Source organism: Corallococcus sp. AS-1-12 (assembly GCF_020036995.1).
GTDB lineage: Bacteria > Myxococcota > Myxococcia > Myxococcales > Myxococcaceae > Corallococcus.
Genome location: NZ_JAIQDD010000023.1, coordinates 1 through 56,279 on the forward strand (window position 1 = coordinate 1; position 56,279 = coordinate 56,279).

The following is a 56,279-nucleotide window of genomic DNA, read 5'->3' on the forward strand; positions in this document are numbered from 1 at the left end:
AAAAAATTGACTGCGGTTTCCGCAATCCATTACTGCTTGGGCTTGCTATTTGGTTTTCAAAGACCGAGCCGCTTGTTTTGCTTCGCGACTTTTGCTACCGTCTACTTCGTTGCCGGTTTCGTTTCAACCGGCGGGGCTGCAGCTTCTATTTCAGTTCGCAGTCAGCGTCAACTTCGCTTTTGCGTCCTGCGGGCTGCTTCGAAGTTCGTCGGCGCCGTCCAGTGACTTCCGCCGCTTCTTTTCGAAGGGGAGCGGCTTCTACCTCAGCGCCGCGTTCCCTGTCAACCGCTTGCTGTCAGCTTTTCCCACCGCTTTGCGTCCGTTGTGTTGCCTTCCGGACCGCTACTTCTTCGGTGGGGCGCGGCTTCTATCTCTTCGCCGCGTTCGCTGTCAACTCGCTCGTTGACTGCCCTATTTTCTTGTCGGTGCTGCTCTCTCCACGAAGTTCCTTCCGCACCAGTGCGCGGGCTTCGTAGCGAGGGGCGCGGCTTGTACCACCACCGCATCCGCGATCAACCATTTTGGTGGCGACCGTTTGCTGCTGTCCGCTCTCTGCGTTCCGACCTGCTGCCTTCGGTCCGGTTCGAGCGGGGCGCGGCTTCTACCTCTTTGCCGCGTTCGGGATCAACAACCTTCGTCGATCCTTTTCTTCCCCCCGCGCTGACTTTCCGAGGCCCGGGGGCCAGCGGTTCGTTGCGCGGGGGTCCAGTCTCTAACGCTTCGATTCGGCCGCGTCAAACCCTGATTGATCCGGGCCTGATCATTCGTCCTCAGCCGCCGGGGATATGGGCACGCCGTCCCAAGGTGTGAACCCCCGGCTCCGGCTTTCCTCCTTCCCCGTCACTTCCCTCGGCGTGCCGCCTGCCCCTCATCCAATGGGGCGCGCCATCGTGTCCCGAAGAGCCCGTCCGCCAGGGGGAAGGTGATGTTGAAGTTGTGCCGGCCCATCCGGCTGGGATCGTGGTGCACCTGGTGGTGGCGCCGGAGGAAGGAGACGCCGGGCAGCCGGGCGCTCCAGTGGTTGCCCGGCAGGTGCGTGGCGAAGTGCACCCACTCGTACGCCAGGTAATAGCCGAGCGCCGTGGCGATGAAGAGCCAGCCCGCGTTGGGGGAAATCAGCAGGAAGCAGAGCGCTCCGAGCGGGGCGGCGATGGCTCCCAGGAAGAAGAGGAGCAGCACCGGCGGGAAGAGCACCATCTTGAAGTCCCGGGGGGACTCGTACGCCATCGCCTCGTGAGTGAAGAAGCGGTGGTGCTGGGCGGTGTGCCGCTCGAACATCAGGCCCAGGCCCCGGGTGCGGTGGTGCATGGGGCCCCGGTGGCCGAGGAACTCGACCGTGTTCGCGAACGCGATGAGCGCGGGGACTCCGAGCAGCTCCCAGAGACGGGGGGCCGCCACCTGGCTCAGCGCCAGGGCGATTCCCCCCAGACAGACGAGGCTGGTGAAGGCGAAGTGGACCTGCCCCCGGTAGCCGGGCCGGATGACCCGGGCCCGGTACTCCTCACGGAAGGCCTGGACCTTCTGGGGGACGGGGCGCGGTTCCATGCGTCAGGAGCGCTTCGTCCCCTTGCCTTCCGCGGGCTCTTCCTTCCGGCGCGCGAGCGACTTCTGCAGCTTCTTCATGCGGTCCAGGATGAGGGTGCGCTTCAGGCTGGAGAGGTGGTCCACGAAGACGTGGCCGTCCAGGTGGTCGATTTCGTGCTGGAGCACGTGCGCGAGCCGGCCGTCCGCCTCCAGCTCGTGCCACTGGGCCGTCTTGTCCTGGTAGCGGACCTTCACGCGCTCGACGCGGGGGCACTTCTCCCAGACGTCCGGCACGGAGAGGCAGCCCTCCTCCAGCTTCACGCTCCCCTCCTTCGAGAGCATCTGGGGGTTCACGATCTCGAACTGGGTGCCGTCCTCGCGGCCGACGATGGCCACTCGAAGGGGGATGCCCACCTGGTTGGCCGCGATGCCGATGCCCTTGGCTTCCGCCATGGCCTCCGACATCTCCTGGAGGAGCGTTTCGAGCGCCGGGCCGAAGTCGGTCACGGGCTGGGTGGCGGTGGTGAGTACCTTGTGGGGCCAGATGACGATGTCGCGAGCCATGTGGCGGACTCTGCCACGCGGCCCCTTCCATTGCTCGGCAGTTCCGCTAGACCGGCGGCATGCACCCGCACTCCCAGCTCATCACTGACTTCTATTCGGCCTTCCAGCGGCGCGACGCGGATGGCATGGCCGCCTGCTACCACCCGGACGTGGAGTTCAACGACGCCGTGTTCCAGGGCCTGCGCTACGCGGGGGTCACCTCCATGTGGCGCATGCTGCTGGAGCGCGGCAAGGACCTGGAGCTCGACTTCAGCCAGGTCCAGGCCGATGACCGCACCGGCAGCGCGCACTGGGACGCGCGCTACACCTTCAGCCAGACGGGCCGGAAGGTGCTCAACCGCATCGACGCGACCTTCGAGTTCAAGGACGGGAAGATTGTCCGCCACACGGACCGGTTCCCCTTCTGGACCTGGTCGCGGCAGGCGCTGGGCCCGGTGGGATGGGCGCTCGGGTGGACGCCGCTCCTGCGGAACAAGGTGCGTGCCCAGGGCGCGGCGGGCCTGCGCAAGTACATGAAGGAGCGCGGCATCACCGGAGCTTGAGGGAGCCTGAGGGAGCCTGCCTCACTCCCTGACGTCGAGCGTCTTCAGCGTCACGGGCTCCCTGGGGCCCCGGCGTGACAGCGTCGCCTCGCAGCGCACCTGGCCCATCCAGTCCGTGTAGCGCAGCGACGCCCTGCCGTCCGCGTGCAGCCACAGCGTCGCGTGACCGTGGTTGCCGCGGTCCTGGCGCACGCCCGTCCATTCCGGGAAGCGCGGCCGGGATTCGAAGAAGCGGACCGGCGCCACCGGGTACTCCGGTGCGTCCCGGCGCTCGGAGGGGAAGCCTCCGTGGCCCAGACTGGCGCCGAGGAAGGGCAGTCCCGGTGCGCGGTCGTAGAGTGCTCCGGCCTGGGCGCCTCCCCAGCACCAGAGGTCCACCCATTCGCGCTCCACGACCAGGGGGCGCAGGTCCTCCGTCACCAGCGGGCCGAGCCGCTCCGCGTCCGGGCCGTAGGGCGCGGCGTGGGTCAGCAGGATGTTCATCGCGCCCCGCCGGCGTCCCTCCGACAGGCGCTGCTCCAGCCATTGCAGCAGCGCGGGCTCGCGGTGGCGGCCCGCTTCGAACCACGCGGTGTCCAGGCCGATGAGCTGGAAGCGCTCCGCGGCGAGGCAGAAGTAGCTGCCCTCCTGCGGGTGACGGGGGCTCGCGCCCCGCCGCTCGTCCAGGTAGCGGAAGTAGGCGCCCGCGCCCGAGCGCATCTCCGGCGGCGCGTTCAGCGTCAGCAGCGCCGTCGTCCCGAGCAGCGGCTCCAGCGGCTCCGCCACGTGCGCGTCGAATTCGCCCTGGCGGCCCGCGTAGAAGACGCCGCCCAGATGCACCGCGCAGTCCAGGCGCTCCCCGCGCATCACCAACTGCCGGGCGATGTACCGGGAGGCGTATTCGCCCGTGCCGAAGTCCCCGAAGAGCGCCACCTCCACCGGGTGGCCGGGCTCCGGCTCTCTCAGCGGGTAGACGAAGCGGCTCTTCGCGCCGAAGTGCCAGCGGAAGGGGGCCTGCCGCGCCGCCGCGCCCTGCTCCAGCCACACGGGGCCGCTGAACAACAGCCAGCCGCGCAGGTCCGCTCGCGGCTCGAAGCGCGTGCGCGTGGGGTCGATGGGGATCTCCTCCGTCCTCAGCGGGAAGGTGAAGTCCGGGGGCAGACCTCCCGTCCCCTGACGGGCGTGGCGCTCCGTGGCGTCCAGTTGCTCCTGGAGCTGGCCGGGGTCCGTGAAGAGCAGCTCAAGCTCCCGCAGCGCCTCCACGAACGCGCCCACCGTGACCTTCGCGCCCAGGCCGCTCTCCGTCCAGCGCAGCACGTCCTCCGGCTCCCGCAGGAACGCGGACTTGAGCGCCTCCAGCTCCTCCGGGCCGAGGAGTGGCAGGTCCGAGTCCTCTGGCGGAGGGGCTTCCGGCGGCACGGCCCTTCCGCTCGCGGGCGGCCGGTAGCCGAGCGATTCGTAGAGCGGATTCCACCTGCGTTCCATGCGTCCCCCGGGTGATGGCGTCGGATGCCCAGGGACGCATTCTCCCAGGCGTCCCCGACATTCCTGCTCACCCCGGGGTGCCGGGAGCGGCGTCCGCAGTCAGGGCGGAGCGCTGCCCGCGCCTTCCTTGCGGAAGGTGTAGAGCGTGTAGTGCGAGCCCGTGGCGAAGCCGGGCAGCTTGAGCGGGTTGAACACGCTCAGGTTCGTCATCACGCCGCCCACGAAGCCCGGGGGTACCTCCACCAGCTTGAGCGCGCCTCCCGCGAGCACCACGCCCGACTCGGGCTGGTCATTGCTCACGAGCACGCACTCGCCCTGCGCGGTGAAGGCGCCCACCGGCAGGAGGAAGCGTGCATGGAACGGCACCCGCGTGCCCGGGGTGAAGGCCCGGTCCGTCAGCCGGAAGCAGGCCGTGGCCGAGCCCACCCTTTCGTAGCCGCCGTCACCCGCGGGCACGTACAGGCCCGCGCCCAGCTTCACGGTGGGCGTGAAGGGCGCCGCCGCGCACACCGCCTCATCCGGTGGCGTCGCGGCGTCCTCCTGCGAGCGAAAGGCATACACCCACTCCGTGCCGGATTGCAGCCGCACCGTGGCTCCTGCCTGTTCCCGGGCCATGTCCAAACCCATCCTCCGTCGGGCACCGCGAGGGTCTTGCTCCGGTCACTGCCAGGACAGCGCGTACTCCGTGTCCACCGGGCCCGTCTGCCGGCCCTTCACCTGGACGCCTCGGGCGCCCAGGGCTTCGATGACCGCCTGGAGCACGCCTTCGTGGTACGCGGGCGGCATGAAGTCCCGCTTCATCAGGAGCTTGCCCGCGCGATCGCCGGACCACTCCACGCTGCGGTCGCCGTAGCTCACCGCCGCGCGGTAGCCCGTGGGCAGGTTCGTCACCAGCCGCTTGGGGCTGTCACCCGCGAGCAGGAGCAGCGTCTTGCCCGCCGCCGACGACAGGAAGTCCGTGGTGGCCTGCGTGCCCATCTTGCGCAGCATCGCGTCGAAGCCGCCCAACTGCGGGCCCATCAACTGCGCTCCCGTGAAGGACAGCTTCAGGAAGCCCGACACCGGGTAGTTGAAGAAGTCCACGAACTTCTTCTCCTGCACCGCCGCCAGGCACTTCTCCACCGCGGCGTCGCCGCCCAGGATGCGCACCGCGTTCAGCGCGCCGTTGAAGAACATGCCCCGGGCCGTGTCGTCGGGGGTGGCCAGGGCCAGACGCTTCTCCAGGTCCTGGGAAATGGCCGGCTCGAGGACCACGACTGCCTTGCGCTGCTCACTCATAGAGGGGGGAATCTCCGGGGGGGAGGAGATGAACACCCGTGCGCGCTACAGCCGCACGAGCTGGGCCCCATAATGGACGTTGGCACCGACAGCCGCCACCACCACCAGGTCCCCACTGCCGAGTGCAACACGACCCTGCTCCAGGTCGTCCGCCAGGAGAATCAACATCCCGGCCGCGGACGTATTGCCAATCCGGTCCACGTTGCAGGCCACCGCGTCCTTCGGCAGGCCCGCGCGGGCCACGAACGAGTCCATCACCCGCTTGTTGGGCTGGTGGAAGTAGTAGCGCCGCACCTGCTCACGCACCGAGGGCGTGAGCACCGCGTCCAGGCACTTCTGCATGTACTCCGGGTAGCTGCGCGCGACCTTGAAGCCGTCCACCACGAAGGCCATCTCGGCCGGGCGCGTGCGACCCGGCTGGTAGGGCAGCTTCAACATGCCGCCGCCCCGGCGCGACACGAGCTCCGCGTATGCGTTGCCGGAGAACGAGGAGAGGATGCCCGGACCGTCCTCGGGGACCTCCTGATTGCGCAGCACCACCGCGCCCGCGCCGTCTCCGAAGACATACATGGACAGATAGGCGTTGAGCGCCTTGGGGCGGCCCGGCGTGGGCGGCAGCTCGTCCGTGTAGACCTCCCGGTTGAGCAGCGGCGAGGTGAACGCCGAGGCCACCACCGCCACCGTGCGGAAGCGGCCGCCCTCCATCATCTTGCGCACCAGGTCCAGCACGTAGGGCGTGCCGCCGCAGCCGTCGTCCACCACCAGCGCGAAGGCGTCCTCGCGCAGGCCCAGCCGCTCGTGCAGCACCATGGCGTCGTGGTTGAAGTGCGGCGCGTCCGGGGTGCACGTCACCACGAAGAGCGCGTCCAGCTCCTTCGGGTCCACGCCGCCTCGGGAGAGGGCCTGGCGCAGCGACACCTCGCACATGTCCGTGTTCGTCGCCGGATAGAAGCGCCCCAGCACGTCGTCCGGCGGCGGGATGGCGCGGCCCGTCTCATCGTCGAAGTCCCAGAGGAAGCGGCGCTCCTTGATGCCAATCTTCTCTTCGATGCGGGCGGCCGACCAGCCGGGGATCGCCTTCGCGATCCGCTCGTTGGAGATGGTCCGTGCTGGGACGAACGAACCCGCTCCCACCACACACACCCGTTCGGTCATTTCCATGGCCTCGCGATTTCACAGCCTCGCCGGACGGGATGGATTCCCTGTCACGTGTGCGTAGAGCACGTTCCAGGCCACCTCCTAAGCCCTTGGAAAGACGGAGTTCCTGTTCCTGGACGCGTCATTCGTGAAGTACAGGCCAGGACAGAACTGTCCCGGATGCCTGTAAAATCCGCAGGATGCGGAATGTTTCAGAAATGAAGCCATCGACGTGGAATGAATCACACGCGACGTGTCAATTCACGGACAGTGGACGCCGGAAAGACCCACGGTGTCTGCCATTGCACCCAAGATGTCAATGGTCCGTGCGTCGCGCAGCGGGTCCCGCGAGCTCCCCCTCTATTGCGCGGGACCGGACCGATTGGATCTTCCCGCGGCCGCTTTTCCGCGGGCCGCGGGAGCTCCGAAGCGCCCCTCAGAAGGGGATGTTGTCGTCGTCGTTGGGGGGCGGGATGTCGCCGTCGTCCGGCGGGTTGCCGTAGCCGTAGCCACCGCCCCGACCTCCACCGCCGCCGCGCGCGGGGGGCTCGCCACCGCCGCCGCCCTCACCGCGCTGCCGGGCGATCTCCGCCTCGATGGCGGCCAGGAGCTGGCGCTCCTTGTCGTGCCAGCGCGACTTGCTGGGGTCCGCCAGGGAGCGGCGCGCGCCGTTGGCGTAGAACTCCAGGTCCTGGAGGCTGGCGCCGTAGACGGGGGCGCCCTTGCTGCGGCCGTAGTTGGGCAGGAGCGTGCCGTCGCCGCCTCCGCCGCCACCACCCCCGCCGGACGGGGCGCCCGAGGACGCGGGGCGGCGATACGCCGGGGCCGACGCCGCGACGGGCGTGGCGCTCATGGACAGCTCGCCCAGTTGAAGCGTGAAGCCTTCGCCGTTCCTGTACGCCGTGCCCACCCGGACCTGCTCCACCGAACCGTCGGGACGGCGGACCGCGACGGTGACTGGATATTGCTCGCTCATGGGGCCGGGATTCACACCTCCACGGCCCGCATGTCAATGGAAGGAAGCAACCCGTGTCGGGCCTGAGGCACGCACGGCGGGCCGCTGGGGGCGACCCGCCACGCGGGGAGGCGCGCGGACGACGGACGGCGTCAGGTCAGCGACACCATGCCGCCGCTGGAGCCCTTCTTGCGCACCCACGCCTTGGGCTTGGGCGGCACCGCGGGCGCGGCCGGCTTCGCCGCTTCCTTCAGCGCCTGGCTGCCCGCGCGGCCTCGCGGCAGCGTGACGTCCTGGACCGACTGCGGCTTCGCGCCATCCACCCACGCGTCCGGGCGGCGGCCGGTGCGGATGAGCAGGCGCAGCTTCTGGTAGTGCGCCGAGCAGTAGCCCTTGGAGCGGCTCTGGCGCTTGCAGCCGACGACGGCGCAGGCCTGGGTGTCTTCCGCGGCGGCGGCCTTGGGCGGGCGGCCCGGAGACTTCGCGGCGGGCGCCTTCACGGGCGCGGCCTTCGCGGCGGGCGCCTTCACGGGCGCGGCCTTCGCGGCGGGCGCGGCCTTCGGCGGGCGACCCGGACGGCGACGGGCCACCGGCTCCGGCGCCAGCGTGGGCGTGCGCACGCCCGCCACGGCCCCCAGGCGGCTGGACAGCGGCGCCAGGCGGTCGGTCACCGCGCGCAACGCATCCAACGCATCCAGCCCCTTGGCCATCCGGGCCACGGCCTTCTGAACGGGAGCCAGTTGCAGTTGCAACTCGCGGCGGACCATGTCGCGAAGTTCGGTCTCAAGGGAAAGTGGAGCCATGTGGGGCAGGATATACACCCAACCGCCTGGGGAGGGATGGAAACATTCCCCGGGATGTTAAAGGAACCAACCATGACTCCGGTTCCCACTCCTGTTCGATTCCGCGGCACCGACTCCTACCTCACGAGCGAGGGCCTGCAGGCGGCCGTCAACTGCGCCCTCACGCTCCAGCGCCCCCTGCTGGTCAAGGGCGAGCCCGGCACGGGCAAGACGCTGCTGGCGGAAGCGATTGCCCAGGGGCTGGGATTGAAGCTGCTCACCTGGCACGTGAAGAGCACCACGCGCGCGCAGGATGGTTTGTATGTCTACGACACCGTGCAGCGGCTGTATGACTCGCGCTTCGGGGACGGGGACGTGCGAGACATCCGGCGATACATCCGCATGGGGCCGCTGGGCGAGGCGTTCGCCGCTCCGGAGCGCGTGGTGCTGCTCATCGACGAGGTGGACAAGGCGGACCTGGAGTTTCCCAACGACCTGCTCCACGAGCTGGACCGGATGCGCTTCCGCATCTCGGAGACGAACGACGAGGTGGTGGCGAAGCACCGCCCCGTGGTGCTCATCACCAGCAACAACGAGAAGGAATTGCCTGACGCGTTCCTGCGCCGGTGCGTGTTCCACTTCATCGACTTCCCGGAGCGCGAGCTCATGCAGCGCATCGTGGACGTGCACCACCCGGGGCTGGACGCCGCGCTGGCGGACCAGGCGCTCAAGGTCTTCTACGAGCTGCGCGCGATGACGCGCCTGCGCAAGCGGCCGTCCACCAGCGAGCTCATCGACTGGATTTCCGTGCTCAAGGCCAACGGCGTGGTGGAGCTGAAGCTGGAGGAGCAGTTGCCGTTCCTGGGCGCGCTGCTCAAGAAGGAGCAGGACCTGGTGGCGGTCGCGGAGGCCTTCGGACGCGGCCGGCGGACGCGCGCTTAAGGGACACGGGGACCACGCCATGTTCCTGCCGTTCTTCTACGAGCTGCGAAGGCGCGGGGTGAAGGTGGGCGCGCAGGAGGCGCTCGCCCTGGCCGGGGCGCTGAAGGCCGGGCTGCATGACAGCAGCCTGGATGGGTTCTACCACGTGGCTCGCGCGCTCCTGGTGCACTCGGAGACGCAGTTGGATGCCTTTGACCAGGCGTTCCTCGCGCACTTCCAGGGCGTCGCCTCCGACGCGCTGAAGCTCACCGAGGAGCTCTTGTCCTGGCTGGAGGAGGCGAAGGAGCGCACCGACCTGAGCCCGGAGGAGATTGCGCTGCTGGAGCAGTGGGACCCGGAGGAGCTGCGGCGGCAGTTGGAGCAGCGCCTGAAGGAGCAGACCGAGCGACACGACGGCGGAAGCCGCTGGGTGGGCACGGGCGGCGCGTCTGCCTTTGGCAACAACGGCCTGGCCCGGCAGGGCGTGCGCATTGGCGGCGCGGGCGGACGTCAGGGCCAGGCGCTGTGGCAGGCCGGGGCGCGCAAGTACGCGGGCTACCGCGACGACCTGGTGCTGGACACGCGGCAACTGGCGGTGGCGCTGCGCAAGCTGCGGGCCTTCGCGCGCGAGGGCGTGGCGGAGGAGCTGGACGTGGATGAGAGCATCGCCGCCACCGCGAAGAACGCGGGGGAGCTGGAGGTGGTGACGCGTCCGCCGCGCCGGCCCAACACGCGCGTGGTGCTGTGCATGGACGTGGGCGGCTCCATGGACCCGTACGCGCACCTGGTGAGCCGGCTGTTCAGCGTCGCCAGCCAGGCCACGCACTTCAAGGAGCTGCGCACCTACTACTTCCACAACTGCGTCTACGGGAAGCTGTACGCCACGCCGCAGCTCACCGGCGGCATCACCGTGCCGGAGCTCACCGCGCAGGTGGGGAGGCATCACAAGCTGGTGATGGTGGGGGATGCGTCCATGGCCCCGTATGAGCTGGGCATCCGCACGGATGCCAATGGCCAGTACCGGCAGGAGGGGCTGGAGGGGCTCACGTGGCTGATGCAACTGGCGCAGCACTTCGAGCGCAACGTGTGGCTCAACCCGGAGCCTCGCGGGTCGTGGCGCTCGGGGACCATCGCGGTCATCGCCAACGTGTTCCCCATGTTCGCCCTCACCGTGGAGGGGCTGGGTGAGGCGGTGAACCACCTGACCCGGGGGAAGACGCCCCGGGGGGCGATGGCGCGGCGGTAGTCATTGCTCCGGGCCGGAGAGGGGCTCGTCCTCCTTCCGGCCCAGGCGCCGCTCGATGGCCTTGCGGTGCACGCCCAGCAGCCGCGCGGCGGCGCTCTTGTTGCCCTCGGCGAGCGCCATGGCTTCGGTGATCATCGCCTGCTCCAGACGCTCCAGCTTGTCTCCCGCGTCGGGCATCCGCAGCACCGTTCGCACGAGGTCCTTCATGGGGTCCTCACGCGCGGCGCCCTGGCTGGGACGGCCCGGCAGCTCGGCGAGGACGTCGGGGGTGATTTCGTCCGTTTCGGCGAACACCGCCAACCGGTCCACGAGGTTGCGCAGTTGGCGGACGTTGCCGGGCCAGGCCATCCGCGTGAGCTGGTCCACGGCTTCGGAGGAGAAGCGCAGGGAGCGCCGCTGCTGCTGGACGAAGTGGGCGAGCAGCGCCGGGATGTCCTCGCGCCGCTCCTCCAAGGAGGGCACCCGGACCTCCAGCACGTTGAGCCGGAAGTAGAGGTCCTCGCGGAACTTCCGCTGCCGCACCAGTTCCTCCAGGTCCGCGTGCGTCGCGGCCGCCACCCGGCCCTGGAAGGCCTGCTCCGCCGTCGCACCGATGGGACGGAAGTGCCCGGCCTCCAGCACTCGCAGCAGCTTGGCCTGGAGGCTCAGTGGCAGCTCCGCGATCTCGTCCAGGAAGAGCGTCCCCTGCCCTACCGCCTTCAGCAGGCCGTCCTGCCGCCGGTCCGCTCCGGTGAAGGCCCCCCGCTCGTGGCCGAAGAGCTGTGATTCCATGAGCTGTTCGGGGATGGCGCCACAGTTGATCTCCAGGAGTGGCGCGTCCGGCCTGGGTCCCAGGGCGTGCAGCGCTCGGACGGCGCCTTCCTTTCCGGCGCCCGTGGGGCCCAGGACGAGGACGGGGCGGTCCGACAGCGCCACCCGGCGCACCAGGGACAACAGGCGCTGGTGCGCGGCGGAGCTTCCCACCATCCCTGGCATCCGCTGGGCGCCTTCGCGCGCGCGGAGGACCTGCACCTCCTGCTCCAACCTCCGCCGGTCCCGGAGCCCTTCGAGGATGGGGACGATGAGCTCCGCGCAGAGGTCGTCCTTGAGGACATAGTCGTAGGCGCCCAGGCGCATCGCGGTGCGGATCTCCGCCATCTCGCTGGAGGCGGTGACGACGATGGGGACCGCGCTCGTGCGCTTGCGGATCTCCTCGATGAGGACGAGCCCGTCGCGGTTGCGTGAGTCCGCGCTCAGGCGGATGTCCACCAGCGCCACGTCGATGGACTCCTCGGCAAGGCACCTTCGCGCCTCGTCGAGGCTGGCGGCCTCCCGGAGCTCCAGGCCCGCCATGGAGGACAGCACCGTCGTGAGGACCCGCCGTGCGCTGCGCTGGTCGTCGATGATGAGGATCTTCATGCACTCTCCAGCGAACGGGGGTCCGCGAGGCGGCGGGCGTGGATGCGGAAGCAGGTGCGCCCCTGCTCGCGATGGACGGCGATGTTCCAGCCGAAGCGCCTCACGATTCGCTGCGTGACGGACAGGCCCAATCCCAGTCCTTCCTTACGCGTCGTCACCCAGGGGTCGAACAGCGTGTCCTTCGCGGCCTCTGGAATACCCGGGCCCGAATCCCAGACCTCCAGGAGCTGCTCGGGGCCCTCCTCCCAGGCTCGCACGCCCATCTGTCCGCCGTCCCCCGCGGCCTGTACGGCGTTGCGCAGGAGGTTGGCGAAGAGCTGGACCATGGCGTCCGGCTCCGCGAGCAGTTGAAGCGACTCGGGGATGTCGACCGTGACGGAGATGCGCCTTGCCTGGACCTGATCCCGGATGAGGTCCAGGGCGCGGCGGGCTCGGGGCAGCACCGCCACCGGCTCCACGCGCGGCGGTGGCAGTGACAGCCGCCGCAGGGACCCGAGCATGCGCTCCAGCCGCTCAAGCTCCTCCCGGCCGATGTCGACGTCCTCGGCTTCCAGTGGCTGGGACTGACCGCCCTGGCGGAGCAGGTGGCGGAAGAAGTTCAGCGGATAGGCAATCTCGTGGGAGATCTCCGCGCTCAACACCGCGAGGGCGAGCCGCTTCTCCTCGTGCGCCGCGCCCACCTGCGCCTGGCGGAGCACGTCGAGTTCCTGGAGGACCTGGGCGTTGTGCAGCGCCACGCCACCCAGGCTGGCGATGGTCTGGAGCAGCTCCAGGTCCGCGTTCGTGTAGAGCGCGGCCTGATGCTTGGGGGCCAGCAGCAAGACGCCCCGCAACTCGCCTGACGAGCGCATGGGGACGAGAAGCCTCCGGTGCCAGGGGCCCTCCTGCGTCCACAGGTGCGTGCCCGCTTGAAGGGTGGCCTGCGCATTCTCTGGCAGGTGCTCCACCATCGACCATTCTCCCAGGTCGAGGACCTGGACCTGCCCCGTGGGCAACCAGCGCCGGACGACGCGCTCCAGCGTGTCCCGGAGGGCGCCGGGCGCACGCGGGGCGGACAGCTCGTCGCTGAGCTGTTCCACGGTGGGACGGAACTGGAGGGTGGCGGGGAAGAAGAGTCGGACCACGAGCGGTCCGCCGAGCAAGACCAGGGCCAGGAAGGTGGCGAAGGCGACCAGCAGCGGCAGCGCCTGCGACACCGTGGAGACATCCAGGAACCGCCGCGTCGCGAGCCAGGCGAAGGAGGCCGCGAGCAGTCCCGCCAGCACGAGGGGAATGGCCAGCAGGCGTCGCGTGAGCACCGCGGTCACCGCCAGCACGTTGTGCCGGATGAGGCCGTAGCCGATGGACAAGGGCAGCAGCGCGATGAAGCAGGGCACCACCAGGTAGAAGCCCCGGCCGGAGAACACAATCACCGCGAGCACGACCGGGAGCGCGGCGAGCCCCCAGGCCGCCGCGAGCAGCTCCGCCCGCGCGCGTCCCGTGCTGCCCCGGAGCCGGACGAGGATGGCCACCCCGCAGACCAGCAGCGAGCCCTGGGACGCGACGTCCACCCAGTGGCGGACCCGGGCCGTGTCCAGGCCCAGGCCTGGAGCGACGAGGAGCCACGCCGCCGCGAGCACGGCCGCCACCGCCAGCAGCCACAGCGCGCTCAGCCAGAAGCGACGCAAGCGCACGGGCCGCTCCGGGAAGGCGTATCCCAACCACACGCTGCCCACCGCCGTCCCCAGGCGCGACAGGATGAAGAGCGGCATGAAGGTGGCTTGCGTGTGGTAGTCGAACAGCGTGAGCAGGAAGACATGGCTGGAGATGCACAGCACGCCGTAGGCCAACGCCCCGTCCCTCCGGCCCGCGAGCAGCAACACCAGCAGGCCGGACCACAGCAGGAAGCCGCCCACCAGGGCGTAGACCCCGAACAGGAAGAGGCCTTCTTCCGCTCCGAAGTGGCGCAGGGGTTGGTTCAGGGTGAGGCGTTCGCCGCCTCGCCGGAGGAACGTCAGCGCCACGTGCGTGCGGCCCTGGCGCGCCGCCTCCTGGACACAGGCGCGCAGTTGCGTTCCGGGCAGCCCCGACCTCGCGACGTCTCCGTCCATGGGAGTTCCCTCGCAGGCCACGAGGAGGTCCGGGTGGCGCAAGGGCATCCGGCGGCCCTCGCTCCACGTGGGCAGGTAGACGGAGGAGAAGGCTCCGTAGGGGTCCACCAGCAGCGACGCGAAGGGGGTGCCCAGCGTGGCCGACACCCGCCATGCCACCGCCGCGCTCAGCCCCACGCCCAGGATGGCGAGGAGGAGGACGGTCCACCACCGGCCGCGCGTCACGCCAGACGTCATGTCCCCGGGCTCCTTGCCCCTGCGGGTTCATGGGTTCGTGACGGCGGGCCCCCCATAGAGCTGTGTCACGGCCGCCACCAAGGCGAGAGCGCTCATCTCCGCCTGGAGTGACGACTTCCCGGCATGGGATTCATCCAGGGAACGTGCCCGGTCCGCAAGCCAGGCGCTCAGTTCGTGAAAGCCGCCTTCGCGCGCCACGGCCGCCCCGAGCCGGGCCACGCCGGGCGCGGTCCGCAGCAGGCCTCGGGGCGGATGGCCCAGGGCCTCCGGGAAGCCGATGCCGTGGAGCCGGGTGTCCTCGTCCGTGTCGAGGGCGTCATCGAGGCATTGGGAGCTGAGCAGGAGCAGGTCGAAGGCGCGGCGGAACACAGGCAGCCGCGCGGGGTCGCCGTGGGCGAGCAGGAGGCAGAAGGCGCTGGTCCCCAGCCAGGACACCTTCTGGCTCACGAGGCAGGCGTACTGGGCCATGGACAGCCTGCGGCGGGACAGCAGGGCCTTCTCGTTGGACACGGCCTCGGCCCAGTCCTCCAGGGCCGCCTTGATGGCCTCGGTCGCGAGGACCTCGTTGCCGGTCGCCTCCGTCAGGGACTGCAGCCACTGGTCGAACAGGGCCTGACGGAGCCGGGGCCACTCCGGGCGCGGTGGGACCTGACCGTCGTCGAGCCGGTCGATGAGGAGGCCGAAGAAGCCTCCGCGGTGGTGGGCGCGGAGGTAGCGGGATTGGAGCTCCGGGGCGAGCGCGGGGCCCGGGCGCTCGGACGCGTAGGCCGGCAGGCGCTGGAAGGGGGCCAGGGCGCTGTAGTCGTCCCAGCCTCCTTCGGGGTGGGTGGTCAGGCCCAGGTGGAAGGGGAGCTCCTTGGCGAAGGGCTGGAGGTCCTTGGGCAGCGCTTCGAGCGTGGCTGTGTATTCGAGGTCGCTGGGGCCCATGGGTCAGTAGCAGAAGTCCTTGCCACTGGGAGCATCAATGGCGCACACGCCTCCGTCTTCATAAGGCTCCAATTGCGCCAGGCGTTCGTCCGTAAGCAACATGCCCATCTGTCTGACAAGCATTTCGTCGATCTTGAGAGTAACGAGCCGACGCGCCTTCTGGCCATCCTGGGTGACCTCTGGCCAGTGGAACTTCGTGAAGGCTCGATCGTTGAAGAGGACTCCCAGCACGATAATGATGGACTCCGGCTGCTCGGTCCTGGCAGCGGTCTTCAGCGCATGGAGATAGTTATGCGCTTGATGGCAGTCCTTGTGGCTGAACAACCAGTGATAAAGCAGCGCCAGCTCGTAGGGGCCGAATTCAAGGATGCCCTTTGAATCTGGCTGATTGGGCACCATCGCATTCGCGACCTGAACGTCGTGCAACATCGCATACGTGGGTGAGAACGCCGCTTTCAGGCCCGTCCACTGCTCACAGCTCAAGGCTGTATTTGCTGCAGTTCCAAACCCGGAATTGACATAGAAGCAATGGAGCTTGGCGTCTGCATCTGCGCGAGCTGCCATGTCGTTCGCAGTACTGCCACGGGCGCCCCTCACGATCTTGCACATCTCCTCGCGAGCCTGGATCCCCGGGTCCTGGTCGGCCGGACCCATTCTTTCCGCCGGCACGGGCATCTTGAAGAGCTGGCTGTAGATACCTCTCAAGACGTCTCGGGGGGCTCCTTCAGTCACTTCCTCATCCTTCGGCTTCCCGATTCCTGACATGGCATCACTCCTCAGGCTGTTTTGCGTTGACCATCCAAGCAACAGGCGTGCCTTTGCGTCCAGTCACGGTCAGATGACTGCCTCCAGGTCGTAACGCCTGCCTGGAGTGGACGAATCCGTCCACCCTGGCCGGGCAGTTGGCCGGGTTCGTCCCATGCCTCGGGGCCTTGCCCTGGCGCACGGGCGGCATGTGCCTTGCTCAACAGCGAGTCCTGTCAGGCCGACACGGGAATTCCTGGCTCCGCGTCCGGCCGGACCCGCCCTTGAGGATCGCCATGCACGAACGAACTGGCGGGGCCGTGCTGCCCCGACTCCTGGCTGTGTTGTGTCTGCTCAGCGCCGCGAGCGCTTCCGCGCAGCCCTATGAGTACCTGGCTGTCTATGAACCCATGTCGGAGACGGCGAAGCCCCTGCGCCTGACCATCTCCCCGAACGGTCTGCTCCCCGATGGCGGAGAACAACACCGGCTCGACCGGCTCGTGGTGCACTTCAAGACCGATGGCGTGTCATTGAGCGCCTTGTCCCTCTTCAGCCGGCTGCGCTTCAAGGCGGAGTCCGGCCCGGTCCAGGCGGAGACCGAGATCCTCAAGGAGAACATCGAGAAGCTCCCGGACCGGGAGTTCGTCCTGGTGCGCTGGCGAGGGGATGACCGGACCGAACCCGTCGCCAACGTCAAGATCACCGTGGAGGCCGTCTACACCGCGGAGTTCCTCTGCCTCCAGGAGAACGCCCTCCTCCAGGGTGAACGCAATGTGGAGCGCCTCCCGGTCCCCCACTTCTACAAGTCCGTCGCGGGCTCACCCCACAAGCCCTCCGACTGGAGCACCTTCAAGCGCTGGCTCATCCGGGACGGCGAGACGACCCCGCTGTTGATCTACACGTTCTGCTTCGACTCCCCGGACAAGGACCGGGGCGTCGTGGCCTGGAGCGAAGCCCAGAAGGACCCGCGCTTCCTCTTCGAGGAGAAGGACAAGTCCCTCCGGGCCTTCCGCCAGGCCCACAAGCGGGCGCTGTCCGACCGCATCGTCCGGCGGCTCAATGACCGCTTCTCCAGCTTCGGACGCTCGCTGGTGTCGGAGACCTCCGAACCGGACTACGACAACGTCCGCGTCGAGGTGAAGGACTCCCTCTCGCTCGCCATCGTCAAGAGCGTGGGCTCGCTGTTGCTCGTCGAGGAGGCGGGCGGCGCGGTGCAGCCCCTGGCCGACCTCATCGACCAGGACGCCGAGGTGGCCCTCCGGCTGGGCTACCCCCACTGCTACCAGTTCCCCTATGGCTCCATCATGAAGAGCCCCTGGGTCTTCGAGCTGGAGGTCCCCGACGGCAAGGACGGCAAGACGCGCAAGGCGAAGGTGGACCTGGGCTTCCAGGACGGGTGCACCCGGAAGCTGCTGGTCCCCTGGAAGGACTACCTCAACCAGCGCGTCACCTTCCGCGTCATCTACCGGGTCCCCGAGCGCGCGGACATCGTCGTCTTCAACGACTCCTTCAACGTCTACAACCTGGGGCTCATCACCACCGCGCCCATCATCACGGAGATCGTCTCCGCCGCGCAGAAGGCCTCGCCCCGCGACGTCGAGGCCACGTCCAGCATTCCCGTCTCCTTCGCCCTGCCCGTCAGCCCCAATCGCTCCGCCTCCGTGGCGGTCACCTTCCCCTTCACTGTCAGCTTCAACACGCGCACCTTTCCCAACCTGGCGGAATACTTCGCCGTGGCCCCCTCCATCTCCCTGGTCGCGGGAAGCGCCTCGACAAGCTCCGGGGAAGAGGATGCCAACGTCCGGCTGGCCCTGGGCGTGGGCGTCAACCTGGCCCGGGCCTTCCACTTCGGCTACGCGTGGGCTCCCTCCGATGGCGGCCGGTACGTGCTCCTGGGGATTTCCATCCCGGACCTGCTCCCGCTGTTGAAGAAGGGCGAGTAATAGTCCCCCGCCCGACCGTCGGTGTGCCTGCCGACGGACGGGCGTGTTTGGTGCGGCGCGGCGGCTTCAGTTACGGCATGGTGCGCCCGCGACGCAGTCCTGCGCGGGAGGCCGCATGACGACCGAGAAGATCGATACCCAGGCAATCAACACCATCCGCACGCTGTCCATGGACGCGGTGGAGAAGGCCCACTCGGGCCACCCGGGCGCGCCCATGGCGCTGGCTCCCGTGGCCTACCAGCTCTGGCAGCAGGAGCTGCGATACGACCCGGCCACGCCGAACTGGCCGGACCGCGACCGCTTCATCCTGTCCAACGGCCACGCGTCCATGCTGCTCTACAGCCTGCTGCACCTGGCGGGCGTGAAGCGCGTGAAGGACGCCCAGGTCCTGGACGTGCCCGCCGTGTCCCTGGACGACATCCGCAACTTCCGCCAGTTGGACTCCGCCACGCCGGGCCACCCGGAGTACCACTGGACCACCGGCGTGGAGACCACCACCGGCCCCCTGGGCGCGGGCGTGTCCAACAGCGTGGGCATGGCCATCGCCAGCAAGTGGCTGGGCGCCCACTTCAACAAGCCCGGCTTCGACCTGTTCACCCATGACGTCTACGCCCTCTGCGGCGACGGCGACATGATGGAGGGCGTGGCGTCCGAGGCCGCGTCGCTCGCGGGCCACCTCCAGTTGCCCAACCTGTGCTGGATCTACGACAGCAACCACATCTCCATCGACGGCAGCACCGACCTGGCCTTCACCGAGGACGTGGGCCGCCGCTTCGAGGGCTACGGCTGGCGCGTGCTCAAGGTCACCGACGCCAACGACCTGGACGCGCTGTCCAAGGCCTACAAGTCCTTCAAGGACGAGCGCGGCAAGCCCACGCTCATCATCGTCAACTCGTTCATCGGCTTCGGCTCGCCCAAGAAGCAGGGCTCCGCCAGCGCCCACGGCGAGCCCCTGGGCGCGGACGAAATCAAGGCCACCAAGAAGGCCTACGGCTGGCCCGAGGACGCGCAGTTCCTGGTCCCCGACGGCGTGCGCGAGCGCTTCCAGGAGCGCATGGGCGCCCGCGGCAAGGCGCTGCACGACGCGTGGGAGAAGTCCCTGGCGGACTACCGCAAGCAGCACCCGGAGCTGGCGCGCGAGCTGGACGCGCTGCTCAAGCGCGAGCTGCCCGAGGGCTGGGACAAGGAGCTGCCCGTGTTCCCCGCGGACGCGAAGGGCATGGCCACGCGTGAGTCCGGCGGCAAGGTGCTCAACGCGCTGGCGAAGAACTACCCGTGGCTCGTGGGCGGCTCCGCGGACCTGAACCCGTCCACGAAGACGTACATCTCCGCGTCCACGTCCATGAAGCCGGGGGAGTACTCGGGGCGCAACATCCACTTCGGCGTGCGCGAGCACGCGATGGGCTCCGTCGTCAACGGCCTCAACCTGAGCCACGTGCGCGGCTACGGCGCCACGTTCCTCATCTTCAGTGACTACGAGCGCCCCGCCATGCGCCTGTCGTCCCTGATGGAGATTCCGTCCATCCACATCTTCACGCACGACTCCATTGGCCTGGGCGAGGACGGCCCCACGCACCAGCCGGTGGAGCAGTTGATGTCCCTGCGCGCGGTGCCGGGCAACGTGGTGCTGCGCCCCGGCGACGCCAACGAGGTGACCGAGGCGTGGCGCTACATCGCGCAGCAGAAGCACCACCCGGTGGTGCTGGTGCTGTCGCGTCAGCCGGTGCCCACCCTGGACCGCACGAAGTTCGCGCCCGCGTCCGGCGTGGCCCAGGGCGCGTACACGCTGCTGGAGGCGGAGGGCGGCACGCCGGACGTCATCCTCATCGGCACGGGCACGGAGGTGGCGCTGGTGGTGGAGGCCGCGGAGAAGCTCAAGGCCGAGGGCGTGAAGGCGCGCGTGGTGAGCATGCCGTCGTGGGAGCTGTTCGAGCAGCAGCCCCAGGAGTACCAGGACCGCGTGCTGCCTCCGGGCGTGAAGGCGCGCGTCGCGGTGGAGAAGGGCGCGGCGTTCGGCTGGGAGCGCTGGGTGGGCCACACGGGCAGCGTCATCGGCATGCGCAGCTTCGGCGCGTCCGCCCCCATCAAGGCGCTGCAGCAGAAGTTCGGCTTCACCGTGGAGAACGTGGTGAAGGAGGCGCACGCCACCATCGCCAAGGCGAAGAAGCACTGAGACGCCTGTAGAAAAGAGAAGTGCCCCGGACCCTCCCCCGAAGGTCCGGGGCACTTCAGACTTCCAATCCCCCCTACGACTTCACCTCAGGCCGCGTAGAACACGGGGCGCGTGGGGCGCGGGTTGCTGACGAACTTCATCTCGTTGATCATCTTCTTGAAGTCCTTCTGATCGATGCCCGTGGAGCCCTGGGCCTGCGCGCGGGTGGCGTACTTCTCGTAGGTGTCGACCACCTTCTTCGCCTCCGGCGTGAGGCGGTCGTAGTTCTGGCGCGCCCACTTCATCGTGTCGGTGAACTCGGTGCCGGCCGCCTGTCCGTCCAGGTCGCCCGCGCCCTTCTCGATGGCGGCGGTCAGGTCGTTGCCCGAAATCTTGCCCTTCTTGGCGTCCAGGCCCTCCAGCGCGTCGCGCATGGAGCTGTCGTGGAAGGTCTTGAAGCCCTCCATCTTCTTGAACATGGCGTCCGCCTCCTTCTGGGTCATGCCCTCCGGGCCGGCCTTCTTCGCGGCCTGCTGGTAGGTCTTCAGGACCTCCTTCGCTTCGGGCGTGAGGCGGCTCTCGTTCTTGGCGGCCCACTTCTCGAACTCCTTCAGCTCGGAGGTGGAGGAGTGGCCGTCCGTGTCGGAGATGCCGTCCTTGATGGCCTTGGCGAGGTCCTCGCCGGAGATGGGGCCGCTCTGCTTGTCGAGCGCCTCCGTGGCCTTGCGGGCGCTCACGTCACCGGCGCCCACCTGGCGCAGCTCCTTGTTCATGGCGGCGGTCTCCGCGCCGGTGAGGCCGGTGCGGCCCTGGGCCTGCGCCGCCTTCGTGTGCTTGCGGTAGACGTCCAGGACCTCCTTGGCCTCCGGGGACAGGCGGCTCTCGTTCTTGGAGGCCCACTTCTCGAACTCCTTCAGCTCCGCGCCGCCGGCCTGACCGTCGTGGTCCGCGGTGCCGGCCTTGATGGCGCGGGCCATGTCCTGGCCGGACACCGTGCCGCCGTGGGTCTTGCTGTCCAGGTGGGCGAGCGCCTTCTTCGCGCTGGCGTCCCCCACGTCGCGCATCTCCGCGAGCATCTTCTTGAAGTCGCCCTGGGGGATGCCGGACTCGCCGCGCGCCTGGGAGAGCGCCGCGTACTTGCTGTAGATGTCCATCACCTGGCGGGCCTCCGGGGTGAGGCGCTCGCGGTTGTTGGCGGCCCAGTCCGCGACGGCGCGGTACTCACCGGAGGCGGCCTGACCGTCCAGGTCGCCGACGGCGGCCTCGATGCTGTCCGCGAACTGCTCCGCGCCGATGGAGCCGGAGGTCTGGTTCAGCTTGTTCATCTCCACCATGGCGCCCAGGTCCTTGGGCTGCCAGTTGTCACGCGGGCCCACGCAGCCGTGGCCGCGCGAGGAGAAGCGGTCACCCAGGTGCGCGTGGCGGGACTGCAGGTCGTGGAGCTGCGACTTCAGGCCTTCCATCTGCGACTTCATGTTGTTGAGGGTGGCCTTCATCTCCGCCGCCTGCTTCGCCGGGGACGAGGTGCCGCGCAGGACCGCGAGCTGCTTGTCGTTGACGGACGCCTTGTTGATGTTCGCGGTGACGGTGGACTTGATGGTCATTTTTGATCTCCGGGTGGAGCGGCTTCCGTTGCGGAAGCGGTCATGCCGGGACCTATTGCTCGCGTCGTGCCAGCCCGCCGGGCCAGCACACCCTGAAGGATTCCCTGGGGTTACGCGGCGATGACGCGAAAGCCGGGGTGGTGACAACAGTCACCAGCGGTGATGACTGTCACCATCCCCCCGCCCCCGGGGTGGTGACGAAAGGCATCACTTCCGGCGCGAGGGCTTGAGCGCCTTGCGCACGCGCTGCTTGCCGGCGGGGCGGGCCGCGACGTGGACGTAGCCCCGCTTGAGGAAGAACGGGAGCGTGCCCGTGTAGGCCATGCCGTTGCTGATACGCGCCGAGCCCCGGGGCGGTTTCACCGGATAGCCTTCGAGGGTGGTGGCGCCTTCACGACGCACCACGGCCTCCACGGCGGCGAGCAGCGCGGTGGCCACGCCCTGGTTGCGCCAGTTGCGGTGGATGAAGAAGCAGGGCACGGAGGTGACGGCGTCCGCGTCGTCACACTTGAAGCTGGGGGCGCGGTCCAGGCGCGAGAAGTGGCGGCGCGGGCCGAAGGTGGCCCAGCCCACCGGTTCGCCTTCCGCGTAGGCGAGGATGCCTCTGGCTTCTCCGCTCGCGACCAGGGCCTTGAAGCGGCGCTTTGCTTCGGGGCCTCGGACGTCGTCGTAGCGCTCGCCCTCCGGGATGCGCCAGTACATGCACCAGCAGCCGCCGCAGGCGCCGTTGGGGCCAAAGAGCTTCTCGAGGTCGGGCCAGAGCTCCGGGGTGAGTTCCACGGTCTTCAGGTCGGGTGGGGCCATGGGGCGTCCGTTCTAGACGCCGCCGCGCAGCTCTGTCTCGGGCCAGAGGGCGCCGTCCCGGAGGGTGAGCAGGAAGGTCAGCTTCCCCTGGTGGAAACCGCGCACCGGGCCCGGGGGCTCCGGGTAGCCCGGGGGCAGGCGCCAGTCCGGGGGCTGGAGCGGCGTGGCTGCGATGGACTGGCCCTGGCGCAGGGCGCCCACGTCCTGATCCGTGAGGGCTCGCGAGGACGTCCAGGGGAGCAGGTCTCGGCCGTGCCGTTCGATGCGCGCACCACCGGGGCCCGGGTCCTTCCACGGGCCGATGGCCGTGCGCTTCAGCGCGGAGAGGTGCGCGCCGCAGCCGAGCGCGCGTCCCAGGTCGCGGGCCAGGGAGCGGACGTAGTAGCCGCCCCGGCAGGTGAGCTCCAACGTGCTGGCCCCGGGCAGGTCGTGCGCGAGCCAGCGCGCGGTGTGCAGGTACACGCGCGACGGAGGCAGGACCACGGCCTCGCCCCGGTGGGCCTTGCGGTAGGCGGGCTCGCCTCCGAGCTTCTTCGCGCTGGTCGCGGGGGGCACCTGGTCCGTCCAGCCGAGGAACGGGCGCAGTGCTTCATCGAGGCGCTCGGGGGTGAGCGCGGTGGGGGCTCCCTGGTGCACGGGGCGGCCGTGCAGGTCTCCGGTGTCCGTCTCCGTGCCCCACTCCACGCGGGCCTCGTAGACCTTGGGCGCCGCGTGCAGGTGTTCGAAGAGGTGCGTGGCCGGGCCCACCAACATGAGCAGCAGCCCTTCCGCGAATGGATCCAACGTGCCGCCGTGGCACAGCGCCGTGCGGCGGCCGGGCCGCGTCGCCTGTGCTTCCTCCTGGAAGGCCCGGACGGTGGCGAAGCTGGTGGCGCCCACGGGCTTGTGCGTGAGGTAGAGGCCAGGGGTCATGCGTCGTTCCCGTTCCGCTTCACCGTCGTCGCGCCCGACGGCTTCTCCAGGTGCACGGGCGAGGTGCCGGTCTTGTCCGCGATGACGCGCGCCAGGGCCTCCGCGTGCGTCGTCACCCAGACCTGGCTGTGCTCGGAGGCGCGCACGATGAGCCGGCCCAGCGGCTCCAGCAGGTCCGGGTGCAGGCTGGTCTCCGGTTCGTTCAGCGCGAGGAACGGCGGCGGCCTGGGGCTGAGCAGCGCCGCCAGCAGGCAGAGGTAGCGCAGCGTCCCGTCCGACAGCTCCGGCGCGGACATGGGCCTCGACAGGCCGGGCATGTGCAGGAAGAGGCTGAAGCGGCCGTCCTCCGCGCGCACCTCCAGCCTGGAGCCGGGGAAGGCGTCCTCGATACCCTGCTCCAGGGCGCGGTCATCGCCAATCTCCCAGACGGTTTGCAGCGCCGCCGCCAGGTCGCGCCCGTCCGGCGCGAGCACCGGCGTGCGCACGCCCACCTGCGGGTGGCGGGGCAGCGCGTCCGGGTCCGTGCGGAAGTGGTGGTAGAAGCGCCACGCGCTCAGCGTGCGCTGGACCTCGCCCAGTCTGGGGAAGCGGTGCGGTTCGGAGAGCTGATCCATCACCGACTCCGCGCCCCACAGCTCCGTGGGGAACGTGATGCGCTTGCCGTCCGCGTCGCGGATGAAGGCCGTGCGGTCCTTGCGCTCCATCAACACCAGACGCCGGCCTCCGGCGTGCGCCCAGAGGTGCTCCTCCTTCACCTCCGGATCCAGGGTGAACATCGTCTGGGGTGGCGACGTGGGCACCACGCCGCACTGCAATTCGTAGGTGAGGTCGTCCAGGTCCACCGTCACGCGCAGGCGCACCGGCTTCTTCGGGTCTCGCGGGCCGGCCCACATCACGCTGGGTGTACCGCCCTCCTCCGCCAGCGTGCGCGCGAGCCGGCCCTCCGCCGCCGCCGCGAGCAGGTACAGCGCGCGGTACAGGTTCGTCTTGCCGCTGCCGTTGGGCCCCACCACCACGGTCACCGGCCCCAGCTCCAGGTGGAGCTGACGCACGGAGCGGTAGCCTGCGATGTCCAGACGCGTGAGGGCCATGAGGTACGCGCGAGCCTATCCGGCCCGGGGTGCTTCCGGGGGGGTCACGCGGCCGCGGCCGCCCCTGAGCTAGACTCTCCCGCGGCTTCGCGCCGGCCGTGGACCGCGAAGCCTTCGCGCAGGAGCCTCCACCCCATGACGTCTTCCCTTCGCCTCCTGGGCACGGGCCTGTTCGCCTGCGCCCTGTCCCTGTCCGGCTGTAGCGACGCCAACCCTCCCGGGCCGGGACCGTCGGATCCGAAGCCGGCCGCCGAGCTCACCGACTACGTCGACGTGGTCCCCGACGAGCCCTGCATGGACGCGAGCTACGTGGAGCCCCGCGCGAACTGCTCCGACCCGGCCAGCTTCAACCTGACCGGCTGCGACCTGGCGGCGGTGCGCGCCGTGGAGCCCTCCGGCGTCTACCAGGCCCTGCTGCGCTACACGTCCGCGAGCGCGTTCGGCGCGGGCTTCCGCCTGGACACCACGCCCAGCTTCCTGGGCAGGCCCCTGGTGCGCAACGAGGTGGGCCCCCAGGGGTTCTTCATCACCGGGGAGTACGTCACCTCCGCCAACAAGCATCAGCGGTACGCGCTCGCGGGCTGCCGCGTGCCGGAGCCCGGCCGCATCACCGGCTGCTTCGTGCGCTGCACCGACGGCGTGCCGGATTACTCCGGCACCTTCGACGCCCGGCGGATGAACCTGGCCCACGAAGCGGACACCGGCGCCCGGCCCATGCGCCTCGTCTCCGAGACCGCCGTCCCGGTGGGCGACCCCGTGGACGTCTACGTCACCAAGGGCCACGCCTACGTGGTGTCCCTGCCGCGCGGCAAGGAGGAGCCCGGCGGCCTGAGCGTCATCGACGTGAGCGACCCGGCCCACCCCGTCCTCGTCACCCGCCTGAGCCTGCCCAACGACAACTACTGGAATGGGGTCTGGGCCAAGGGTGACGCGCTCTACGTCGCCAGCGGCGACTCCGGCGTCATCGTCTACGACATCACGAACCCGGCGGACCCGCGATACGTGCGCGCGCTGCCCGGCGGCGCCATCAACGTGCACACCGTGTTCGTGGACGGCGACCGGCTGTACGCCATGTCCCCGTCCCCCGGGGGCGTGACGCTCGTGTTCGATGCGTTCCTGCCGCTGGAGCCCTCCCTGGCCGGCCGCATCAACGTGCCCCACGAGCCGGGCGCCTACCCGCATGACGCGTTCGCCTATCGGGGGCGGCTCTACATCAACCACTCGACCACCGGCTATGTCGTCGTGGATGTCACCCGCACGGACGTGACGCCCGTGCTGGGCACGTACGCCTTCACCGGCCAGTACAGCCACGCGAACGCGGTGGGGACCTTCAACGGGCGCACCATCGCCTTCGAGGGCGGCGAACGCCCCGGCGCGCACCTGCGCGTGCTGGACGTCACCGACCCGGCGCGCATCCGCCTCCTCGCGGAGGTGCGCAAGCGCCGGCAGACGTCCATCCACAACATGGTGCTGGTGGGCACGAAGCTGTACGTGGCCTGGTACCACGAGGGCGTGCGCGTCTTCGACGTGGCGGACCCCGAGCACCCGAAGGAGGTGGCCGCCTTCGACTCCTTCCAGGAGGCGCACCCGCGCAGCACCGACAGCCTCTACCAGGGGGCCATCGGCATCCGCGTGCCGGGCGACGGGTACGTGTACGCCGTGGACCTGTCGCGCGGGCTGCTGGTGCTGGCGGAGCCGTGACGCGCGGGCGTCACTCCGTTTCGATGCGGTTCCGGCCGTTCTCCTTCGCCCGGTAGAGCCGGGCGTCCGCGGCGCGCAGCAGCTCGTCCAGGGTGGTGCCGTCCCGCGGCGCCACCGCGAGCCCCGCGCTGAAGGTGACGTGGAAGGTCTCGCCCGCGTCGCCCTCGAAGCTCATCGCCGCCAGCTCCTCCGCCGTGCGGGAGAGGATGTCCTTCGCGCTCTCGGCGGACTCGCCCAGCAGCGCGACGACGAACTCCTCGCCGCCCCAGCGGGCGCGCAGGTCCTCGCGGCGGAAGCGCGCCCCCAGGAGCCGCCCCAGCCGCATCAGCACGCGGTCCCCCGCGAGGTGGCCGTGCTGGTCGTTCACCTTCTTGAAGTGGTCCACGTCCAGGAAGCACAGCGCCAGCGGCTTGTCGCTCCGGCGCGCCTCCGACAGGCGCGTGCCCACCGCCTCCACGAAGGGGCGGCGCAGCATCAGGCCGGTGAGCGCGTCGCGCTCCGTGCGCTCGCGCGACAGCCGCGCCCGCTCCAGCCGCGCGTGCACGCGGGCGCGCAGCTCCTCCTTCAGCACGGGCTTGGCCAGGTAGTCATCCGCGCCGGCCTGGAACGCGGCCAGCCGGAACTCCAGCCCCACCTGCGCGGTGATGAGCAGGATGGGCAGGTCCTGCCACTCCGGCGTCAGGCGCAGGATGCGGCACAAATCAAACCCGCTGGGCCCGGGCATCTGCACGTCCAGGAGCAGCAGGTCCGGGCGGTGCTGCGCGAGCGCGTCCAACAGGCCGTACGCGTTCTCCAGCCCCACGACCTCCACGGCGTCGCTCACCAGCACCTGGGAGAGGGCGCGCACCGCCTCCGGGTCGTCATCCACCACCATCACCTTCGCGCGCTCCAGCCGGCGCGTGGCCACCAGCCGCTCCGCCGCGGTGGCGAAGTCCTGCTGGGTGAAGGGCCGGGGCAGGAACAGCGACGCGCCCGCGTGCGCCGCGTGCACGCGCTCCTGGAGCCCCCCTCCCGAGCTGGAGAAGGCCAGCGGCAGGGACTGGTGGCCCTCCATCGCGCGCAGGGCGCTCGCGGTGGCGAGCCCCGCCGGGCCCATGTGCAGGAGCGCGCCGTCCACCCACTGCCGCTCCGCCGCGGCGCAGGCCTCCTGGGGCGTGGCGGCCGTCACCACGCGCACCCCTTCGCGCTCGCCCATCTGGCGCGCGTCCGCGAGCACGGCCGCGTCCTCGTCCACCACGAGCAGCGTGCCCATGGCGGAGACGACGGCCTCCTCCGGCTCCGGCTCCGGGGCGAGGACCGGCAGCGACACCCGGTCCTCCAGCGCGCGGAAGCCCGCGTCCACCCGGGCCCAGTCCAGCGCGCCCCCGGTCTTCACCGGCCGGAGCGCGTCCTCCAGCGCGCCCGCCGCGATGCTCACGTCGCGGAAGCCGTAGCTGCCCGCGGTGCCGTGCAGCTTGTGCACGGCGTTGTAGGCCTCATCCAGGGCCGCCGCGTCGCCGTGGCGCCCCTTGCCGAGCAGGGCCTGGAGCGTGGCCAGCCGCTCCGGCAGCTTCGCGCCGTAGTCCGCGCTCAAGAGGGCCAGGCTCGCCGCGAAGTCGTCCGCGGGCGCGGGGGCGTCCGCCTCCAGGGCCTCCCGTGGCGGGGGCGGCGGCCGGGCCGCCGCGAAGAGCTGCTCCAGCCACACCGCCAGCTCCTCTGGCCGGTAGGGCTTGTGCACCACGCGCGCCACGCCCAACTGGCGCGTGAGCAGCTCGTGGCTCTTCAGGTCCTTCCAGAAGGCGGAGGCGAAGAGCACCGGCAGGTCCGGCCTCGTCTTGCGCAGCTCCCGGATGAAGTCCGCGCCCGTCATGCCCGGCAGCAGGCCGTCCACGATGGCGGCGTCCACCGGCAGGGACCGGAGCACCTCGCGCGCTTCGTCGGCGGTGCGCGCGGGGGTCACCTGGTAGCCCCGGTCCCGCAGGAAGGTGCAGACCAGGGCCTGGAGGTCGCGGTCGTCCTCCAGGAAGAGGAGCGTCTTGTCACTGCGCGCGGTGCTCATGGCATCGCCTTTCGAGGCTCGGCCGCGGCGTCGCGGCGGGCCAGCAGTCCGTTGAGCAGCTCCCGCACGGAGGCCACCAGCTCCTCCTCCGAGGCGCGGGCCTTCGTCAGGTGCCGGGTGATGCCCAGCGTGAGCTGGCGCTGGTCGGTGCGCGACAGCTCGCGGCCGGTGAAGACGATGAGCGGCGTGGCGCGGCCCTTGCCCTGGCGCAGGATGTCCACCACCTCGAAGCCGTCCAGCCGGGGCAGCCCCACGTCCAGCACGATGAGGTCCGGGGGCGTGTCCCGCGCGAGCGCCACCGCGCTCTCCCCGTCCGCCGCCTCGATGCACAGCGCGCCCAGCCGCTCGAACTGCGCGCACAGCACCCGGCGCGTGGTGGCGTCGTCGTCCACCACCAGCACGCGCGCCTGGCCCGGCTGGCGCATGGCGTATCTCAGGGTCTTCAGCAACCGGGCTTCCTCCACGGGCGTGGGCAGCCAGTCCACCACCAGCGCGGTGCCCATGTCCTTCGCGCCCGGCTGCGAGCGCCCGGACAGGGCCAGCACGGGCAGCTCGCGCGTGCGCGGGTGCTCCCGCAGGCGGCGCACCCAGTCCAGCACGGGGCCGTCTGGCATCCGCGTGTCCACCAGCAGCGCGTCCGGCGGCGCGTGCTCCACCGCCTGCATGGCCTCCGCGAGCGTGGCGGCGCGCACCGCCCGGTAGCCCTCGTGCGACAGCAGGCCGCGCAGGAGGGCGGACAGCTCCGCGTCCGCGGTGACGATGAGCACGTTGTGGCGCGACTCGTCCCGGGGCAGCGGCGCGGCGGCGGGCGCGCGCAGGGCCTCCAGGGTGAAGTGGAAGGTGGCGCCCTGGCCCGGGGGGCTCGACACCTCGATGCGGCCGCCGTGCTGCTCCACGATGGCCTGCGAGATGGCCAGCCCCAGGCCGGTGCCGCCCTTGGAGCGGGTGTCGGACGCGTCCAGTTGCTGGAAGCGGCCGAAGAGGCGGGGGAGCTTCTCCTCCGGGATGCCGGAGCCCTGGTCCGTGACGCTGAAGCGCACCCGGCCGTCCGCCGTGAAGCCGGCCGCCACCATCACGGAGGCGCCCTGGGGGGAGAACTTGATGGCGTTGGAGACCAGGTTGGTGAGCACCTGGATGAGCCGGTCGCGGTCGCCCTTCACCTGCGGCGCGCCCTCCACGTCCGAGCGCAGGGTGACGTGCGCCGCCTCCGCCATGCCCTGCACGCCCGCGAGCGTGGCCTCCACCAGGTCCTGCGCCGGCTGCGGCTGGAGCTTCAGCTCCAGCATCCCGGACTCCATCTTCTCCAGGTCCAGGATGTCGTTGATGAGGCGGATGAGCCGCTCGGTGTTGGTGCGCGCGATGCGGACCATGTCCAGCGCCTGCGCGGGCAGCTCCCCCACGATGCCGTTCTCCAGGAGGCCCAGCGAGCCCCGGATGGAGGTGAGCGGGGTGCGCAGCTCGTGGCTCACGGTGGAGACGAACTCGTTCTTCATCCGCTCCACGGCCTTGCGCTCCGTGAGGTCGCGCACGAAGACGGTGGTGCGCGGCGGGCCGTCCGCGTGCACGCGCGCGAAGGTGAGCTCCGCGGGGAACACGTCGCCGTCCGCGCGCAGGCACGGCGTCTCCAGGCGCGCCGCGCCGCCGTCCTGGAGGAGCGCGGCGTGCACGGCCTCCCGCCGCGCGGCCGGCAGCGACGCGGGCAGCGCCAGCGTCAGGAAGTCCGCGCCCACCGCCCGCGTGGACGGCAGGCGGAAGTGGGCCTGCGCGGCGGGGTTGAACTCCGCGACGCGGCCGGACTCGTCCAGCACCACGATGCCGTCCGGTGACGCCTCCAGGATGGCGGCCTTGCGCGCGTCGCTGGCCCGCGCCTCCGCGCTCGCGGCGGACAGGGCCTGGGTGCGCTCCGCCACGCGCGCCTCCAGCCCCCGGTTGAGCTCGCCCAGCGCCGCGGACGCCCGCGCCAGCCGCACCAGCACCACGAGCACGTAGCCCACGAGCAGGAGCGACACGCCGAAGAGGACGATGCGCGTGCGCTCCGCGCGGGCCTGGGACTGCGCCTGGAGCTGGAGGTAGGTGGTGATGAGGCGCTCGGCCTCGCCGGTGGCGCCGGGGTCCAAGAGCGCCTGGAAGGACGCGTCCGTGGCGCGCTGGAGCGCCATCAGCTCCCGCGTGCGGGCCTCCAGGGCGTCCAGCGCGGCGAGCGCGGGGGCGGCCAACGGCTGCTCCTCCCGCGCCCGGGCCAGGCGCGCGAGCGAGGCCTCCACGCGGGTGCCCGACGCCTCTCCCGGCGCGCGCGAGGCGAGCAGCACGTCCACGTCCATGGCCTCCACGTGCGCACGCGCCGGGCCCGGGGGCAGCGCGGCGGCGGTGGCGGCGACGGCGCCGGGATGGGCCTCGCGCAGTCCAGCGAGCCGCTGCTCCTTCTCACGGGCCGCGGCCAGCAGGACGCGCGAGCCCTCCAGCGTGCGCAGGTACGTGTCCAGCGAGGCGTTGAGCGAGCGCAGGCCCTCCGCCGGGAGGGAGCCGGGCGCGGCGCGCAGTTGGCGGGCGCGGGCGGCCAGCGCGTCGAAGTCCCGGCCGGAGGCGCCGTGCAGTTGGGCCATGCCCACGCGCTGGCGCAGCACGTCCTGCTCCAGCTCCGACGTGGCCACGCGCAACTGCCGCAGTTGGGTGCGGTAGCGGTCGTGGTCGGCGGTGGAGCCCGGGCGGCCCAGGACGAACAGGGCGCACAGCAGCACCAGGGCGCCGGCGGCCAGCGCGGCGGAGCGCTTGGACAGGCGCGGTTCCATCAAGGCACCAGGAGGCGGATTTCCCGTGGCAGGGTCATGGGGTCGAACGGCTTGCCGATGACGCCCACCGCGCCCAGCTCCAGGTAGCGCGCCACCTCCTGCTTCTGGACCTTGGCGGTCATGAAGATGATGGGCGTGTTCGCGGTGGCGGGCTGGGCGCGCAGCCGGCCGAACGTGGTGGGCCCGTCCATGCCGGGCATCATCACGTCCAGCAGGATGAGGTCGGGGCCCTCCTGGCCCGCCTTCTCCAGGGCCTCCGCGCCGGAGGACGCGAGCACCGTCTTCCAGCCCCCCACCCGGCTCAGGCTCAACTGCCCGATGGTGCGGATGTCGTCCTCGTCGTCCACGAGCAGGACCTTCTCGATTTTCGCCATGGGAGGGGGTGCTCCGGGAAGCGGGGTTTGGATCGCGTTACGGAAGGCGGGGCAAAGTGGATGTCCCTCAGGCGGCGTCGGGCCCGGGTTCGCACTCCGGCAGGTCGAAGGAGAAGCGGGTGCCTTCACCAGGGGAGGTGGTGAAGCGCAGGGTGCCGCCCATGCGGGCCACCAGCCCGTGGGCGATGGACAGCCCCAGGCCGGTGCCGGGGCGCTTGCGGGTGTCGGACGCGTCCGCCTGGGCGAACTTCTGGAAGACGCGGGCCTGGAAGGCCTCCGGGATGCCGGGGCCGCGGTCCTGCACGCCCACGCGCAGCACGCCGTCCTCGCGGGTGAGGAACAGGGTGACGCGCTCGCCCTGGGGGGAGAACTTGATGGCGTTGGAGAGGAGGTTCGCCAGCACCTGGATGAAGCGGTCCTCGTCCACGCGGGCGCGGGCGTGGGGGACGGCCACCTCCGCCTCCAGGCGCACGCCGTATTCGTCCGCGTAGCCCTGGTGGGCCTGGAGCGCCTGGGCGAGCAGCGGCGCGACCTCCGTGGGCGCCAGGTTCAGGTCCAGCCGGCCGGACTCCATCTTCTCCAGGTCCAGGATGTCGTTGATGAGGCGCAGCAACCGTTCGCTGTTCTTGTGGGCGATGCCCACCATTTGCGCCACCTGCGCGTCCAGCGGTCCGACGATGCCGCCATTGAGCAGGCCCAGCGAGCCCCGAATGGAGGTGAGCGGCGTGCGCAGCTCGTGGCTCACGGTGGCGATGAACTCGTTCTTCATCCGCTCCACGCGCTGGCGCTCCGCCTCCAGGAGGCGGGCCTGGGTGACGTCGCGGGCGACGGCGTAGAGCAGCCCCTCCTCCGGGTCCGGCACGGCGTTCCACTGCAGCCAGCGCCAGGAGCCGTCGCGGCAGCGGGCGCGGTGCTCGAACTGGAGGACGGGGACGCCTTCGTGCGCGCGGGCCAGGTGCCGCGCGGTGGCGGCGCGGTCCTCCTCCAGGGCCAGGTCCACCAGGGACGTGGTGTAGAGCTCCGCGTCGGAGAAGCCCAGGGTGCGGCTCCACGCGCGGGACAGGCGCAGGAAGGTGCCGTCCATGGCGGCGATGCAGAGCATGTCCACGGAGACCTCGAAGAAGCGCTCCTGCTGCTCCAGCGCCGTGCGGGCCTCGCGCTCGTCCAGGGCGTTGAGCTCCCCCTCCGCCCAGGCGGCCATGTCCGCGAGCGCGGCGCGGTCCGCGTCCGGGAAGTCCCGGGGCCGGGAATCAATGAGGCACAGCGTGCCCACGCGGCTGCCGTCCGCGGCGCGCAGGGGGTGGCCCGCGTAGAAGCGGATGAAGGGGGCGCCCAGCACGAGCGGGTTGTCGTGGAAGCGCGGGTCCTTCAGCGCGTCCGGCACGATGAAGGTGGCCGGCGACAGGATGGCGTGGGCGCAGAAGGACTGCTCGCGCGGCGTCTCCAGGACGTCCAGGCCGTGGCGCGCCTTGAACCACTGGCGGTCCTCGTCCACCAGCGACACGAGCGCGATGGGCACGCGGAACAGGTGCGCCGCGGCGCGCACGATGCGGTCGAAGCGCTCGTGGGCGGGCGTGTCCAGCAGACACAGCGAACGCAGCGCCTGGAGGCGCCGCGGCTCATCCGCGGGCGTCGGAGGTGGAAGCATGGCTTACCTCGCGTGCTACTCCACTTGTCTGCCATTGGGGAGAGGGCCTCCCCCCAGGCCCGGTCCCCGGCTCAGGAGGACAGGCAGGCGGACAAACGATTGCAGTCCGGGAGGATTTGTCTGCCCATGGCGCCGGACTAACCGGCGCGGCGCCCTCGGGCGGCCTTCGGCTTCTTCCGGGGCGTAGGAGTGGGCGCGGACCCGGGCGCCGGCCTTGGGGGCATGACGGACACCACGGTGCGCACCACGCGCGCCACGGCCTTGAGCTGGCGGGGCTCCAGGTCGCGCAGCGTGCGGACCAGGCGGCGCAGCTCCAGCGAGTCCTCGGGGCCGGGCGGGGCGCGGGGCGGCACCGGCGGGGCGCCGGGCCCCACGCCCAGCAGCGTGTCCGAGGACACGGCCAGCACGTCGCACAGCCGCCGCAGGGTCTGGGCGCGGGGCAGCATGCGGCCGCGCTCCATGCGGCTGTAGACCTCCATGGCGATGCCCACGCGCTCCGCCACGTCCGCCTGCGTGAGTCCCAAGCGCAGCCGCGCGTCTCGGGCGGCGGCTCCAAACACCGTGTTCAGCTTTTCATTCACCGGGGCGGGCACGCGGCAAAACCTTGCACCTCTCCTCCGGGGCGCAAGTTTTCGAAGGCCGCCGGTCAGCGCTCCCGCAGCGCGAGCGCGCCCTGGATGATGAGCCCCATGGCCTTCAACGCCTCTTCATCCAGGGGCCGCAGGGCGCGCACCAGCCGGCGCAGGGAGGGGGAGTCCTCCTCGCGGTCCGCCAGGGCCAGGGTGAGCGCCTCGTCCGGGGGCGAGGGCCCGTCCAACCCCAGCAGCGTGTCCGCGCGGATGCGCAACACCATGCACAGGCGGCGCAGGGTGGTGGAGCTGGGCAGCACCCGCCCGCGCTCCATGCGGCTGTAGACCTCCATGGCGATGCCCACCTGGCTGGCGACGTCGCCCTGGGTCAGCCCCTGCCGCTCGCGGGCCTGTCGCGCCGCGGTGCCCACCGTGATGGCCAGCTCCTCGTTCATTGCCGCTCACCACCCCTGGCCGGACCGTGTCTCCCATGAAGTCAGGTGTCCGGCATCCTACCTGACACGGCACCAACACTACCCCAAGGGGTGTCCGCCATGCTATTGACCCTGGAGGTCCCATACCTCCTTTCGCGAATGCATCCTCTCAGCCACCCCCTCCCTCTGAGATTCAACCCTCCACGTCCCGGAGCATCCGGGCCTTCCCGCCGCGCGGGAGGCGCCACGCCATGAGCCTGGAGGGAGGACATCCGCTGCTGCTCCAGCCCCAGGAGGTGGTGGGCAGCTTCCGGCTGCTGAAGCGCCTGGCCACGGGGGGCTACGGCACCGTGTTCCTGGCGGAGACGGGGGGCTTCCGCGTGGCGCTGAAGTTCGCGCTCCAGGGGCCGCAGGACTCCGAGGAGGGCTCGCAGGTGGACGCGCGCACGCTCAAGGAGGTGAGCGTGCTGCACCGCATGACCCACCCCAACGTGGTGGCGCTGCGCGGCTACCACCGCTGGCCGCACCCGCGCACGGGCTACCTGTTCCTGGTCATGGACTACGTGGAGGGTCCCACGCTGTCCGACTGGGCGGTGGCGGCGAAGCCCACGGCGCGGCAGGTGGCGCGGCTGTTCTCGGAGCTGGCGCTGACGCTGGACTTCGTCCACCGCGCGGGGGTGCGCCACCGCGACATCAAGGGCAGCAACATCATCGTGCGCGCGTCGGACGCGCGGCCGGTGCTGGTGGACTTCGGCTCCAGCGACCACGCCTGCGCGCCGTCCATCACGGACGGGCGGCCGCCGCCGGGCACGCCCAGCTACCGCAGCCCGGAGCTGTTGCGCTACTGGCTGAGCCACCCGCGGGGCATGGCCCGTTACGTCTACCAGCCCACGGACGACCTCTATTCGCTGGGGCTCACGCTCTTCCAGGTGCTCACCGGGGACTTCCCCTATCCGCCGGACGTGCCGGCCGCGGCGCTGCTGGGGGGAATCCAGAGCATCAAGGGGCGGTCCGCGCGGTCCATCAACCCGCGCGTGCCCCGCGCCCTCAATGACATCTGCGAGCGGCTGCTGCGCCAGGACGCCAGCCAGCGCTACCAGATGGGCGCGGACCTCTACGCGGACCTGAGCGCGGCGCTGGAGCGCGCCCCGGACAGTTGGGACACGCCGCTCTTCAACGCGCCGCCGCTCCACGAGGCCGTCACGGAGGAGTCCGACGCGTACTTCGACGGCAACGAGGAGGCCCGCGAGCTGCGCCGCTGGGCCCGCGCCTGGGAGCGGCGCATCCCCGGCGCCGCGCCCCACTCCAGCGCGTCCACGCCGCCCGTGCCGCCTCCGCCCGGCCCGTCGCTGGGGCTGGCCGCGCCCCTGCCCCCGCCCATGCCCTGGTGGGTGGCCCGGCGGCTGGCGTTGCGGCGGCGGTGGGAGCGGTGGCTCCGGCGTCTGGGATTGCGCCGGGACGGGTGAACGCTCCAGGTCCACCGCCCTTCACTCAACCCTGGAGGTTTTCCCCACGACAGGGTTTGTGCTACCTGCGGGGTGGAGCGATTTACGCTCCACCTGGGAGGTAGGAAGGCAGGACATGAAGACGCCCGATACGACGACGGAGGAGAACCCCGGCATGCCCCGCCGGCCGCGCGTGCTGTTCACGGTGGGAGGCACGGCCTTCGAGTTCGTGCGCAAGCTGGAGGTGCGCTCCACCGGGGAGCTGCTGATGCTGGCGCGGCGGCGCTACCGGGGCGGGATGGGCGGCCCGGTGGTCATCAAGCGGCTGCGCAACCCGTCTGGCTTCGTGGAGCGGCGGCGGCTGGTGGAGGAGGTGGAGCTGACGTTCCGGCTCAACCACCCGGGCATCGCGAAGGTCTACCACCTGAAGGCGTACCGGGGCGTGCCGCACGTGGTGATGGAGTACGTGGAGGGCCGGTCGCTGGACACGGTGCTCAACCTGGTGGCCATGCGGCGCAAGCCCATGTCCCCGGCGTTCGGCGCGTGGGTGGTCTCCGAGGTGGCGGAGGCGCTGCACCACGCGCACACGCTGCGGGACGAGTGGAACCGGCCGCTGGGCATCGTGCACCGGGACGTGAGCCCCCGGAACCTGCGCCTGGGCGTGCATGGCGAGGTGAAGCTCACGAACTTCACCGCCGCGTTCTCCACGCTGCCGGGGCGGGAGATCACCAGCCGCCCGCTGGTGAAGGGGGACGTGGCGTACGCCTCGCCGGAGGCGCTGCGGCGCGAGCCCCTGGACGCGCGCAGCGACCTGTTCTCGCTGGGGCTGGTGCTGCTGGAGGTGCTGACGGGGACGCACCCGCTGGCGCAGGAGGGGGACGTGGCGCTCCCGCCCCCGCCGGACCTGCCGCTGGTGCAGGCGCAGGGGCCCACGTGGATGCCGCTGACGGAGGTGGCGGCGCGGATGGCGCTGGTGGGGCCGGCGGAGGTGGAGCGCCTGGCGCGCGACGTGCCGGAGGGCCTGCGCGCGGTGGTGGTGCGGGCGCTGCGCCAGTCCCCGGCGGACCGCTTCGGCACGGCGGCGGAGCTGGCGGCGGCGCTGAGGGAGTGGCTGCGGGACCATGCGCCCGCGTACGGGCGGCAGGCCGCGGCGGAGGAGGTGGAGGCGGCGGCGCGGGAGGCCACGGGCCGGCGCAACCAGGCGGAGCTGCTGGAGGGCGGGCTGCACCCGGAGGAGCTGACCGCCGAGGAGGCCGCGATGGCGTCCGAGGCCGCCGGGACCGCGAGCCTGGAGGTGCCGCCGCCGTTCCTCGGGGGCGACGACGTGACGCCGGACCTGAATGACGAACCCCTGCCCCTCCAGGACATGGTCGAGGACCTGGATGAGCTGGCCGGCCCCGACGAGCAGGCGCCGGGAGACGACCTGGAGGACGACGACGACGGCCACCAACCGGTGTGAGCGGGTGCGCCGGGACTTCCGCCACCCGAGTCCCCGGGGACCAGCGGGCTCCCGGATGGCGGCGACGACTGTCTTTTCCGGATTTCATGCGGACCGTGAAGCGTTGCAGTGTTTGGCAAAGCTTCCGTGACTTGCTTGAATCCTCTCACTCAGCAACCCGGTGCGTCACCCCGCCGGGCCGTTCCTCCAGGCGGGGTTCCGAGGGGAATGACAATTCCTGTCACCGCGCGGGTCCTCCGCGACTGACACGCCTTGCACCCGCCAGTCAGCGCAAACCCAGACATTGACAGGCTTTCGCGAAAGCCAATAAAAGGCGTGACAGCATTTTCGCCCGCTGGCACCGTGATTTGAGTTTCCAGCCGTAGCCCAGACATACGCCGAGGGCCGGGAGGTCCCCCCGGGTCGGCGTAGGCCTGTCCATCTCCTCCGTTCTCCACGGTGTCCCCCGGCCGTGCTCGCTCCGAGCGCGGCACGGGAAGCGTGTCTCCGGGCCCCGCCCCGGGCACGTGAGGCCGGCGTGTGCCCGCTGTGAGTCATTGCCCCTTCCCTGTCTGTCTTCCCAAGGAGTGTCGAGTGAAGCGAACGTCTCCCCGTTGGTTCCGGTCGCGCGGCATGCTGGGCGCGCTGCTGCTGTCCCTGTCCTCGCCGTGGATGGCCGCGTGTAGCTCGGGCCCGGGTGCGCAGGAGCCCTCCGCGCCCGCCGAGCAGACGCAGTCCCAGGTCACCGTCTCCATCGGCGCTCAGGACCTCTACGCCCAGGCCGTGAAGGGCCGCGTCTCCGCCCAGGCCTTCGCCTACTCCGACGTGAAGAGCATCCGCGTCGATGTCTCCGAGCAGGGCACCGACGGCCTCGTCATCTTCAAGAACTTCGACCTCTTCACCTCCGCCGGGGCGTGGACCGGGAAGCTGCCCTTCCTCCCCAAGGCCAAGGCCCTGACCTTCTTCGCTCGTGCGCTCGACGCCTCCGGCAACCTCCTCTTCTCCGGCTCGCTCGACGCCACGCTGAACCTCGACTTCGAGACGGTCACCATTCCCCTGGCTCCGGCCAACAACAACGCCGTCATCTCCCTTCCGCGCATCCGGAAGATCAGCATCCCCAGCGCCTTCGCCTCTTCGCAGTCGGGCAACATCACCTTCGCGGTGGAGGCCACCAACGGCGAATCGCTCCGCTACGCCATCACCTCCGCCGTCGCGGGCAGTGGCACCTTCTCTCCGCTCAACGGCGCCATCACGTTGCAGAACACGGCGGGCGCCTTCGTCTCCCAGTACACGCCGCCGACCGTCTCCACCGAGACGACCTTCAGCCACACGGTCACGGTGACCAACCCGGCGGGCCACTCCATCAGCACCACCTTCACCACCAAGGTGAAGCCCCCGGAGACCTCCAGCGGCGTCATCGACACCTCCGTCGCCGTCCTCTTCAACCCCGTCATCAACGGCCTCAACGGCCTGCGGGTTCGTGACACGCAGAACGTCATCTTCACGGCGGACGTGAGCGACGACGGCGCGCAGGAGGCGCTCAGCTACGCCTGGAGCTTCACCCCCGCCACGGGCACCAACTTCGACCCCGTGCCCGCCTTCACCGGGGACACCAACCCCTCCACGCTCCAGAACTACACCACCGCGGTGCAGGGTGACCTGAAGCTCTCCGTCACGGACGCCAACAACGGCGTCACCACGCTCACCTACAAGCTCACCCCGGATCAGTTCCCGGACAACCCCGTCGCCGAAGGACCGCTGGATGGCATCAACAGTATCCGCAACGGCCGGGACCACACGTGCACCCTCTTCAACAACGGCTCGGTGCGGTGCTGGGGCTACGGGGCCTTCGGGCAGTTGGGCTACGAGAACACCCAGAACATCGGTGACAACGAGCTGCCGTACACGGCCGGCGAGGTGAAGCTGCTCGGCAAGGCCACGAAGATCGCGATGGGTGGCAACCACTCGTGCGCGCTGATGGACACGGGCCTGGTGCGGTGCTGGGGCCTGAACAACTACGGGCAGCTCGGCTACAACAACACGGTCAACCTGGGTGACGGCGAGCCGGTGGCCAGCTTCGGCTACGTCAACCTGGGCGGCCCCGCCACCCGCATCACCGTGGGCGAGACGCACTCCTGCGCGCTGATGGCCACGGGCAAGGTGCGCTGCTGGGGACGCAACCAGTACGGCCAGCTCGGCTACGGGAACACCAACAACATCGGTGACGACGAGCAGCCGTGGCAGGCCGGCGACGTGGACCTGGGCGGCGCCACCGCCACGGACGTCGTCGCGGGCAGCAACCACACCTGTGCCCTGCTCTCCAACGACAAGATGCTCTGCTGGGGCTACAACCTGGAGGGCCAGCTCGGCTACACCCACGCCACCACCATCGGCGACAACGAGGTGCCGGGCAGCCAGACCGCGGTCGAGCCGAGCGGTCCGATCGCGCAGCTCGCCCTGGGCAACAACCACACCTGCGCCCTGCTGAAGACGGGCACCGTGCGGTGCTGGGGCTCCAACGGCCTTGGCCAGTTGGGCACCGGGCAGTCCGGCGGCAACTTCCTGTTCAAGGACTCCGGCAGCATCGACCTGGGCACCGGCGCCCTGCAGGTCACCGCGGGCGTGAGCCACACCTGCGCCCTGCTCTCCACGGGCAGCGTGCGGTGCTGGGGTCAGGCGAACTTCGGCCAGACGGGCTACGGGACCACGACGGCGCGCAACACGCCGGGCCCGGCCGTGGACCTGGACGGCGCCACCGCGTACCAGGTCTCGGCCTCCTCCTCCGGAAACTACACCTGCGCGCTGCTCTCCACGGGCAAGGCGCGGTGCTGGGGCCAGGGCAACTCCGGCCAGCTCGGCTACGGCAACACCAACCACATCGGTGACAACGAGCAGCCCTCCGCCGCGGGCGACATCCAGCTCCTGCCTCCCGCGCCGTAGTCGCCGTCCCCATCGCGGGCGCCCTCAGGACCGGGCGCCCGCATCCCTTCGTCTGTCATTCCCTTCGCCTTCAGGAGTCTTTCCGTGCAGAGAACATCCCCTCGTTGGTTCCGGTCGCGCGGCATGCTGGGCGCGCTGCTGCTGTCGTTGTCCTCGCCGTGGATGGCCGCGTGTAGCTCGGGCCCGGGTGCGCAGGAGCCCTCCGCGCCCGCCGAGCAGACGCAGTCCCAGGTCACCGTCTCCATCGGCGCTCAGGACCTCTACGCCCAGGCCGTGAAGGGCCGCGTCTCCGCCCAGGCCTTCGCCTACTCCGACGTGAAGAGCATCCGCGTCGATGTCTCCGAGCAGGGCACCGACGGCCTCGTCATCTTCAAGAACTTCGACCTCTTCACCTCCGCCGGGGCGTGGACCGGGAAGCTGCCCTTCCTCCCCAAGGCCAAGGCCCTCACCTTCTTCGCCCGTGCACTCGACGCCTCCGGGAACCTCCTCTTCTCCGGCTCGCTCGACGCCACGCTGAACCTCGACTTCGAGACCGTCACCATTCCCCTGGCCCCGGCCAACAACAACGCCGTCATCTCCCTGCCCCGCATCCGGAAGATCAGCATCCCCAGCGCCTTCGCCTCTTCCCAGTCCGGCAACATCACCTTCGCGGTGGAGGCCACCAACGGCGAGTCGCTCCGCTACGCCATCACCTCCGCCGTCGCGGGCAGTGGGACCTTCTCGCCTCTCAACGGCGCCATCACGTTGCAGAACACGGCCGGCGCCTTCGTCTCCCAGTACACGCCGCCTACCGTCTCCACCGAGACGACCTTCAGCCACACGGTCACGGTGACCAACCCCGCCGGGCACTCCATCAGCACCACCTTCACCACCAAGGTGAAGCCCCCGGAGACCTCCAGCGGCGTCATCGACACCTCCGTCGCCGTCCTCTTCAACCCCGTCATCAACGGCCTCAACGGCCTGCGGGTTCGTGACACCCAGAACGTCATCTTCACCGCCGACGTGAGCGACGACGGCGCGCAGGAGGCGCTCAGCTACGCCTGGAGCTTCACCCCTTCCACGGGCACCAACTTCGACCCCGTGCCCGCCTTCACCGGCGCGACGAACCCCTCCACGCTCCAGAACTACACCACCGCCGTGCAGGGTGACCTGAAGCTCTCCGTGACGGACGGCAACAACGGCGTCACCACGCTCACCTACAAGCTCACCCCGGATCAGTTCCCGGACAACCCCGTCGCCGAAGGGCCGCTGGACGGCATCAACAGCATCCGCACGGGTTGGGACCATGCGTGCGCGCTGCTGAATGACGGCTCCGTGCGCTGCTGGGGCTACGGGGCCTTCGGCCAACTGGGCTACGAGAACACCCAGAGCATCGGTGACAACGAGCTGCCGTATACGGCTGGCGCGGTGAAGATCCTCGGCAAGGGGACGAAGCTGGCGGCGGGCGGCAACCACTCGTGCGTGCTGATGGACACGGGCCTGGTGCGGTGCTGGGGCCTGAACACCTACGGACAGCTCGGTTACAACAACAAGGACAACCTGGGCGACGGCGAGCCGGTGACCAGCTTCGGCTACGTCAACCTGGGCGGTCCGGCCACGCGCATCGCGGTGGGCGCGGAGCACTCGTGCGCGGTGATGGCCACGGGCAAGGTGCGCTGCTGGGGCCGCAACCAGTACGGCCAGTTGGGCTACGGGAACACCAACACCATCGGTGACGACGAGCAGCCCTGGAGCGCGGGCGACGTGGACCTGGGAGCTGTCACGGCCACGGACGTCGTCGCGGGTGACGACCACACCTGCGCCCTGCTCTCCAACGACAAGATGCTCTGCTGGGGCCGCAACGGCCTGGGCCAGCTCGGGTATCCCCACCGCAACAACATCGGTGACAACGAGCTGCCGAGCAGCCAGACGCCGTTCGAGCCCAAGGGCCCCGCCGCCCAGCTCACCGCCAGCAAGCACAGCACGTGCGCCCTGCTGAAGTCGGGCAGCGTCATCTGCTGGGGCGACAACTACAGCGGCCAGACGGGCAACAACATCTTCAATGACTACGTCTGGTACTGCGGCGAGCACCCGACGGCCTACTGCTACTTCAACTTCCTCGCCAACTCGACGACGGTGAACCTGGGCGGAGCGACCGCGTTGCAGGTGACCTCGGGGGGCGAGCACGCCTGCGCCCTGCTCTCCACGGGCAGCGTGCGGTGCTGGGGGCTCAACAGCACCGGTCAGTTGGGCTACGGCAACACGGCGACCCTGGTGGTCCCCGGCGGCCCCGTGGACCTGGGCGGCGCGACGACCGCCTATCAGATCAGCGCCTCGTCGGGTGGCACCTGCGCGCTGCTCTCCACGGGCAAGGCGCGCTGCTGGGGCAAGAACAACGCCGGGCAGTTGGGCCAGGGCAACACGGCGATCATCGGTGACAACGAGCTGCCGTCCGCCGCGGGCGACATCCAGCTCCTGCCCCCGACGCCGTAGTCGCTGAACACTCGCGGGCGCCCGGCACACACCGGGCGCCCGCTTCGCTTTCCCTCCGTGTGAGCCATGACGAAGCCCGCCGCCCTCGCGCTCCTGCTGTTGTGCACCGCCGCCGCGTGTACGTCGTCGCCCACGACGGAGCCGGCCACGCCGGAGCCCACCACCTCCGAGGTGACGTTCAACATCACGGCGGACACCGCCGGCCCCCAGTCCCAGACACGGCGGGCGCTGGGCTTCTCCTTCGCGGACGTGGCGCGCATCCGCGTGGACGTGGAGGACGCGACCCGCCACAGCGCGCTGTTCACGAACTTCGACCTGGTGCCGTCCCCCTCGGGCTGGTCCGGCACCCTGCCGTCCCTGCCGCGCCATCAGGCCCTCACCTTCATCGCGCGGGCCCATGACGGGAGCGGCGCGCTCCTCTTCCAGGGCAGCACCACGCAGACGCTCATCGCGGACCGGGAGTCCGTGGCCATCACGCTGGCGCCCTCCAACGACGGCGCGCCCATCACCCTGCCGCGCATCCCCCGCATCCAGCTCCCCGGTGAGCTCGTCTTCGGCCAGCCCGCCACCGTCACCTTCTTCGTCGAGGCCACCTCCGGCGAGGCCCTCACCTTCGCGCTCACCGCCGCGAGCAACGGCGGCGCCTTCGTTCCCTCCAGCGGGACGTTCACGCTCACCGGGACCTCCGGCGCCTTCGTCGCCCGCTACCTGCCGCCCTTCGGCGTCCCCAGCCCCACCGACTACACGCACTCGCTCACCGTCACGAACCCGGCGGGGCACTCGGTCAGCACCTCGTTCGTGACGCGCGTGCTCCCCGCGGATCAGTCCACGGACTCGCTGGGCACCACCGTGCGCATCCTCTTCGCGCCCGTCATCCAGGGCCTGGCCGCGTCGCGGCTCGCGGGCACCTCCGACGTCGCGTGGTCCGCCACCGTGTCGGATGATCAACCCGCCCGCACGCTCGACTACACCTGGAGCTTCACCCCGGACGCGCCCGTGACGCCCGCGCCGGGCTTCACCACCCAGGCCAACCCCACCGTCCTCCAGCACTACGCGCCCGCGCTCCAGGGCCGCCTGTCCCTCCAGGTCACCGACGCCGCCGGGGCCCGCACCACCGCCACCTACCGCCTGGGCGCGCAGCAGTTCCCCGACGCCCCCGTGCAGACCGGCGGGCCCACCGACGTCGCCCAGCTCCGCGCCGGGGACAGCCACACCTGCGCCCTGCTCAACGACGGCTCCGTGCGCTGCTTCGGCGGCGGCGCGCAGGGCCGGCTCGGCTACACCGGCACCGCCAACGTCGGTGACGACGAGACGCCCGCGTCGAAGGGCCCCGTGCCGCTCGCCCCGGGCGAGAAGGCCGTGCAGTTGGCCACCGGCCTGGGCCACACCTGCGCGCTGCTCTCCACCGGGCGCGTGCGCTGCTGGGGCGCCAACGCCTCCGGCCAGCTCGGCCTGGGCCACACGCGCGCCATCGGCGACGACGAGCCCATCGCCACCGTGGGCACCGTCGACCTGGGCGGCGCCCGCGCGCTGCGCGTCACGGCGGGTGACCGCCACACCTGCGCGCTGCTCACCTCCGGCCACGTGCGCTGCTGGGGCGACAACACCCACGGGCAACTGGGCCTGGGCCACACCGACACGCTGGGCGACGACGAGCCTCCGCCCACCACCGACGTCCCCGTCGGCGCCCCCGTACAGGACCTGGTCGCGGGCGGCGACCACACGTGCGCCCTGCTCTTCTCCGGCCGTCCGCGCTGCTGGGGCGCGAACGCCTATGGACAACTGGGTTACAACCGTAACGATTATGTTGGTGACACCGAGTTGCCGTCGTCAGCGGGGGACGTGGACGTGGGCGGCACCGCCGTGCAGCTCGCCCTGGGCACCCAGCACACCTGCGCCCTGCTGGACACCGGCGCCCTGCGCTGCTGGGGCGCCAATGCCTATGGCCAGGTGGGCAACGGCAACCCCGACTACGCCACGCCCCTCACCGCGGTGGCGTTGCGCGCGGGCCTGCGCGCGGTCCAGGTCGCGGCCGGCGCACAGCACACCTGCGCGCTGCTCGAGTCCGGCCAGCTCCAGTGCTGGGGCAACGGCGCCCGGGGACGGCTGGGGTACGCCAACACGCGCTCCCTCTCCGCGCCCGGCGCCGCCGTCATCGACGTGGGCGGCGCTCCCGCCACGTCCGTCACCGCGGGCGGCCAGCACACGTGCGCCGTGCTCTCCTCCGGCCGTGCGCTGTGCTGGGGCTTCAACGCCTCCGGGCAGCTCGGATACGGGCACGTGCGCGCCATTGGCGATGACGAGGCACCCGCGCTCGCCGGGGGCATCCTCCTCGTGTCGCCCTGACACCGCGCACGGGAGGGCCCTGATGCCCGGCTGCCTGCCCTCCAGGCCCGGGCGGGTGCTTCCGGAGCAGGTTGCCGGACGCAGGGGGCGATGAAGAACCTCCTCCGACGGAGGGCATCCTTCATGGCCAGCACCGACACGCATCCCGTACCCCCGCAGCCCGCCGAGGACTTCTACGGGCGTCCGACCCACCCGCGCCAAGGCCAGGGCTCCGCGCCGCACGAGGACCCGACGCCCCAGCGCTCCCGCGAGGACGAGGAGGAGGAGGAAGACGAGCGCAAGCCCCGCCGCGAGCTGACCGAGGCCGACGAGAAGGGCGTCCGCCCGCGCACCGAGGAGGACGACAGCGACACGCGCCACGCCAGCGGCGTGCATCCGTATGACCCGCGCGAGCGCGCCCCGGGGGCATCGCTCGACGAGATGCCGGACGGCGACGGCCCTCGCAGCGACGCGGGCACCAACCCGGTGTCCGACGTGTACCGCTACGGCCACCCGGACCGCATGCCGGACCGCGAGCGCTGAGCCGGCCGCCGCGCACGGCGCCTGGAAACAGCGAGGGCCAGGACCCGGGCATCCGTCCCGGCCTGGCCCTTCGTCACGTCCGACAGTGAGGCGTCAGCCCACGCGGCGCGGGGCGTGATCCAACCGGTGGGCGTCCACCCACGCCTCCGCCTGCGCCATCGTGTCCACGAAGACCGTGTCGAAGCTGGACGCGTGGCCGGTGAGCAGCATGGCCACGGACATCGCCTTGCCCACCACGCGCTGTGACAGGTCGGACCCCACGTACACCACCGAGCGCATCCACTCCGCGCGCACGTTGTTGGCCAGGTACTTGCGCGACTCGGCGGGCAGCTCCGACCCCGGCACCTCCGCCACCAGGTAGAACGGCCCCTGCGCCGCCATCTCCTCGTAGACGCGCAGCGCCCACTTCGCGTCCTGCAGCCCCACCACGCCCGTGTACTTCGTGTGCAACACGTCCGGCGCCGTCATGCGGATGCGGTGCGCGCCACACGTCCACTCGCGAATCTGTTGCTCCATGCGGTCCTCCCCCCGGCTACTGGAGGAAACCCTACGCCGGACCCCACCACCCCGGGGAAGTGCCCGGACGCGCTCCTGCCCTTTCGTACAAGGCATCCCTGTCCATTGGATGTCAGACCCCCTCTGTACTGTGTACCCATTCCGACAGCATTCCTGAGGGGGAAACACCATGACGGAAACCCGTGAACTGCCGCGCGTCTCGGTGAACAAGCTGGGCGAGTACCTGGTCGCCACGCCGGCCCGCCGCAAGCGCATCATCCACGACCAGAAGCACCCGCCGGAGGCCCAGTACCTGCGCTATCCGGAGGCGTCCCAGGCCATCACGGAGTTCCTCTGCCGGGGCCTGGACCTGAACGTGCTGCGGGAGTCCCAGCGCCGGTTCGCCTGCGCGGTGCCGCAGACGGAGTTCGAGGCGCAGCGCATGCAACTGTGCTCGGAGGCGCTGGAGCGCTTCGCGGACCTGGTGCCGTGGTTGGATCTGGACGACGCCATCATCAGCGCGGTGGGCGCGGAGCCGCCCGTGCTGGAGATGGCCGGCGTCACCATCAGCGTGCGCCCGGAGGTGGTGGTGCAGCGGCTGGACAAGCAGGGCAACCCGCGCGTGGGGTTGATGAAGCTCTACTTCTCCAAGACGCACCCGCTGGACGAGCGCAGCGGCCAGTACATTGGCACGCTGTTGCAGCGCTTCGCGGAGCAGCACCTGTGCCGGCTGGGCCCGGCGGACCACCGGCTGATGACGGTGGTGGACGTGTTCGCGGGCTCGCTGTTCGTCGCGCCGCGCGCGCACATCCGCCGGCTGGGGGACGTGGTGCTCGCGTGCGAGGAGATCGCCGAGCGCTGGGCCGTCCACTGAGGCGCAGCGCCCCAGGCGCGGCTTCAGCGCGGCGCCGCTTCGTGACGGCGCCGGTGGGACTCCAGCCACGCGCGGGCCTGGGCCTCCGAGTCCACGAACTCCGCCTCCAGCTTCGTGTCGCGGATGAAGTTGAGCGCCACCACGAGCGCGCGCAGCACCTCCCGGTGGGTGCGCTTGGCGCCGAAGAAGACGGCCGCGCGGAACCACGTGGTGCTCACATGTTCGGCCAGGTACTTGCGCGGCGCGACCGACAGCCCCTCGGAGCTGCTCAGGTCCACGACGAGGTACAGGGGCTTCTCCGGGCTCGCCCCCAGCTCGTGGAACACGTCCACCAGCGCCCGCACATCCGTCTCTGAAAACGCTCCCCGGACCTTGATCCAGAGGATGTCGGAGGACTCCAGCGAGACACGCTGTGTCCCGAAGACCCACTCCCGCATCACCACCATGCCCTCTCCCACGCAGAGGGCCGCAGGGTAACCAAAACCCGGGGGCCGTCACCAGTCCGTGACCCCTTCTTTCCCCCGGCGTCCGCCCGTCCAACCCCCCGGGTCACGCGTGCGCGCACACCACGTGTCCCTCCGGGCCGGGTCATTCCTCGCACGTCGCGTCATGGCGTTTGTGCGTGGCCGTTGTGTCACGGCCGGGTCAGCGCGGCGAAGGGGTGCGGGGGGTCGTGGACGGAAAGCCGCTATGCTCGTGGAGCGGGCGGCCAGACGGACGGTCGCCCCTGGGCGCATCGCCGGCCGGTTGTCGGGACGCGCTTCCTTGCTCACCGTGAAGGGTCGCGCCGCTGGCGCGGAGGATGGGGGCGTGGTGCTGGAGTCCTTGTGGAACAGACGCGCCGTGCTCGTGTCGGGCAAGGGCGGCGTGGGCAAGACGACGCTCTCCGCCGCGCTGGCGGTGGCGGCGGCGCGCGCGGGCCGGCCGGTGCTGCTGGCGGAGCTGTCCCCGGACGAGGGCGGCCCGTCCGCGCTCTCGGGGCTGGTGGGCGTGAAGGAGGCCGGGCCGCGCGTGGTGCCCGCGGGGCCGAACCTGTCCTTCGTGCGCCTGTCCGCGCAGGAGGGGCACCGGCTGTTCCTGGAGGAGACGCTGCCCGTGAAGTGGCTGGCGGAGGCGGCGCTGCGCTCGCGGGCGCTGCGGCGCTTCCTGGAGGCGGGCCCGGCGCTCAAGGAGATGGGGCTGATGTTCCAGCTCCTGGCGCTCCTGCGCCTCTCGCACCCGGACGGCCGCCGGGTGCACCCGCTCACGGTGGTGGACCTGCCCGCCACGGGCCACGCGCTGGCGCTGGCCACGCTGCCCCGGAGCATCCTGTCGCTGATGCCGGGCGGGCCGGTGGGGCGCGCGGTGCGCGAGGGGCTGGACCTGCTCCAGGACCCCGCCCGCACGGGCGTGGTGCTCACCACGCTGCCGGAGCCCCTGCCGGTGAGCGAGACGCTGGCGCTGGTGGGCGAGCTCCGGGACGTGGGCCTGCCCCTGTCCGCCGCGGTGCTCAACCGCATGCCGGAGGACCCCTTCACGCCGGAGTCGCGCGCGGCGCTGGAGCGGCTGCTGGAGACGCACGGGCCGCACCAGGGGCAGCGGGCCCTGGAGCGGCTGGAGCGCGCGCGGCAGGCCCGCCAGCGGCTGGCGGCGGGCGTGGGCGTGCCCCACTGGGGCCTGCCGGAGCTGGCGCTGACGGGCATGGCGCTGGTGGAGCGGCTGGCGGAGCTGCTGGAGTCCACACTCGAAGGGGCCGCGCCACGCGGCCGGGAGGCCACGCCATGAACCTGGACGGCATGCTGCGCGACAAGCGGATCCTCGTGCTGTGCGGCGCGGGCGGCGTGGGCAAGACGACGACGGCGGCGGCGCTGGGCGTGGCCGCGGCGCGCGCGGGGCGCAAGGTGCTGGTGCTCACCATCGACCCGGCGCGGCGGCTGGCGGAGGCCATGGGGCTGAAGGAGAACGGCGCGGAGCCCACCTCCGTGCCTCCGGAGCGCCTGTACGCGGACGGAAAGCGCGGCGAGGGGCGGCTGGACGTGTGGATGCTGGAGCCGCGCGTCGTCTTCGAGCGCATGGTGCGCCGGATGTCCGCCACGGAGAGCGCCGCGCGCGCCATCCTGGAGCACCGCCTGTACCGCTTCCTGTCGGAGCTGGTCGCGGGCGTGCAGGAGTACGCCGCCGCGGAGGCGCTGGACGGCTTCATCGCGGAGGGCCACTACGACCTCATCATCCTGGACACCCCGCCCAGCCGCCACGCGCTGGACTTCCTGGACGCGCCGGGCCGCCTGTCGCGCTTCCTGGATGAGCGGGTCATCTCCCTCTTCGGGCAGGAGCAGGGCCGCGCGGGCAGGTTGTGGCAGGGCGCGCAGGCGCTGGTGGGCAAGGTGCTGGACGGCATCTTCGGCGGCGGCTTCGCGCAGGAGATGCGCAGCTTCGTCGCCGCCTTCGGGGGCCTGTTCGCCGGCATCCGCCTGCACGCGGACCGGCTGCGTGAGCACCTGTCGTCCAAGGACGCGGCGTTCCTGCTCGTCACGTCGCCGGAGGCCGCCGCGCTGCGCGAGGCCACCTTCTTCCAGGAGGCGCTCCAGGCCAAGGGGCTGCCCTTCGCGGGCTACGTGCTCAACCGGAGCTGGGCGCGGGACGAAGGCCTGGCCCCGGCCGCCGCGCTGAAGCCGCACGCGAGCAACGCCGCGGACACGGACGCCGTCAGCGCGCTGGAGCACCTGGCGGGCATGGAGGACGCGCGCGCGAAGGCCCACCGCTCGCTGCTGGCGAGGCTGGCGGAGGGGCTGCCCCGGGGCGCGCTGGCCATCGCCGCGCCGGACGCGGGCGCGGACCTGGAGGACTTCCGAGGGCTGGTGCACCTGGGGGACGCGCTCACCGTCGCCTGACGCCCCGCCCGGGCGGGCCTGCGCGCCAGGGCGGACGGGCGAGCGGCGCCGCACCTGGCCGGCTGGAGCTTTGCGCGTCCGGGCCCGCTTCCCATGTTCGCAAGTCGAGGAGGCTTGCGACGCACATGGGCACCAAGGACTACAGCAACGGAAACGGCAGGCATGACCTGGGGCGCGCGGACATCTCCACGCCTCCCACCGAAGCGATGGCCACGCACCGCTCGCCGGACGTGGCGCCGCCGGGCTCGCGCGAGCGCTCCGAGTCCGACGTGAGCGGTTGGAGCCCCGGGCGTGACGAGCTCCCCGCCGACCGTCAGGGGCGCTTCCACCGCGCCGCCGCGTGGCGCCTGGGCCGCGTGCGCACGGACGTGGACGACACCGGCACCTGGCGCAGGGACCGCGAGGGCGAGCGCGACGGCGGCACCCCCGGCCCCTACGGCCGCGACGACCGGGACCCGCGCTACGCCAACGGCGCCGGCCCCCTGCGCACCCAGGGCGAGGACACCGTCCAGGAGATGCAGCCCCAGCGCGCGGACTACCGCGAATGGGACCGCGGCGGCTACGGCGGCGAGGAGCCCCTGCTGCGAGACCGCTCGCGCCGCGCCGCCTCGCGCGAGGATGCGCGGCCGCGCGACCGGCTGGCCCTGCGGCGGGAGGAGACCTTCCCCCTGGACCCGAGGCTCCGCGAGTCCCGCGCCACCTCCACCGCGTCCGGGGCCTCGCGCCGCCGCTGGAGGCGCGAGCCGCTCACCGCGCGCGACATCATGACCCGCCAGGTGCGCACCGCCCGCCGGGACAGCTCCCTGCGCGAGGTGGCGCAGTTGATGCGGGACGAGGACTGCGGCGTGGTGCCCATCGTGGACGCGCAGGGGCGGCTCCTGGGGCTGGTCACGGACCGCGACCTGGCGCTGCGCGCCTTCACCGGCCAGCGCGCCGTGGACGGCCTGCGCGCCGCGGACGTGATGACGGAGGAGCTGGAGGCGGTGCTGCCGGAGGAGGACCTGCACGGCGTCATCGAGCTGATGGGCCGCCACCAGGTGCGCCGCATCCCCGTGGTGGAGCCCGACGACCGGCTCGTGGGCATCATCGCGCTGGGGGACATCGCGAGCCGCGCGGATCAGGACGAGGAGCTCCAGGAGGCGCTGGAGCGCATCTCGTCCCGGCGCTCGTTCTGGAGCCGGCTGCGCTGAGCGCGGGCCCTGGAGACGGGAGGCGCGGTGGGCCTCCCGTCCAGGCCTCCGGGACTCAGGCGATGGTGACGACCACGGCGGACGCGTCCGGGGTGACCGTGAACTTCTTCAGGTCGCTGGTGGCGGGGCCCTTCGTGACGACGCCCGTCTTGGTGAACGTGGACGCGTGGCAGGGGCAGAGCAGCTCGTCGATGCTCGCCTCGAAGCCCACCTCGCAGTGCTGATGCGGGCAGTCCGCGTCCACCGCCGAGTAGGAGCCGTCGTCCAGCTTGAAGACGAAGATGCGCTTGCCGTAGCCGCTGGGCTTGCCGCTCACCATGCCGCCCGCGTTCTGGAGGTCCGGGAACTGGGCGAAGGTCAGCGTCACCTTGCCGCTCTCCACTGCGGGGAAGGAGTCGTCACCGGCCTTGATGTTGATGCTCAGCACCTGCGTGCCCGCGTTGTACGTGCACACGTACGTCTTGAGCGGCACCGTGGCGGGCTCCTGCGTCACCTTGCCGTCGAGTGAGAACTTCGACAGGTGGCAGGGGCACACGGCCTCCGTCCCGTCGAACCCCATGGGGCAGCCCACGTGCGTGCACGTCGCGGACAGCACCGCGTAGGTGTTCGCCGTGGGGTGCACCACCAGCAGGTTCTCCTGCCCGGAGCCGCCCGGAAAGCGCAGCGTCACCGCGCCGCCCTCGCGGGACAGGTCCGGGTAGCGCTGCACCACCAGCGCCACGATGCCGTCGTCACCGGGCATGGGCACGTCCAGCACCGGCGCGGGGTCGATGTTGGGCGCGCACGCGGGCGGCAGGCCCGCGACCACCACGCCCGTGCCCAGCAGCTTCTTGAAGAAGTCCCGACGCGACGAGCTCACGTGCCCTCCGTGAAGACGAGGTGCGGCTCCAGCACCAGCTCGTCTTCCACCTTCACGAGCAGCAGCGTGGGCCGTTCGATGTTGTAGCCCTCCAGGCTGATCTTGAAGGAGCCGTCCGCCGTCACCTGCTTCTCGGAGTCGAACCTCACCGTCATGGGGATCTCCACGTCCTTCGTCACGCCGTGGAAGGTGAGCTTGCCCTTGAGGGTCACCGGCACGCTGCCAGGGAAGGTGGCGGGCGGCTTCACGCCCGTGCCCACGGCCTTCACCTCCACCAGCGGGAACTTGGAGGCCTCCGTCACCTCCAGCATGTGCGTGTCGCGGTTGGAGTTCTGCGAGTCGAAGTCCTTCACCTGCGCGCGCACGGCCACCTGGAGGGTGCCGTCCGGCTTCAGCACGGCCTTGCCCTCGCTGGGGGGCGCCTTGCCGGACACGGTGTGCATCTTGTGGATGAGCTTGTAGGTGAGGGAGCTGGCGTCCTTCTTCACCGAGTACATCTTCGCGTTCTGCGCGGCGGCGGGCAGCGCGAGCAGCAGGGCAGCGGACAGAACGAGTCGTCGAGCAATCACAGCGGCCTCCAGAGGGGATACGGCTTGCCTCCGCACAACGGCCGGCGCGCGGAGACATTCACGACAGGGGGATGAGGGTCAGAAGGTGAGCGTGACGATGCCCGCGGCGACGCAACCCAACGTGGCATAGCCCACCACCTGGTGCGCGGTTGCGTACTTCGGCTCCGTGATTTCGCCGTAGCTGTGGGTGGCCAGGATGCCCAGGATGGCCTGGGTGATCATCCCGGCGGTGGCCAGGCTCATGAAGATCTTGTGGAACGTCACCGTGTCCCACTGGAACGGGCGCTCCACCGGATCCGGCGCCAGCAGGCCCAGCGTCCCCACCGTGGCGAACAGCACCGACGTGCCGATGATGACGCCCCGGTGCCAGGCGAGCAGCGTGCGGTTGTCCCCGCCGCCCCGGAACGACTCGTTGAACTGGAGCTGCCCCAGCACCGTGGCCGCGGTGAGGCCGCCCGCCATGGCCAGGCCCAGCCCCTGGTGCAGCTTGAGCATGGTGCGGCGCTTCTCCAGGTCCTTCTGGAGGTCTGGATCCAACAGGCCCTTGGACGCCTCCGCCTCCGGCGTGAGCAGGTCGAAGTCCAGGCTGGGCTCCTCCGGGGACGGCGTACCGCTGCCGGTGTCCTGCGGCGCGGCGGCGCCCGTCGAGCCGGGCTCCGGCGTGGCGGACACGGGCGGCGTGACGTCCGGTGTCATGGGCGGCGCGGCGGCGGGGGACGCCGCGGGGGCGGTCTCCTGCACCGTGCCCGACACGGGACGCGCCGGCTTGCGCTTCACGGGCTTGCGCTTGGCCGCGGCGACGAGCACGGGGGCGTCCGGCGCGAAGGCCGCGCCAGCGGGGGAGGCCGCCAGGAGCAGGACAGCCAGGAGAGGGGAAATGACGCGAGTCATCATGGGGTTCCTGGGGGACAACGCGGCCCGTCAAAGAAGGGCGGGCCAGGCCTTCCCAGGCTACCCCGGCTCCCGGTCCGGGTGCACGGCAGTGCACACCGGGTCCGGGTGAACCTTGCGCCGTCGGCGGGTCCCTGGAGGGGCGGAACCATAAGAACCCCAGGGAGCGCCGGAAGTCGCGCTCGGGGGTCAGGCCGGTGTCGTCGAGGGCACCTGCGACCGGGCCGCGGTGCCGTGCGCGAGCTCCTGGCCCAGGGCATGCGGGTCGAAGTAGGCGAAGAAGCGACGGACGCGGTCGCCGTCCCACTCGATGATGGAGACGCCCTCGTAGGCGATGGCGGCCCCGTTGCGCGCGGTGCCCTGAGTCTCCCATTCGAGGGCCACGCGGTCACCGGACTCAATCATGTTGCGGAAGGTGGACTTCACCTGCCCCAGGGTGCCCTTGTACTCGGTCCAGAAGCGGCGGGCGCCGTCGATGCCGGAGAAGACGTTGGGTGACGCGACGTTGCTCACCTGCGCGTCCTCGGTGAAGAGGGCGACCAGCGGCTCGAGGTCGCCGTGCTCCTCCAGTTTCAACAGTGCGTCCACGAACCGCTGCGCTCGTTCCATCGGCATCGGGTGTCCTCGCTCGTCGCGAAAGAGGAAGTCAGGGGTGTGCCCGGAAAGGGTGCGCACGCGAGGGGCGGGTGGCCTGTCACCGGAGGCCGCTCCCTTGGCCCCCGGACGGAGGTACCACCCCCTTGCTCCCGGGCCTCCGCCGGAGGATGACTGCCCTCCAGGAGCACCCATGTCCCAGCAAGCCCTCCGTTCCGCGCCGCCGCTCGCTTCCGTCGACGAGGCGCCCGGCGACGTCGCCGCGCCCATCGCGGCGGAGTCATCCCCGCCGCTGGCGTTCCTGCTGGAGGAGGTGCGCTCGCCGGGGGTAGTGCGCGCGGACATCGACGCGCTCATCGTGGGCCTGGGCCGGCCGGCCGCGCCGGACGAACCGCCGAGGGAGCGGGCGGACCTGCTGCTGGGGCTCCTGGACCGGAGCAACCCGGTGGGGGACTCCACGGGGTCGGGCGGGATGAAGGTGCGGCACGCGGCGAAGGAGGCCCTGCTCGCCATGGGCTACCCGTACGCGCTGGAGCTGCCGCCCGAGCTGCTGGAGACGAAGGGCGCGGACGGCAGGGAGCCAGGGCTGAGCGTGGGCAACGCCGTCCTGGCGCTGGGGAGCGCGCTGTACCAGTCAGCGGGCCTGGGGGTGGTGTGGTTCTTCCTCAGCTACTTGCGGATACCGGCGGCGGCCGAGGTGTCGTTCGGCACGGGCGCGGTCCTCTGGCTCTTCACGCTGCTCTCCCTGGTGGGCCACCACTCCCGGTCGCGGGACCTGCAGTCCATCGGTTCGGTGGCGCTGTGGGTGGCGGCGGTGCTGTGGATCATCGTCGCGCTCCCGATGGCCGTGTTCTCCTATGGCGTGGCCCTGCTCTTCGTCCCCTGGCACCTGGCGCTGTGGACCGCCATCTCCCTGCGCCCGGAGGCCGAGGCGGAGGAAGCGCCGGTGAAGGGCCCTCCCCCTCCGTGAGCCCACCGCCCACCCTTCGTGCCGACACACGGGAGGACCGCGCCTCCATCGCGGCCATCTACAACGCGGCCCTCGCTGAGCGCGCCTCCACCTTCGGAGGCGGAGGGCGCGGGCTTCCACAAGCTGACGTCGCGGGTCTTCGCCACCAACGTGCGCAGCCGCGCGCTGCTGAAGCGGCTGGGGTTCCGGGAGGTGGGCGTGCATGAGAAGCACGCCCCGCTCGATGGCGTGTGGCACGACGTGGTGGTGGTGGAGAAGCTGTTGCTGGCGAACGTGCGGTAGTCAGCGCCGCGCGTCCTGGGACCACTCCTCGCGCGTCCAGCCCTGCCGTTCATAGAGGGCCCGGCGCTCCGCGGGCAGGGCCTCCCAGGCGACGCCGGGGTCCAGGTCGCTGGGGCGGCTGAAGAGGCCGGGGACGTCACCGCGGACGGCCTGGGAGGCGCGCTCCGGGGTGAGCCCGCGCAGGCCGTAGCTCAGCTTGAGGCCCGCGTGGCCCTGGCTTTCCTGGTGGGAGGCTTCGAAGGAGACGCCGCCGCCGAACTCCGCGGTGCGAGGGTTGAGGGACGCGTGGGCGCGGGCGTGAGGGCCGGCGCCCAGGGACAGCTCCACCTTGCCCTCCGAGTCGCGGCTCACGCTGGCGATGCCCAGCTCCAGTTGGAGTTGGGCCTCCGTCTTGCCGTGCGCGTCCATCATCACCTCCAGGCCCAGGGGTCCGGCCTTGGAGGCGACGCCCGCCTGCGTCTGGACGTCGGTGGTGCCGCGCGCGGAGACGTGGGCCGTGCGCTTGAAGTGGAGCATCTCGAGGGACGCGCTCGCTTCGGCGGAGACGAAGGCCCCGGCGGGGCGTTCGCCGGAGAGGACCTGCGCGCGGGCGGTGACGGTCCCGTAGGCCTGGACGAGCGAGTGTCGAGGGCGTCCCAGGCCGGCCTTCCACTCGGACTCGTAGCGTTCGCGCTGGGGGTCGGACCAGGAGAGGCCGAGCGACGTCTCACGCAGGTCCAGCGACCGGGGAGGCCCGAGCGCGCGAAGGGCCTGGAGGCTGCCGGCCCGGGCCACGGCGTCGCCATAGCGTTGCAGGTAGGCGTCGTAGGCGACGACGGTGGCGCGGCCGGTGTCGGTGGCGTGGGCGTTCACCGCGTCGCGAAGGGCGGCGGGCAGCTTCGGATCATTGACGAAGGTCTCCGGGTGTCCGGGCATGCCGAGCGGTCCCTCCACGCCGCCCGGGCGCCGCGAGACGACGCCGTTGGACGCGGCCTGTTCGAGGAAGGCCTGGCGAGCCGGAGCATCCATCCGGGACACATAGGCGGCGAGCAGCCCGTCACGGTCCATGCGCTCCAGCGTGGCGCGGTACGCCTCGCGAGGCACGGAGCCGAGCGCATCGTGCGTGGCCTGCACGTCGCCGCCGGTGAGGAAGGGGTTCGACAGGCTGCGCGTCAGGTGCGAGCGGACCGAGGCATAGACGTCCTCCGGCACGGGAGCGGAGGGAGGACGCAGCCGCCCCCCCATGGCCGCGAGCTCGCGCGCGGACACGGCGGGGCCGTCCGCCAGCGTGGAGGGACGGGGCGCGGTGGGAGTGACGGAGGGACCGTCATACGGCCGCAGCTCGTTGCGCGAGGGCGAGGACGCGCTGCTCTCACTGACGGAGGTCCTGCGGGACGCGGTCGTGCCCACGCGGAGCTCCGGCGCGGGTGCATCAGGTTCAGGAAGCGGGGGCTCAGGGGACAGGGGGCTGCTACCGGGCGCATCGATTCGGGACATCAGGCTCGCTCCGAGGAAGGAGGAGCCCGCGCCCTGTGCAGCCGGTGCGCCACGGTCAGGTGCCCGGAATCACAGGCACCTCTTCGCGTCCAGGCGCCCGGGCGTGGGACCCGGGTCCCACGCGCCAGACGGGCTCAGCCCAGCACGTCCTGCGCGCGGCGGTAGTACATCTCGCGGC

Annotated in this window: 49 protein-coding genes (1 of these 49 running past the window's edge); 19 read left to right on the forward strand and 30 right to left on the reverse strand. The window is 71.0% G+C overall.

The window, feature by feature from the left end:
- On the forward strand, positions 1–225 hold a 225-nt coding region (locus K8556_RS28210), incomplete at its 5' end, for a hypothetical protein (protein ID WP_223743210.1).
- Positions 226–840: 615 nt separating this feature from the next.
- On the opposite strand, the gene K8556_RS28215 is transcribed toward K8556_RS28210, so the two are convergent.
- Entirely contained in the window at positions 841–1,545 is a 705-nt protein-coding gene (locus K8556_RS28215) for a sterol desaturase family protein (protein WP_223743211.1), read from the reverse strand.
- A 3-nt stretch (positions 1,546–1,548) separates the two neighbouring features.
- Positions 1,549–2,088, reverse strand: a complete 540-nt coding sequence (gene def / locus K8556_RS28220) for a peptide deformylase (protein WP_223743212.1) — start codon at positions 2,086–2,088, stop codon at positions 1,549–1,551.
- A gap of 59 nt (positions 2,089–2,147) precedes the next feature.
- Between def and K8556_RS28225 the strand changes: the two genes are divergently transcribed.
- Positions 2,148–2,630, forward strand: coding sequence for a nuclear transport factor 2 family protein (locus tag K8556_RS28225; RefSeq protein WP_223743213.1), 483 nt, complete (start codon positions 2,148–2,150; stop codon positions 2,628–2,630).
- Positions 2,631–2,651: 21 nt separating this feature from the next.
- Here the strand turns inward: K8556_RS28225 and K8556_RS28230 are convergent, their stop codons facing one another.
- From K8556_RS28230 to K8556_RS28255, 6 genes are all read right to left on the reverse strand, one after another.
- Positions 2,652–4,094 carry a hypothetical protein gene (locus K8556_RS28230; RefSeq protein WP_223743214.1) on the reverse strand — a complete coding sequence of 481 codons (1,443 nt, stop codon included), beginning with the start codon at positions 4,092–4,094 and terminating at the stop codon, positions 2,652–2,654.
- A gap of 99 nt (positions 4,095–4,193) precedes the next feature.
- Positions 4,194–4,709, reverse strand: a complete 516-nt coding sequence (locus tag K8556_RS28235; protein ID WP_223743215.1) for a hypothetical protein — start codon at positions 4,707–4,709, stop codon at positions 4,194–4,196.
- Between the two features lie 45 nt (positions 4,710–4,754).
- A complete protein-coding gene (locus K8556_RS28240) occupies positions 4,755–5,372 on the reverse strand; it encodes a DUF2378 family protein (protein ID WP_223743216.1) in 618 nt (205 codons plus the stop codon).
- A gap of 45 nt (positions 5,373–5,417) precedes the next feature.
- Complete coding sequence (locus K8556_RS28245) at positions 5,418–6,527, reverse strand: 3-oxoacyl-ACP synthase III family protein (RefSeq protein ID WP_223743341.1); 1,110 nt, start codon at positions 6,525–6,527, stop codon at positions 5,418–5,420.
- A 418-nt stretch (positions 6,528–6,945) separates the two neighbouring features.
- A complete protein-coding gene (locus tag K8556_RS28250) occupies positions 6,946–7,485 on the reverse strand; it encodes a hypothetical protein (protein ID WP_223743217.1) in 540 nt (179 codons plus the stop codon).
- 131 nt (positions 7,486–7,616) lie between these two features.
- Positions 7,617–8,231, reverse strand: coding sequence for a vegetative protein (locus K8556_RS28255; RefSeq protein ID WP_223743218.1), 615 nt, complete (start codon positions 8,229–8,231; stop codon positions 7,617–7,619).
- A gap of 108 nt (positions 8,232–8,339) precedes the next feature.
- Here K8556_RS28255 and K8556_RS28260 point away from each other — a divergent pair, with 108 nt between their 5' ends.
- Together K8556_RS28260 and K8556_RS28265 are read left to right on the forward strand one after the other, a co-directional pair.
- Positions 8,340–9,188, forward strand: coding sequence for a MoxR family ATPase (locus tag K8556_RS28260; RefSeq protein ID WP_223743219.1), 849 nt, complete (start codon positions 8,340–8,342; stop codon positions 9,186–9,188).
- A 19-nt stretch (positions 9,189–9,207) separates the two neighbouring features.
- Complete coding sequence (locus K8556_RS28265) at positions 9,208–10,413, forward strand: VWA domain-containing protein (RefSeq protein WP_223743220.1); 1,206 nt, start codon at positions 9,208–9,210, stop codon at positions 10,411–10,413.
- Here the strand turns inward: K8556_RS28265 and K8556_RS28270 are convergent, their stop codons facing one another.
- Genes K8556_RS28270 through K8556_RS28285 form a run of 4 tightly spaced genes read right to left on the reverse strand, consistent with a single transcriptional unit; the run spans position 10,414 to position 15,830 of the window.
- A complete protein-coding gene (locus tag K8556_RS28270) occupies positions 10,414–11,811 on the reverse strand; it encodes a sigma-54 dependent transcriptional regulator (protein WP_223743221.1) in 1,398 nt (465 codons plus the stop codon).
- Entirely contained in the window at positions 11,808–14,138 is a 2,331-nt protein-coding gene (locus tag K8556_RS28275) for an ATP-binding protein (RefSeq protein WP_223743222.1), read from the reverse strand. The genes K8556_RS28270 and K8556_RS28275 overlap by 4 nt, the downstream gene beginning before the upstream one ends.
- Before the next feature lie 27 nt (positions 14,139–14,165).
- Positions 14,166–15,065: a hypothetical protein gene (locus K8556_RS28280; RefSeq protein ID WP_223743223.1), complete on the reverse strand. Its 900-nt coding sequence runs from the start codon at positions 15,063–15,065 to the stop codon at positions 14,166–14,168.
- A 3-nt stretch (positions 15,066–15,068) separates the two neighbouring features.
- Positions 15,069–15,830, reverse strand: coding sequence for a hypothetical protein (locus K8556_RS28285; RefSeq protein WP_223743224.1), 762 nt, complete (start codon positions 15,828–15,830; stop codon positions 15,069–15,071).
- A 275-nt stretch (positions 15,831–16,105) separates the two neighbouring features.
- On the opposite strand from K8556_RS28285, the gene K8556_RS28290 reads away from it, so the two are divergent.
- Entirely contained in the window at positions 16,106–17,752 is a 1,647-nt protein-coding gene (locus K8556_RS28290) for a hypothetical protein (RefSeq protein ID WP_223743225.1), read from the forward strand.
- A gap of 115 nt (positions 17,753–17,867) precedes the next feature.
- Positions 17,868–19,925, forward strand: coding sequence for a transketolase (gene tkt, locus K8556_RS28295; RefSeq protein ID WP_223743226.1), 2,058 nt, complete (start codon positions 17,868–17,870; stop codon positions 19,923–19,925).
- A gap of 86 nt (positions 19,926–20,011) precedes the next feature.
- Here the strand turns inward: tkt and K8556_RS28300 are convergent, their stop codons facing one another.
- The 4 genes from K8556_RS28300 to K8556_RS28315 all read right to left on the reverse strand — a co-directional run bounded on the left by K8556_RS28300 (position 20,012) and on the right by K8556_RS28315 (position 24,315).
- Positions 20,012–21,508 (reverse strand): hypothetical protein, encoded by a 1,497-nt coding sequence (locus tag K8556_RS28300; protein ID WP_223743227.1) that lies wholly within the window; start codon positions 21,506–21,508, stop codon positions 20,012–20,014.
- Between the two features lie 207 nt (positions 21,509–21,715).
- Complete coding sequence (locus K8556_RS28305) at positions 21,716–22,312, reverse strand: GNAT family N-acetyltransferase (RefSeq protein WP_223743228.1); 597 nt, start codon at positions 22,310–22,312, stop codon at positions 21,716–21,718.
- A gap of 12 nt (positions 22,313–22,324) precedes the next feature.
- Positions 22,325–23,224 (reverse strand): tRNA pseudouridine(55) synthase TruB, encoded by a 900-nt coding sequence (gene truB, locus K8556_RS28310; RefSeq protein WP_223743229.1) that lies wholly within the window; start codon positions 23,222–23,224, stop codon positions 22,325–22,327.
- Positions 23,221–24,315 (reverse strand): AAA family ATPase, encoded by a 1,095-nt coding sequence (locus K8556_RS28315; RefSeq protein WP_223743230.1) that lies wholly within the window; start codon positions 24,313–24,315, stop codon positions 23,221–23,223. The genes truB and K8556_RS28315 overlap by 4 nt, the downstream gene beginning before the upstream one ends.
- Before the next feature lie 135 nt (positions 24,316–24,450).
- Between K8556_RS28315 and K8556_RS28320 the strand changes: the two genes are divergently transcribed.
- The gene (locus K8556_RS28320; protein WP_223743231.1) at positions 24,451–26,016 is read left to right on the forward strand and encodes an LVIVD repeat-containing protein; all 1,566 of its coding nucleotides are present in this window, start codon (positions 24,451–24,453) and stop codon (positions 26,014–26,016) included.
- Between the two features lie 10 nt (positions 26,017–26,026).
- On the opposite strand, the gene K8556_RS28325 is transcribed toward K8556_RS28320, so the two are convergent.
- The 6 genes from K8556_RS28325 to K8556_RS28350 form a co-directional block, all read right to left on the reverse strand.
- Positions 26,027–28,054 (reverse strand): response regulator, encoded by a 2,028-nt coding sequence (locus K8556_RS28325; protein ID WP_223743232.1) that lies wholly within the window; start codon positions 28,052–28,054, stop codon positions 26,027–26,029.
- The gene (locus K8556_RS28330) at positions 28,051–30,843 is read right to left on the reverse strand and encodes an ATP-binding protein (protein ID WP_223743233.1); all 2,793 of its coding nucleotides are present in this window, start codon (positions 30,841–30,843) and stop codon (positions 28,051–28,053) included. Before K8556_RS28330 ends, K8556_RS28325 begins: the two co-directional genes overlap by 4 nt.
- A complete protein-coding gene (locus K8556_RS28335; protein WP_223743234.1) occupies positions 30,843–31,217 on the reverse strand; it encodes a response regulator in 375 nt (124 codons plus the stop codon). Before K8556_RS28335 ends, K8556_RS28330 begins: the two co-directional genes overlap by 1 nt.
- A 67-nt stretch (positions 31,218–31,284) precedes the next feature.
- Positions 31,285–32,865, reverse strand: a complete 1,581-nt coding sequence (locus tag K8556_RS28340) for an ATP-binding protein (protein WP_223743235.1) — start codon at positions 32,863–32,865, stop codon at positions 31,285–31,287.
- A 137-nt stretch (positions 32,866–33,002) separates the two neighbouring features.
- Positions 33,003–33,458, reverse strand: a complete 456-nt coding sequence (locus tag K8556_RS28345) for a helix-turn-helix domain-containing protein (protein ID WP_370639978.1) — start codon at positions 33,456–33,458, stop codon at positions 33,003–33,005.
- A gap of 53 nt (positions 33,459–33,511) precedes the next feature.
- Positions 33,512–33,889, reverse strand: coding sequence for a helix-turn-helix domain-containing protein (locus K8556_RS28350; protein WP_223743236.1), 378 nt, complete (start codon positions 33,887–33,889; stop codon positions 33,512–33,514).
- Between the two features lie 230 nt (positions 33,890–34,119).
- Between K8556_RS28350 and K8556_RS28355 the strand changes: the two genes are divergently transcribed.
- The 6 genes from K8556_RS28355 to K8556_RS28380 all read left to right on the forward strand — a co-directional run bounded on the left by K8556_RS28355 (position 34,120) and on the right by K8556_RS28380 (position 45,031).
- On the forward strand, positions 34,120–35,334 hold the full coding sequence (locus K8556_RS28355; RefSeq protein WP_223743237.1) for a serine/threonine-protein kinase: 1,215 nt from the start codon (positions 34,120–34,122) through the stop codon (positions 35,332–35,334).
- 115 nt (positions 35,335–35,449) lie between these two features.
- Positions 35,450–36,772, forward strand: coding sequence for a serine/threonine-protein kinase (locus tag K8556_RS28360; RefSeq protein ID WP_223743238.1), 1,323 nt, complete (start codon positions 35,450–35,452; stop codon positions 36,770–36,772).
- 612 nt (positions 36,773–37,384) lie between these two features.
- Positions 37,385–39,691 (forward strand): RCC1 domain-containing protein, encoded by a 2,307-nt coding sequence (locus K8556_RS28365; protein WP_370639980.1) that lies wholly within the window; start codon positions 37,385–37,387, stop codon positions 39,689–39,691.
- Between the two features lie 84 nt (positions 39,692–39,775).
- Positions 39,776–42,163 (forward strand): RTX toxin, encoded by a 2,388-nt coding sequence (locus K8556_RS28370; protein ID WP_370639979.1) that lies wholly within the window; start codon positions 39,776–39,778, stop codon positions 42,161–42,163.
- A gap of 66 nt (positions 42,164–42,229) precedes the next feature.
- A complete protein-coding gene (locus K8556_RS28375; protein WP_223743240.1) occupies positions 42,230–44,509 on the forward strand; it encodes an RTX toxin in 2,280 nt (759 codons plus the stop codon).
- Positions 44,510–44,632: 123 nt separating this feature from the next.
- Positions 44,633–45,031: a hypothetical protein gene (locus K8556_RS28380; RefSeq protein WP_223743241.1), complete on the forward strand. Its 399-nt coding sequence runs from the start codon at positions 44,633–44,635 to the stop codon at positions 45,029–45,031.
- A gap of 93 nt (positions 45,032–45,124) precedes the next feature.
- On the opposite strand, the gene K8556_RS28385 is transcribed toward K8556_RS28380, so the two are convergent.
- Positions 45,125–45,547 (reverse strand): STAS/SEC14 domain-containing protein, encoded by a 423-nt coding sequence (locus K8556_RS28385; protein WP_223743242.1) that lies wholly within the window; start codon positions 45,545–45,547, stop codon positions 45,125–45,127.
- Between the two features lie 169 nt (positions 45,548–45,716).
- Here K8556_RS28385 and K8556_RS28390 point away from each other — a divergent pair, with 169 nt between their 5' ends.
- The gene (locus tag K8556_RS28390) at positions 45,717–46,400 is read left to right on the forward strand and encodes a hypothetical protein (RefSeq protein WP_223743243.1); all 684 of its coding nucleotides are present in this window, start codon (positions 45,717–45,719) and stop codon (positions 46,398–46,400) included.
- Between the two features lie 23 nt (positions 46,401–46,423).
- Here K8556_RS28390 and K8556_RS28395 read toward each other — a convergent pair whose 3' ends face one another.
- Positions 46,424–46,846, reverse strand: a complete 423-nt coding sequence (locus K8556_RS28395; protein WP_223743244.1) for an STAS/SEC14 domain-containing protein — start codon at positions 46,844–46,846, stop codon at positions 46,424–46,426.
- A gap of 367 nt (positions 46,847–47,213) precedes the next feature.
- Here K8556_RS28395 and K8556_RS28400 point away from each other — a divergent pair, with 367 nt between their 5' ends.
- From K8556_RS28400 to K8556_RS28410, 3 genes are all read left to right on the forward strand, one after another.
- Entirely contained in the window at positions 47,214–48,164 is a 951-nt protein-coding gene (locus K8556_RS28400; RefSeq protein ID WP_370639981.1) for an ArsA family ATPase, read from the forward strand.
- A complete protein-coding gene (locus K8556_RS28405) occupies positions 48,161–49,270 on the forward strand; it encodes an ArsA-related P-loop ATPase (protein WP_223743245.1) in 1,110 nt (369 codons plus the stop codon). The genes K8556_RS28400 and K8556_RS28405 overlap by 4 nt, the downstream gene beginning before the upstream one ends.
- 125 nt (positions 49,271–49,395) lie before the next feature.
- Positions 49,396–50,460 (forward strand): CBS domain-containing protein, encoded by a 1,065-nt coding sequence (locus tag K8556_RS28410; protein ID WP_223743246.1) that lies wholly within the window; start codon positions 49,396–49,398, stop codon positions 50,458–50,460.
- 55 nt (positions 50,461–50,515) lie between these two features.
- Here K8556_RS28410 and K8556_RS28415 read toward each other — a convergent pair whose 3' ends face one another.
- The 4 genes from K8556_RS28415 to K8556_RS28430 form a co-directional block, all read right to left on the reverse strand.
- On the reverse strand, positions 50,516–51,319 hold the full coding sequence (locus K8556_RS28415; protein ID WP_223743247.1) for a Rieske 2Fe-2S domain-containing protein: 804 nt from the start codon (positions 51,317–51,319) through the stop codon (positions 50,516–50,518).
- A complete protein-coding gene (locus K8556_RS28420; RefSeq protein WP_223743248.1) occupies positions 51,316–51,888 on the reverse strand; it encodes a YceI family protein in 573 nt (190 codons plus the stop codon). The genes K8556_RS28415 and K8556_RS28420 overlap by 4 nt, the downstream gene beginning before the upstream one ends.
- Positions 51,889–51,966: 78 nt before the next feature.
- Positions 51,967–52,782, reverse strand: coding sequence for a hypothetical protein (locus K8556_RS28425; protein ID WP_223743249.1), 816 nt, complete (start codon positions 52,780–52,782; stop codon positions 51,967–51,969).
- Positions 52,783–52,968: 186 nt separating this feature from the next.
- Positions 52,969–53,394: a nuclear transport factor 2 family protein gene (locus K8556_RS28430; RefSeq protein WP_223743250.1), complete on the reverse strand. Its 426-nt coding sequence runs from the start codon at positions 53,392–53,394 to the stop codon at positions 52,969–52,971.
- Between the two features lie 172 nt (positions 53,395–53,566).
- On the opposite strand from K8556_RS28430, the gene K8556_RS28435 reads away from it, so the two are divergent.
- Together K8556_RS28435 and K8556_RS28440 are read left to right on the forward strand one after the other, a co-directional pair.
- Entirely contained in the window at positions 53,567–54,343 is a 777-nt protein-coding gene (locus tag K8556_RS28435; protein ID WP_223743251.1) for a hypothetical protein, read from the forward strand.
- An 18-nt stretch (positions 54,344–54,361) separates the two neighbouring features.
- Positions 54,362–54,625 carry a GNAT family N-acetyltransferase gene (locus K8556_RS28440; protein ID WP_223743252.1) on the forward strand — a complete coding sequence of 88 codons (264 nt, stop codon included), beginning with the start codon at positions 54,362–54,364 and terminating at the stop codon, positions 54,623–54,625.
- Here the strand turns inward: K8556_RS28440 and K8556_RS28445 are convergent, their stop codons facing one another.
- Both K8556_RS28445 and K8556_RS28450 read right to left on the reverse strand, forming a co-directional pair.
- The gene (locus tag K8556_RS28445; RefSeq protein ID WP_223743253.1) at positions 54,626–56,014 is read right to left on the reverse strand and encodes a hypothetical protein; all 1,389 of its coding nucleotides are present in this window, start codon (positions 56,012–56,014) and stop codon (positions 54,626–54,628) included.
- 221 nt (positions 56,015–56,235) lie between these two features.
- A protein-coding gene (locus K8556_RS28450) for a LysM peptidoglycan-binding domain-containing protein (protein ID WP_223743254.1) crosses the window boundary here: on the reverse strand, positions 56,236–56,279 show its 3' end. It continues 1,069 nt past the right edge of the window; the window shows 44 of its 1,113 coding nt (coding positions 1,070–1,113); the start codon falls outside the window, past its right edge; it ends in the stop codon at positions 56,236–56,238.

Bases quoted from the DNA above. Each gene is read 5' to 3' on its own strand.
- def (WP_223743212.1), bottom strand. From the start codon at position 2,088: ATGGCTCGCGACATCGTCATCTGGCCCCACAAGGTACTCACCACCGCC.
- K8556_RS28435 (WP_223743251.1), top strand. From the start codon at position 53,567: ATGTCCCAGCAAGCCCTCCGTTCCGCGCCGCCGCTCGCTTCCGTCGAC.
- K8556_RS28355 (WP_223743237.1), top strand. From the start codon at position 34,120: ATGAGCCTGGAGGGAGGACATCCGCTGCTGCTCCAGCCCCAGGAGGTG.
- K8556_RS28350 (WP_223743236.1), bottom strand. From the start codon at position 33,889: ATGAACGAGGAGCTGGCCATCACGGTGGGCACCGCGGCGCGACAGGCC.
- K8556_RS28375 (WP_223743240.1), top strand. From the start codon at position 42,230: ATGACGAAGCCCGCCGCCCTCGCGCTCCTGCTGTTGTGCACCGCCGCC.
- K8556_RS28280 (WP_223743223.1), bottom strand. From the start codon at position 15,065: ATGGGCCCCAGCGACCTCGAATACACAGCCACGCTCGAAGCGCTGCCC.
- K8556_RS28360 (WP_223743238.1), top strand. From the start codon at position 35,450: ATGAAGACGCCCGATACGACGACGGAGGAGAACCCCGGCATGCCCCGC.
- K8556_RS28405 (WP_223743245.1), top strand. From the start codon at position 48,161: ATGAACCTGGACGGCATGCTGCGCGACAAGCGGATCCTCGTGCTGTGC.
- K8556_RS28335 (WP_223743234.1), bottom strand. From the start codon at position 31,217: ATGGCGAAAATCGAGAAGGTCCTGCTCGTGGACGACGAGGACGACATC.
- K8556_RS28320 (WP_223743231.1), top strand. From the start codon at position 24,451: ATGACGTCTTCCCTTCGCCTCCTGGGCACGGGCCTGTTCGCCTGCGCC.
- K8556_RS28215 (WP_223743211.1), bottom strand. From the start codon at position 1,545: ATGGAACCGCGCCCCGTCCCCCAGAAGGTCCAGGCCTTCCGTGAGGAG.
- K8556_RS28330 (WP_223743233.1), bottom strand. From the start codon at position 30,843: ATGGAACCGCGCCTGTCCAAGCGCTCCGCCGCGCTGGCCGCCGGCGCC.
- K8556_RS28380 (WP_223743241.1), top strand. From the start codon at position 44,633: ATGGCCAGCACCGACACGCATCCCGTACCCCCGCAGCCCGCCGAGGAC.
- K8556_RS28325 (WP_223743232.1), bottom strand. From the start codon at position 28,054: ATGAGCACCGCGCGCAGTGACAAGACGCTCCTCTTCCTGGAGGACGAC.
- K8556_RS28240 (WP_223743216.1), bottom strand. From the start codon at position 5,372: ATGAGTGAGCAGCGCAAGGCAGTCGTGGTCCTCGAGCCGGCCATTTCC.
- K8556_RS28235 (WP_223743215.1), bottom strand. From the start codon at position 4,709: ATGGCCCGGGAACAGGCAGGAGCCACGGTGCGGCTGCAATCCGGCACG.
- K8556_RS28315 (WP_223743230.1), bottom strand. From the start codon at position 24,315: ATGGCCCTCACGCGTCTGGACATCGCAGGCTACCGCTCCGTGCGTCAG.
- K8556_RS28245 (WP_223743341.1), bottom strand. From the start codon at position 6,527: ATGACCGAACGGGTGTGTGTGGTGGGAGCGGGTTCGTTCGTCCCAGCA.
- K8556_RS28300 (WP_223743227.1), bottom strand. From the start codon at position 21,508: ATGACCATCAAGTCCACCGTCACCGCGAACATCAACAAGGCGTCCGTC.
- K8556_RS28395 (WP_223743244.1), bottom strand. From the start codon at position 46,846: ATGGTGGTGATGCGGGAGTGGGTCTTCGGGACACAGCGTGTCTCGCTG.
- K8556_RS28340 (WP_223743235.1), bottom strand. From the start codon at position 32,865: ATGCTTCCACCTCCGACGCCCGCGGATGAGCCGCGGCGCCTCCAGGCG.
- K8556_RS28425 (WP_223743249.1), bottom strand. From the start codon at position 52,782: ATGATGACTCGCGTCATTTCCCCTCTCCTGGCTGTCCTGCTCCTGGCG.
- K8556_RS28410 (WP_223743246.1), top strand. From the start codon at position 49,396: ATGGGCACCAAGGACTACAGCAACGGAAACGGCAGGCATGACCTGGGG.
- tkt (WP_223743226.1), top strand. From the start codon at position 17,868: ATGACGACCGAGAAGATCGATACCCAGGCAATCAACACCATCCGCACG.
- truB (WP_223743229.1), bottom strand. From the start codon at position 23,224: ATGACCCCTGGCCTCTACCTCACGCACAAGCCCGTGGGCGCCACCAGC.
- K8556_RS28250 (WP_223743217.1), bottom strand. From the start codon at position 7,485: ATGAGCGAGCAATATCCAGTCACCGTCGCGGTCCGCCGTCCCGACGGT.
- K8556_RS28255 (WP_223743218.1), bottom strand. From the start codon at position 8,231: ATGGTCCGCCGCGAGTTGCAACTGCAACTGGCTCCCGTTCAGAAGGCC.
- K8556_RS28385 (WP_223743242.1), bottom strand. From the start codon at position 45,547: ATGGAGCAACAGATTCGCGAGTGGACGTGTGGCGCGCACCGCATCCGC.
- K8556_RS28305 (WP_223743228.1), bottom strand. From the start codon at position 22,312: ATGGCCCCACCCGACCTGAAGACCGTGGAACTCACCCCGGAGCTCTGG.
- K8556_RS28270 (WP_223743221.1), bottom strand. From the start codon at position 11,811: ATGAAGATCCTCATCATCGACGACCAGCGCAGCGCACGGCGGGTCCTC.
- K8556_RS28285 (WP_223743224.1), bottom strand. From the start codon at position 15,830: ATGTCAGGAATCGGGAAGCCGAAGGATGAGGAAGTGACTGAAGGAGCC.
- K8556_RS28260 (WP_223743219.1), top strand. From the start codon at position 8,340: ATGACTCCGGTTCCCACTCCTGTTCGATTCCGCGGCACCGACTCCTAC.
- K8556_RS28265 (WP_223743220.1), top strand. From the start codon at position 9,208: ATGTTCCTGCCGTTCTTCTACGAGCTGCGAAGGCGCGGGGTGAAGGTG.
- K8556_RS28390 (WP_223743243.1), top strand. From the start codon at position 45,717: ATGACGGAAACCCGTGAACTGCCGCGCGTCTCGGTGAACAAGCTGGGC.
- K8556_RS28275 (WP_223743222.1), bottom strand. From the start codon at position 14,138: ATGACGTCTGGCGTGACGCGCGGCCGGTGGTGGACCGTCCTCCTCCTC.
- K8556_RS28290 (WP_223743225.1), top strand. From the start codon at position 16,106: ATGCACGAACGAACTGGCGGGGCCGTGCTGCCCCGACTCCTGGCTGTG.
- K8556_RS28430 (WP_223743250.1), bottom strand. From the start codon at position 53,394: ATGCCGATGGAACGAGCGCAGCGGTTCGTGGACGCACTGTTGAAACTG.
- K8556_RS28225 (WP_223743213.1), top strand. From the start codon at position 2,148: ATGCACCCGCACTCCCAGCTCATCACTGACTTCTATTCGGCCTTCCAG.
- K8556_RS28365 (WP_370639980.1), top strand. From the start codon at position 37,385: ATGCTGGGCGCGCTGCTGCTGTCCCTGTCCTCGCCGTGGATGGCCGCG.
- K8556_RS28230 (WP_223743214.1), bottom strand. From the start codon at position 4,094: ATGGAACGCAGGTGGAATCCGCTCTACGAATCGCTCGGCTACCGGCCG.